This is a genomic window from Ancylobacter radicis, assembly GCF_018449475.1.
GTDB lineage: Bacteria > Pseudomonadota > Alphaproteobacteria > Rhizobiales > Xanthobacteraceae > Ancylobacter > Ancylobacter radicis.
Genome location: NZ_JAHCQH010000012.1, coordinates 170,613 through 224,883, shown reverse-complemented (window position 1 = coordinate 224,883; position 54,271 = coordinate 170,613). Strand labels below are relative to the sequence as shown.

At 67.8% G+C, this 54,271-nt stretch carries 59 protein-coding genes and 1 tRNA gene (2 of these 60 only partly in view); 39 read left to right on the top strand and 21 right to left on the bottom strand.

What is annotated here, in order from left to right; all coding sequences use genetic code 11:
- The 6 genes from KIP89_RS03040 to KIP89_RS03015 form a co-directional block, all read left to right on the top strand.
- Window positions 1–268: the 3' portion of a hypothetical protein gene (locus tag KIP89_RS03040; protein WP_213753925.1), read on the top strand. It extends 152 nt beyond the left edge of the window; only the last 268 of its 420 coding nucleotides appear in the window; the start codon falls outside the window, past its left edge; its stop codon occupies window positions 266–268.
- Complete coding sequence (locus KIP89_RS03035; RefSeq protein WP_213753924.1) at window positions 265–459, top strand: hypothetical protein; 195 nt, start codon at window positions 265–267, stop codon at window positions 457–459. Before KIP89_RS03040 ends, KIP89_RS03035 begins: the two co-directional genes overlap by 4 nt.
- 112 nt (window positions 460–571) lie before the next feature.
- Window positions 572–1,048: a hypothetical protein gene (locus KIP89_RS03030; RefSeq protein WP_213753923.1), complete on the top strand. Its 477-nt coding sequence runs from the start codon at window positions 572–574 to the stop codon at window positions 1,046–1,048.
- A gap of 8 nt (window positions 1,049–1,056) precedes the next feature.
- Entirely contained in the window at window positions 1,057–1,251 is a 195-nt protein-coding gene (locus KIP89_RS03025) for a MerR family transcriptional regulator (protein ID WP_213753922.1), read from the top strand.
- Window positions 1,252–1,254: 3 nt separating this feature from the next.
- Complete coding sequence (locus KIP89_RS03020; protein WP_213753921.1) at window positions 1,255–1,449, top strand: hypothetical protein; 195 nt, start codon at window positions 1,255–1,257, stop codon at window positions 1,447–1,449.
- A 122-nt stretch (window positions 1,450–1,571) separates the two neighbouring features.
- Window positions 1,572–2,552 carry a tyrosine-type recombinase/integrase gene (locus KIP89_RS03015; RefSeq protein WP_250152159.1) on the top strand — a complete coding sequence of 327 codons (981 nt, stop codon included), beginning with the start codon at window positions 1,572–1,574 and terminating at the stop codon, window positions 2,550–2,552.
- A gap of 9 nt (window positions 2,553–2,561) precedes the next feature.
- Here the strand turns inward: KIP89_RS03015 and KIP89_RS03010 are convergent.
- Window positions 2,562–2,638: transfer RNA gene (locus KIP89_RS03010), tRNA-Arg, on the bottom strand.
- A gap of 132 nt (window positions 2,639–2,770) precedes the next feature.
- Between KIP89_RS03010 and KIP89_RS20085 the strand changes: the two genes are divergently transcribed.
- Window positions 2,771–3,721, top strand: a complete 951-nt coding sequence (locus KIP89_RS20085) for a thermonuclease family protein (RefSeq protein ID WP_213753919.1) — start codon at window positions 2,771–2,773, stop codon at window positions 3,719–3,721.
- Window positions 3,718–5,232 (top strand): M48 family metalloprotease, encoded by a 1,515-nt coding sequence (locus KIP89_RS03000; RefSeq protein WP_369807033.1) that lies wholly within the window; start codon window positions 3,718–3,720, stop codon window positions 5,230–5,232. The genes KIP89_RS20085 and KIP89_RS03000 overlap by 4 nt, the downstream gene beginning before the upstream one ends.
- A 20-nt stretch (window positions 5,233–5,252) precedes the next feature.
- On the opposite strand, the gene KIP89_RS02995 is transcribed toward KIP89_RS03000, so the two are convergent.
- The 6 genes from KIP89_RS02995 to KIP89_RS02970 form a co-directional block, all read right to left on the bottom strand.
- Window positions 5,253–6,122: an RNA polymerase factor sigma-32 gene (locus KIP89_RS02995; protein WP_213753918.1), complete on the bottom strand. Its 870-nt coding sequence runs from the start codon at window positions 6,120–6,122 to the stop codon at window positions 5,253–5,255.
- A 117-nt stretch (window positions 6,123–6,239) separates the two neighbouring features.
- Window positions 6,240–6,545 carry a HigA family addiction module antitoxin gene (locus KIP89_RS02990; RefSeq protein ID WP_213753917.1) on the bottom strand — a complete coding sequence of 102 codons (306 nt, stop codon included), beginning with the start codon at window positions 6,543–6,545 and terminating at the stop codon, window positions 6,240–6,242.
- A gap of 24 nt (window positions 6,546–6,569) precedes the next feature.
- The gene (locus KIP89_RS02985) at window positions 6,570–6,851 is read right to left on the bottom strand and encodes a type II toxin-antitoxin system RelE/ParE family toxin (RefSeq protein WP_213753916.1); all 282 of its coding nucleotides are present in this window, start codon (window positions 6,849–6,851) and stop codon (window positions 6,570–6,572) included.
- Window positions 6,852–7,169: 318 nt separating this feature from the next.
- Entirely contained in the window at window positions 7,170–7,781 is a 612-nt protein-coding gene (locus KIP89_RS02980) for a CarD family transcriptional regulator (protein ID WP_213753915.1), read from the bottom strand.
- 406 nt (window positions 7,782–8,187) lie between these two features.
- Window positions 8,188–8,523, bottom strand: a complete 336-nt coding sequence (gene fdxA / locus KIP89_RS02975; protein WP_213753914.1) for a ferredoxin FdxA — start codon at window positions 8,521–8,523, stop codon at window positions 8,188–8,190.
- Window positions 8,524–8,685: 162 nt separating this feature from the next.
- Entirely contained in the window at window positions 8,686–9,936 is a 1,251-nt protein-coding gene (locus tag KIP89_RS02970) for a glutamate-5-semialdehyde dehydrogenase (protein WP_250152170.1), read from the bottom strand.
- A gap of 423 nt (window positions 9,937–10,359) precedes the next feature.
- Between KIP89_RS02970 and KIP89_RS02965 the strand changes: the two genes are divergently transcribed.
- The 11 genes from KIP89_RS02965 (at window position 10,360) to KIP89_RS02915 (ending at window position 18,690) form a co-directional block, all read left to right on the top strand.
- Complete coding sequence (locus KIP89_RS02965; RefSeq protein WP_213753913.1) at window positions 10,360–11,268, top strand: class I SAM-dependent methyltransferase; 909 nt, start codon at window positions 10,360–10,362, stop codon at window positions 11,266–11,268.
- Window positions 11,269–11,390: 122 nt separating this feature from the next.
- Window positions 11,391–12,224, top strand: coding sequence for a YihY/virulence factor BrkB family protein (locus KIP89_RS02960; protein ID WP_213753912.1), 834 nt, complete (start codon window positions 11,391–11,393; stop codon window positions 12,222–12,224).
- Window positions 12,225–12,353: 129 nt separating this feature from the next.
- Window positions 12,354–12,812, top strand: coding sequence for a baeRF12 domain-containing protein (locus KIP89_RS02955; protein ID WP_213753911.1), 459 nt, complete (start codon window positions 12,354–12,356; stop codon window positions 12,810–12,812).
- Between the two features lie 202 nt (window positions 12,813–13,014).
- Window positions 13,015–13,491: a TspO/MBR family protein gene (locus KIP89_RS02950; RefSeq protein WP_213753910.1), complete on the top strand. Its 477-nt coding sequence runs from the start codon at window positions 13,015–13,017 to the stop codon at window positions 13,489–13,491.
- A gap of 68 nt (window positions 13,492–13,559) precedes the next feature.
- A complete protein-coding gene (locus KIP89_RS02945) occupies window positions 13,560–13,763 on the top strand; it encodes a twin transmembrane helix small protein (RefSeq protein ID WP_213753909.1) in 204 nt (67 codons plus the stop codon).
- 14 nt (window positions 13,764–13,777) lie between these two features.
- Window positions 13,778–14,371, top strand: a complete 594-nt coding sequence (locus KIP89_RS02940; protein WP_213753908.1) for a cob(I)yrinic acid a,c-diamide adenosyltransferase — start codon at window positions 13,778–13,780, stop codon at window positions 14,369–14,371.
- 7 nt (window positions 14,372–14,378) lie between these two features.
- The gene (locus KIP89_RS02935; protein WP_213753907.1) at window positions 14,379–15,038 is read left to right on the top strand and encodes a glutathione S-transferase family protein; all 660 of its coding nucleotides are present in this window, start codon (window positions 14,379–14,381) and stop codon (window positions 15,036–15,038) included.
- A 114-nt stretch (window positions 15,039–15,152) separates the two neighbouring features.
- A complete protein-coding gene (locus KIP89_RS02930; RefSeq protein WP_213753906.1) occupies window positions 15,153–15,872 on the top strand; it encodes a rhomboid family intramembrane serine protease in 720 nt (239 codons plus the stop codon).
- Window positions 15,873–16,062: 190 nt separating this feature from the next.
- On the top strand, window positions 16,063–16,812 hold the full coding sequence (locus KIP89_RS02925) for an electron transfer flavoprotein subunit beta/FixA family protein (protein WP_213753905.1): 750 nt from the start codon (window positions 16,063–16,065) through the stop codon (window positions 16,810–16,812).
- A 2-nt stretch (window positions 16,813–16,814) separates the two neighbouring features.
- A complete protein-coding gene (locus KIP89_RS02920; RefSeq protein WP_213753904.1) occupies window positions 16,815–17,762 on the top strand; it encodes an electron transfer flavoprotein subunit alpha/FixB family protein in 948 nt (315 codons plus the stop codon).
- A gap of 46 nt (window positions 17,763–17,808) precedes the next feature.
- Window positions 17,809–18,690 carry a 3-hydroxybutyryl-CoA dehydrogenase gene (locus tag KIP89_RS02915; RefSeq protein ID WP_213753903.1) on the top strand — a complete coding sequence of 294 codons (882 nt, stop codon included), beginning with the start codon at window positions 17,809–17,811 and terminating at the stop codon, window positions 18,688–18,690.
- 475 nt (window positions 18,691–19,165) lie between these two features.
- On the opposite strand, the gene KIP89_RS02910 is transcribed toward KIP89_RS02915, so the two are convergent.
- Entirely contained in the window at window positions 19,166–20,140 is a 975-nt protein-coding gene (locus tag KIP89_RS02910; protein ID WP_369807032.1) for a DMT family transporter, read from the bottom strand.
- Window positions 20,141–20,259: 119 nt separating this feature from the next.
- Window positions 20,260–21,093 carry a thiol:disulfide interchange protein TlpA gene (gene tlpA / locus KIP89_RS02905; protein ID WP_213753902.1) on the bottom strand — a complete coding sequence of 278 codons (834 nt, stop codon included), beginning with the start codon at window positions 21,091–21,093 and terminating at the stop codon, window positions 20,260–20,262.
- 27 nt (window positions 21,094–21,120) lie between these two features.
- Here tlpA and argH point away from each other — a divergent pair, with 27 nt between their 5' ends.
- Window positions 21,121–22,509, top strand: coding sequence for an argininosuccinate lyase (gene argH / locus KIP89_RS02900; RefSeq protein ID WP_213753901.1), 1,389 nt, complete (start codon window positions 21,121–21,123; stop codon window positions 22,507–22,509).
- 5 nt (window positions 22,510–22,514) lie between these two features.
- Window positions 22,515–23,117, top strand: a complete 603-nt coding sequence (locus KIP89_RS02895) for a septation protein A (protein WP_213753900.1) — start codon at window positions 22,515–22,517, stop codon at window positions 23,115–23,117.
- A 45-nt stretch (window positions 23,118–23,162) separates the two neighbouring features.
- Here KIP89_RS02895 and KIP89_RS02890 read toward each other — a convergent pair whose 3' ends face one another.
- From KIP89_RS02890 to KIP89_RS02880, 3 genes are all read right to left on the bottom strand, one after another.
- A complete protein-coding gene (locus KIP89_RS02890) occupies window positions 23,163–24,206 on the bottom strand; it encodes an aldo/keto reductase (RefSeq protein ID WP_213753899.1) in 1,044 nt (347 codons plus the stop codon).
- An 83-nt stretch (window positions 24,207–24,289) separates the two neighbouring features.
- Window positions 24,290–24,739, bottom strand: a complete 450-nt coding sequence (locus tag KIP89_RS02885) for a DUF2267 domain-containing protein (RefSeq protein ID WP_213753898.1) — start codon at window positions 24,737–24,739, stop codon at window positions 24,290–24,292.
- Window positions 24,736–25,326, bottom strand: coding sequence for an arylesterase (locus KIP89_RS02880; protein WP_369807031.1), 591 nt, complete (start codon window positions 25,324–25,326; stop codon window positions 24,736–24,738). The genes KIP89_RS02885 and KIP89_RS02880 overlap by 4 nt, the downstream gene beginning before the upstream one ends.
- Window positions 25,327–25,483: 157 nt before the next feature.
- Between KIP89_RS02880 and KIP89_RS02875 the strand changes: the two genes are divergently transcribed.
- From KIP89_RS02875 to KIP89_RS02865, 3 genes are all read left to right on the top strand, one after another.
- Complete coding sequence (locus KIP89_RS02875; RefSeq protein ID WP_213753896.1) at window positions 25,484–26,212, top strand: ABC transporter ATP-binding protein; 729 nt, start codon at window positions 25,484–25,486, stop codon at window positions 26,210–26,212.
- 2 nt (window positions 26,213–26,214) lie between these two features.
- Window positions 26,215–28,809 carry an ABC transporter permease gene (locus KIP89_RS02870; protein WP_213753948.1) on the top strand — a complete coding sequence of 865 codons (2,595 nt, stop codon included), beginning with the start codon at window positions 26,215–26,217 and terminating at the stop codon, window positions 28,807–28,809.
- Between the two features lie 134 nt (window positions 28,810–28,943).
- Window positions 28,944–29,729, top strand: a complete 786-nt coding sequence (locus tag KIP89_RS02865; RefSeq protein ID WP_213753895.1) for a Bax inhibitor-1/YccA family protein — start codon at window positions 28,944–28,946, stop codon at window positions 29,727–29,729.
- A gap of 84 nt (window positions 29,730–29,813) precedes the next feature.
- On the opposite strand, the gene KIP89_RS02860 is transcribed toward KIP89_RS02865, so the two are convergent.
- Window positions 29,814–30,080 carry a hypothetical protein gene (locus KIP89_RS02860; RefSeq protein WP_213753894.1) on the bottom strand — a complete coding sequence of 89 codons (267 nt, stop codon included), beginning with the start codon at window positions 30,078–30,080 and terminating at the stop codon, window positions 29,814–29,816.
- 233 nt (window positions 30,081–30,313) lie between these two features.
- Here KIP89_RS02860 and KIP89_RS02855 point away from each other — a divergent pair, with 233 nt between their 5' ends.
- A complete protein-coding gene (locus KIP89_RS02855; protein WP_213753893.1) occupies window positions 30,314–31,756 on the top strand; it encodes an NAD-dependent succinate-semialdehyde dehydrogenase in 1,443 nt (480 codons plus the stop codon).
- 58 nt (window positions 31,757–31,814) lie between these two features.
- Here the strand turns inward: KIP89_RS02855 and KIP89_RS02850 are convergent, their stop codons facing one another.
- The 6 genes from KIP89_RS02850 to rutR all read right to left on the bottom strand — a co-directional run bounded on the left by KIP89_RS02850 (window position 31,815) and on the right by rutR (window position 37,269).
- The gene (locus KIP89_RS02850; RefSeq protein WP_250152158.1) at window positions 31,815–33,101 is read right to left on the bottom strand and encodes a TRAP transporter large permease; all 1,287 of its coding nucleotides are present in this window, start codon (window positions 33,099–33,101) and stop codon (window positions 31,815–31,817) included.
- Entirely contained in the window at window positions 33,098–33,637 is a 540-nt protein-coding gene (locus tag KIP89_RS02845; protein ID WP_213753892.1) for a TRAP transporter small permease, read from the bottom strand. Before KIP89_RS02845 ends, KIP89_RS02850 begins: the two co-directional genes overlap by 4 nt.
- Window positions 33,634–34,428, bottom strand: coding sequence for a maleate cis-trans isomerase family protein (locus KIP89_RS02840; RefSeq protein ID WP_213753891.1), 795 nt, complete (start codon window positions 34,426–34,428; stop codon window positions 33,634–33,636). Before KIP89_RS02840 ends, KIP89_RS02845 begins: the two co-directional genes overlap by 4 nt.
- A complete protein-coding gene (locus KIP89_RS02835) occupies window positions 34,425–35,423 on the bottom strand; it encodes a TRAP transporter substrate-binding protein (RefSeq protein WP_213753890.1) in 999 nt (332 codons plus the stop codon). The genes KIP89_RS02840 and KIP89_RS02835 overlap by 4 nt, the downstream gene beginning before the upstream one ends.
- 402 nt (window positions 35,424–35,825) lie before the next feature.
- Window positions 35,826–36,461 carry a DsbA family protein gene (locus tag KIP89_RS02830; RefSeq protein WP_213753946.1) on the bottom strand — a complete coding sequence of 212 codons (636 nt, stop codon included), beginning with the start codon at window positions 36,459–36,461 and terminating at the stop codon, window positions 35,826–35,828.
- 40 nt (window positions 36,462–36,501) lie between these two features.
- The gene (rutR, locus tag KIP89_RS02825) at window positions 36,502–37,269 is read right to left on the bottom strand and encodes an HTH-type transcriptional regulator RutR (protein ID WP_369807030.1); all 768 of its coding nucleotides are present in this window, start codon (window positions 37,267–37,269) and stop codon (window positions 36,502–36,504) included.
- A gap of 132 nt (window positions 37,270–37,401) precedes the next feature.
- On the opposite strand from rutR, the gene KIP89_RS02820 reads away from it, so the two are divergent.
- Together KIP89_RS02820 and KIP89_RS02815 are read left to right on the top strand one after the other, a co-directional pair.
- A complete protein-coding gene (locus KIP89_RS02820) occupies window positions 37,402–37,887 on the top strand; it encodes a cytochrome b (protein ID WP_213753888.1) in 486 nt (161 codons plus the stop codon).
- Window positions 37,884–38,897: an esterase-like activity of phytase family protein gene (locus KIP89_RS02815; RefSeq protein ID WP_213753887.1), complete on the top strand. Its 1,014-nt coding sequence runs from the start codon at window positions 37,884–37,886 to the stop codon at window positions 38,895–38,897. Before KIP89_RS02820 ends, KIP89_RS02815 begins: the two co-directional genes overlap by 4 nt.
- 24 nt (window positions 38,898–38,921) lie before the next feature.
- On the opposite strand, the gene KIP89_RS02810 is transcribed toward KIP89_RS02815, so the two are convergent.
- A complete protein-coding gene (locus KIP89_RS02810) occupies window positions 38,922–39,557 on the bottom strand; it encodes a queuosine precursor transporter (RefSeq protein WP_369807036.1) in 636 nt (211 codons plus the stop codon).
- Window positions 39,557–39,859, bottom strand: a complete 303-nt coding sequence (gene rpmB, locus KIP89_RS02805) for a 50S ribosomal protein L28 (RefSeq protein ID WP_213753885.1) — start codon at window positions 39,857–39,859, stop codon at window positions 39,557–39,559. Before rpmB ends, KIP89_RS02810 begins: the two co-directional genes overlap by 1 nt.
- 264 nt (window positions 39,860–40,123) lie before the next feature.
- On the opposite strand from rpmB, the gene KIP89_RS02800 reads away from it, so the two are divergent.
- The 12 genes from KIP89_RS02800 to KIP89_RS02745 form a co-directional block, all read left to right on the top strand.
- Window positions 40,124–40,966: a DUF3108 domain-containing protein gene (locus tag KIP89_RS02800; RefSeq protein ID WP_213753884.1), complete on the top strand. Its 843-nt coding sequence runs from the start codon at window positions 40,124–40,126 to the stop codon at window positions 40,964–40,966.
- A gap of 164 nt (window positions 40,967–41,130) precedes the next feature.
- The gene (locus KIP89_RS02795) at window positions 41,131–44,526 is read left to right on the top strand and encodes a helicase-related protein (RefSeq protein ID WP_213753883.1); all 3,396 of its coding nucleotides are present in this window, start codon (window positions 41,131–41,133) and stop codon (window positions 44,524–44,526) included.
- A gap of 37 nt (window positions 44,527–44,563) precedes the next feature.
- A complete protein-coding gene (locus tag KIP89_RS02790; RefSeq protein WP_213753945.1) occupies window positions 44,564–45,214 on the top strand; it encodes a nicotinate-nucleotide adenylyltransferase in 651 nt (216 codons plus the stop codon).
- A gap of 137 nt (window positions 45,215–45,351) precedes the next feature.
- Window positions 45,352–45,765, top strand: a complete 414-nt coding sequence (gene rsfS / locus KIP89_RS02785) for a ribosome silencing factor (RefSeq protein WP_213753882.1) — start codon at window positions 45,352–45,354, stop codon at window positions 45,763–45,765.
- 10 nt (window positions 45,766–45,775) lie between these two features.
- Window positions 45,776–46,258, top strand: a complete 483-nt coding sequence (gene rlmH, locus KIP89_RS02780; protein ID WP_213753881.1) for a 23S rRNA (pseudouridine(1915)-N(3))-methyltransferase RlmH — start codon at window positions 45,776–45,778, stop codon at window positions 46,256–46,258.
- Between the two features lie 56 nt (window positions 46,259–46,314).
- Window positions 46,315–47,655 carry a murein hydrolase activator EnvC family protein gene (locus KIP89_RS02775; protein ID WP_213753880.1) on the top strand — a complete coding sequence of 447 codons (1,341 nt, stop codon included), beginning with the start codon at window positions 46,315–46,317 and terminating at the stop codon, window positions 47,653–47,655.
- Window positions 47,652–49,001, top strand: coding sequence for a S41 family peptidase (locus KIP89_RS02770; RefSeq protein WP_213753879.1), 1,350 nt, complete (start codon window positions 47,652–47,654; stop codon window positions 48,999–49,001). The genes KIP89_RS02775 and KIP89_RS02770 overlap by 4 nt, the downstream gene beginning before the upstream one ends.
- Window positions 49,002–49,174: 173 nt before the next feature.
- Window positions 49,175–49,615, top strand: coding sequence for a hypothetical protein (locus KIP89_RS02765; protein WP_213753878.1), 441 nt, complete (start codon window positions 49,175–49,177; stop codon window positions 49,613–49,615).
- Between the two features lie 106 nt (window positions 49,616–49,721).
- A complete protein-coding gene (locus tag KIP89_RS02760) occupies window positions 49,722–50,231 on the top strand; it encodes an RNA pyrophosphohydrolase (RefSeq protein ID WP_213753877.1) in 510 nt (169 codons plus the stop codon).
- 119 nt (window positions 50,232–50,350) lie between these two features.
- Window positions 50,351–51,040, top strand: a complete 690-nt coding sequence (locus KIP89_RS02755; protein ID WP_250152156.1) for a TetR/AcrR family transcriptional regulator — start codon at window positions 50,351–50,353, stop codon at window positions 51,038–51,040.
- Window positions 51,037–52,296, top strand: a complete 1,260-nt coding sequence (locus KIP89_RS02750; RefSeq protein ID WP_213753875.1) for an efflux RND transporter periplasmic adaptor subunit — start codon at window positions 51,037–51,039, stop codon at window positions 52,294–52,296. Before KIP89_RS02755 ends, KIP89_RS02750 begins: the two co-directional genes overlap by 4 nt.
- On the top strand, window positions 52,296–54,271 hold the 5' portion of the coding sequence (locus KIP89_RS02745; RefSeq protein WP_213753874.1) for an efflux RND transporter permease subunit. It continues 1,246 nt past the right edge of the window; the window shows 1,976 of its 3,222 coding nt (coding positions 1–1,976); it begins with the start codon at window positions 52,296–52,298; its stop codon lies off the right edge, out of view. The genes KIP89_RS02750 and KIP89_RS02745 overlap by 1 nt, the downstream gene beginning before the upstream one ends.

Genomic DNA, 54,271 nt, shown 5'->3' with positions numbered 1-54,271 from the left:
GAGAGATGTGCGGCTCATGTACGACATGACTGTCAGCGGCGAGGATATAGACGCGGCCTGCGACCGCTACGAAGCCGCCGAAGACGCGCTGATGGCCCTGACGCCTTGCAGCCGGGAAGGGGCTCTCGCGGTGCTCGAGATGATCCTCGAGAACAACCGGAGGATTGAGGCGGGCGTGATGGGCGTCGATCCGGATCTGCTGACGCACCTGATCGGCGGAGTGGCTGCCGTTCTGCGCGCCCCGCACATTCCGGAGCTCCGGACATGAACGCGCACACCCGCGAATTCGTGATGGTGGAGCGCCTGGCCCTGCGCCAGCGGGTTGAGCGCGCTATCGAGTCGCTGATTTTCATGCTCGATCAGCTTGATGGGGACCCGGATCTAGAGGCCGACGATTTCCCCGAGGATGACGACCCTGCCGAGGACGATGATCCCGCAGGGGGCGGGGAGCACGATTAGGTAGCAAAGCTGTCCGCATGTGCTGCCATGGACGACGCGCTATTCATCTGTGCGTGTCCTCTTGAAAAACTCCAGAGGATGGACTACCTCTTGAAAATCACAGGAGGTTTCCATGCAGATTGTTCCCAAACTCACCACTGTCGCCGCATGCCGCGTGGCCCGTCTCGATCGCGACCGCTTCAATGAGCATGTTGCGGCGGGACGTTTCGGCTGCGCTCCGGCGACTGTTCCTGGGCGTGCTCGCCTCTTCGACCCGGACGACATGATTGCGCTGTGGCTGTTCCGCGAACTGATGGATGACGGCTTCGATGCCGTGCACGCCGGTCGGATCGCGTGCAGCGTGGCTGAATGTGCGCGGCTCAACCCGGAAGCGCGGTCGATTTCGTATGTGCAGGACTACTTCCAGCCCGTTAGGGGACGAGCTTTTCCGTCCGATGAAGTGCCGGCGGCATCTGCTTGGGACACTGTCAAATTCAGTGGAACCGACATCCGCAAAGTCACGACATTCCGCATCGGAAAGATGCGGGAGATGATCGCGCACTATACCGAAGAGGAGCGCGCAATCATTGGTGAGCGCGACGGCGATTGAGCAACGGAATGCCCAACGAATCTTCGCTCATTCGCGGCGCTAAGGCTATCGCGCACGAGCTCGGATGCTCGCGGCGAACAGTCACCAAAATGGTGGCCGAGGGCAAGCTCCCGGCCAAGCATGGTTTCTCCGGCGGCCGAACTTCGCCGCTGATCATCGAGCGCAAGGCGCTTCTTAGCTTGAGAGGCGGAGAGAAGGACTAGCCCATGACCGGACGACGCTCCGCCCTCGTGACCAAGGCGACGGTGCAGAAGGCCGTGAAGGGCATCCTCGCGGCCGGTATTACCGAGGATCGTATCGTGCGCGTTGTCGTCACCCCGGAGGGGGTCTCCGTCGTTCTGGGTGACCCTGAACCGTCTTCGTCTTCCCGGAATGAGTGGGATGAGGTGTTGCGCCGATGAAGCGGCGAAAGGTGCCTAAGGGCTGCTCAGAATTTCAGGTTCGTGGCCGGTGGTATGTTCGGTTCAGAAGGACCGGACAGGAGACGCATTACTTCAAGGCGAGGCCGTGGACGCCTGAGTTCATGGCCGAATATCAAGCATGCCTCGACAAGAAGGCCGCGCCGAAAATCGAGCCAGGGGCGCGCCGTACCAAGCCGGGGACAATCGGCGACCTGATCGCGCGCTACTACCGCTCCCCGGAATTCCTGGGTCTTGCCGACAGCACGAAACGCAACTATCGGCGCCAACTGGACGGCTTCAAGGCCGACCATGGCGACAAGCGTGTTGCGATGCTCGAGCGTCAGCATATCCGCGCAATCATCGGTGCCATGGATGCCACCCCGGAGGCGGCAAACGGGCTGCTCGATCGCATCAAGACGCTGATGGCGATGGCGCTCGACGAGGGGATGCGGAGGGATAACCCGACCATTGGCCTTCGGGGCTTCAAGGTTCGGACGGAAGGGCATCACACATGGAGCGAGGGCGAGATCGCGGCCTTTGAGAAGCGGCACCCCATCGGCACGCGTGCGCGCCTCGCCATGGCGCTCATGCTTTACACGGGCCAAAGGCGTTCGGACGCCATCACCATGGGTTGGCAGCACGTCGTAGAAGGCCGCATCCGCGTGCGTCAGCAGAAGACAGGCGCCGTGCTTGAGATCCCGATCCATGAGGATCTAGCCGCCGTTCTGGCCAGCCTTCCGCGCGACAACCTCACCTTTCTCATGACCGAGCAGGGGCGTCCCTTCACGGCGGCCGGGTTTGGCAATGCATTTCGCGCTTATTGCGACGAGGCGGGCCTAAAGCACTGCTCGGCTCATGGCCTGCGAAAAGCGGCCGCCCGCCGGCTGGCTGAAGCCGGATCCTCGAATCAACAGATCAAGGCAGTCACCGGCCATCGTACCGAGGCGGAAGTGTCCCGCTACACCAAGGCCGCCGAGCAACGGACCCTTGCCGATCAGGTCGTGCAGCATCTTGGCCGGCGCAAAACAGGAACAAATTTGGCTAACACAGCCGAGGCTGTTAGCCAAAATGAGGAAAAAGATGATGAAAAATCAATCGACTAAGGGGGCGGGTGGCCTCCCGGAAGGGAATCGAACCCCTGACCCCAGGTTTAGGAAACCTGTGCTCTATCCTGCTGAGCTACCGGGAGAGACCGCGCGTAGATGACCCGAAACGGCGGGGGCAATCAAGAGGCGGGTGGTGTCGGCCGAGGCGGCGCCTGTGCGCAAAGCTGCCTATGGGAAAGGGCGCGGCTGCGCTATGATGGAGGCGGAGCGCCGCGGTGAAGCATCGGATCGCCATCATCTCTCTCGGCCTGAGCGCCGCCCGAGCCTGCCGGCCGGTGCCATGGCGCTGGCGCGGGTGTGCTTTCTCGCAGCGGCCGCGCGGGCGCGCCGGGCCGGGGCTCCTCTCCCTCGCCGCCCTGTTCGCCCTTGTTTGCGCGCCCTTTGCGCCCGCTTCCGCGCAGGCGCAGGACTGCCCATCGCCTGAGGGGCCGGCGCTGCGCCTCGCTGCCATCGATTCCTTCGGCGATCTCGTGCTCGATGACGGGCGCGTGCTGCGCCTGGCCGGTCTTGCCGTGCCGGCGGACGGGACGGGGCAGGGCGAGAGCGCCTGGCGTGCCGCCCTCGCGCCGCTGGCCGGTCAAAATCTGCGGGCCGCGCTTCTGACCGAGCGGCCGGACCGCCATGGCCGGCTCGCCGCCTTCATCGCCACGGACCCGCCCGCTCTTTCCGAGGCCAGCCTCAATGAGCGGCTGGTGGCGCAGGGGCTCGCCGTCGTGCGTCCCGAGCCGGGCCTTGGCGCCTGCCTTGCGGCGCTGCTGGCGGCGGAGGTGTCTCCGCGCCGCGCCCGCCGCGGGTTATGGGCCAGCCTGCCGCTGCCGGCATGGGAGGTGGCGGCGCTGTCGGCCCGCACGGGGCGCTTCACATTGCTGGCAGGGCGCGTGCTTTCGGTTGGAAAGGGACGCGCGGTGGATTACCTCAATTTCGGCCGGGTTTGGCGTAAAGACACCACGCTCAGGCTGGAGAGAACCGGGCGCGCCGCGCTGGAACAGGCGGGCATGGCGCCTTCCGTGCTGGCCGGCCAGAACGTGCTGGCGCGCGGTGTGGTCCACGAGGCGGGCGGCCCGGCCATCACGGTCGAGAGCGCCGCGCAGCTCGTGCGGCTCGACGTGGCAGATGATGCGTCAGGTGACGGGGAACGGGACGGGAGACGGACGGGGACGTGGTGAGGGCGCCGCAGGACAAGGGGCTGACGGTGGCGGGGGGCGTGTCGCGCGCCGGCCGCGCGCTGGCGCTTGCCGGTCTGTTCGCGCTCGGCCTGCTGCTCGCGGGTTGCGCGGGGCTGGAGCCCGCCCGGCAGGCGGAGCTTGCCCAGCCGCAGGCGGCGCCGTCGGTCGAAGACACGATGACGCCGGCCCAGCGCAAGGAGCATGAGCGTCTCGTCGCCTCCTATGGCGGCGCCTATAATGACCCCAAGCTGCAGGCCGAGGTGCAGCACATCGTCACAAGGCTGGTGGCCGCCTCCGAGCGGCCGGACCAGAAATACCGCGTCACCATTCTCAACTCGCCGGCCATCAACGCTTTCGCCCTGCCCAATGGCTCGCTCTATGTGACGCGCGGCCTGCTCGCGCTCGCCTCCGACAATGCCGAGATCGCCTCCGTCCTGGCCCATGAGATGGCCCATGTCATCGCCAATCACGCGGCGACCCGCGAGGACCAGATGAAGCAGGCGGTGCTGGTCTCCCGCGTCATCTCCGATGTGGTGAACGACCCCGATCTGGGCGCGCTGGCGCTGGCCCGCAGCCGCATGTCGCTGGCCAGCTTCTCGCGGGCGCAGGAACTGGAGGCGGACGCCATCGGGGTCGGCATCAGCGCGCGGGCGGGCTTCGACCCTTACGGCGCCGAACGTTTCCTCACTACCATGGGCAAGCAGTCCTCGCTGAAGACCGCCTCGACCATGGGCCAGACCGGGGCGGGCGAGCCGGCCGATTTCCTCGCCAGCCATCCGGCCACGCCCGAGCGCATTTCCATCGTCATGGCCAATGCTCGCGAATATGCCTCGCCGGCCAAGCCGGGCGAGCGCGACCGGGGCGAATATCTCGCCGCCATTGACGGGCTGGTCTATGGCGACGACCCCAAGGAAGGCTTCATACGCGGCCGCCGCTTCTTCCACCCCAAGCTCGGCTTCACCTTCAGCGCGCCGGAAGGCTTCGCGCTGGAGAACACTTCGCAGGCGGTGCTCGGCGCTTCCGCCTCGGGGCGCGAGGCGCTGCGGCTCGATGCGGTGCGCGTGCCGGGCGACCAGTCGCTGGCGCAATATCTGTCATCCGGCTGGATCGAGGGCGTCGAGGTTTCCTCTGTGGAGAGTCTCGTGCTGAACGGCTTCCCGGCGGCGACCGCCGTGGCGCGCGGCGAACAATGGTCGTTCCGCATGTTCGCGATCCGCTTCGGCAGCGATGTCTACCGGCTGATCTTCGCCGCCCGCGAACTCACCCCGGCGCTCGACCAGTCCTTCCGCCAGGCGGCGGAGACCTTCCGGCGGGTCTCCATCGAGGAGGCGGAGAATGTGAAGCCGCTGCGCATCCGCATCGTCACCGCCGGCATCACCGACACGCCGGAAAAACTGGCGGCGCGGATGGACACGCAGGACAAGGGGCTGGAACGCTTCCTCATCCTCAACGGGCTGGATCGCGGCGCCAAGCTCGCCTATGGCGAGAAATACAAGATCGTCGCCGAATAGCGCGGACGAGGCCCGCGCGCTCAGCCGAAGGCGCCGCGCGGCACGCCCTCGCCCTGGGTGAGCGCGATGCGCAGCTTTTCGATGGCGCGGCTCTCGATCTGCCGCACCCGTTCCTTGGAAATGCCGAGCCGGGCGCCGAGCGTCTCTAGTGTTTCGCTTTCCTCGCTGAGCCGGCGCGCCTTGATGATGCGGATCTCCCGCTCGTTGAGCGCGGTGAGCGCCCGGCGCAGCCAGCGCCGGCGCCGCTCGCCGTCGATTTCCAGCGACGCCTGCTCATCGGGCAGCGGGTCGCTGGCGATCAGCTGGTCCATGCGTTGCGCGCCGTTCTCGTCGTCGGAGGCGAGCGGGGCGTTGAGCGACAGATCGGGAATGTTCAGCCGCGCATCCATCCGCGCCACCTCGACCGGGTTGACCCCGAGATTGCGGGCAATGGACTGGTGTATTTCCTCGCGGGTGGTGGTGCCCTCGGTGCGCTCCAGCCTGGCCCGCATGCGCCGCAGGTTGAAGAACAGCGCCTTCTGGCCGGAGGAGGTGCCGCCGCGCACGATCGACCAGTTGCGCAGCACATAGTCCTGAATCGCGGCGCGGATCCACCAGGTCGCATAGGTCGAGAAGCGCACCTCATGGGAGGTCTCGAAGCGCGCCGCCGCCTCCATCAGGCCGATATGGCCCTCCTGCACCAGGTCCGACATGGGCAGGCCGTAATTGCGGAAGCGCCGGGCGATGGCGATGGCGAGGCGCATATGGGCGCGGATCAGGGCGTGCAGCGCCTGCTCGTCGCGCTGTTCGCTCCAGCGGCGGGCAAGCTCATATTCCTGCTCGCGGCCGAGCAACGGCGCCTTCATCGCTTCGCGCGCCAACCGGCTGTGGCGCTCGCCCGGATCGCTCATGCGCGTCTCCCACGGCTCGTGACGCTCGGCCTGTCCCGCACGGGGCACGACCAACCGCAAGCCAACGCCGGAAAGGGGCGGATGGTTCCGGGCGACGTGGCGACATGGGCGGGCCGCTCAGGCCGCGTCGGCGCGGTATGGCGTGATCTTGTCGAGCGTGGCGGCGAGCTGGCGCGTCTGCGTTTCCACTTCATAGCTCTGCTGGAGGTTCAGCCAGAAACCGGCGCTGGTGCCGAAGAAGCGCGCCAGACGCAGGGCCGTGTCGGTGGAGATGCCGATTTCCTCCCGCACGATCCGCTCGATGCGGGTGCGTGGCAGGTCGAGCGCGCGCGCGAGTTGGCCGGCGCTCATGTTCAGCGGGACGAGATATTCTTCCCGGAGGAACTCACCGGGGTGCAGCGGTCGCGCGAAGCTCACGGGCATATCGGTCTCCTCATCATGGCCTCCTCAGTGATAATCGACGATCTCGACGTCTTCCGCGCCCAGCTCCGTCCAGCGGAAGCAGATTCGCCATTGGTCGTTGATGCGGATCGAATGCTGGCCCTGCCGATCCCCCTTCAATGCTTCGAGCCGGTTGCCCGGCGGGGAGCGCAAATCGTCAAGCCCGATGGCCGCGTCCACAGCTCGCGGCCGGCGCTCCGCCTGCCGCAGCAGATCGGCGGGAAAGCCCGTGGGCGCCCGTCCCGCGAGAACATGCTCGACATGCTTGCCTCGCGTGGAAAGGATCATTGTGTCCTTCGGACGGGTCGCCGCGCACGCTCAACGGCACAAATAACGTATCACTAAATGATACAGGCGGCAATCTGAACACGGCCCCCTCGGACGCGCTGCCCTATGGCGCCCTGCGTCCCACACCCCGTCATGCCCGGCCATGTGCCGGGCATCCACGCCTTGGCCGGGTGCGCGCTTCGGGCAGGCCATGGATGGCCGGGATTGGATGGCCGGCCTCACCATGCGCCGCGCACGGTGGATGCCATCCGTCGGGGTCCCCAACGAAAAAGCCCGGCGCGAGGCCGGGCTTTTCCTGAAATGTCGAGAGGCGTCCGATCAGGCGGCGGCTTCCTCGGCGTCGTCCTCGGTGGCTTCGACCTCGGCCTCGGCTTCCGCCTCGACCTCGCCCTTGCCGAGACGGCGCGGACCCTTGAGCAGGTTCTGCTCGATCTGCTTGATCGCCTCGGTCTCGGTCAGGTTCTCCACCGCGGCGAGTTCGCGGGCCATGCGGTCGAGCGCGGCCTCGTAGAGCTGACGCTCGGAATAGGACTGCTCGGGCTGGGCGTCGGAGCGGTACAGGTCGCGCACCACTTCGGAGATGGCGATCAGGTCGCCGGAATTGATCTTGGCTTCATATTCCTGCGCGCGGCGGCTCCACATGGTGCGCTTCACGCGGGCGCGGCCCTTGAGGGTCTCCAGCGCCTTCTTCATGACGACCGCGTCCGAGAGCTTGCGCATGCCGACGGTGGCGATCTTCGGCACGGGCACGCGCAGCGTCATCTTGTCCTTTTCGAATTGAATGACGAAAAGCTCAAGCTTGAAGCCCGCGACTTCCTGTTCCTCGATCGCCGTGATGCGCCCGACGCCATGGGACGGATAGACGATATGCTCGCCCGTCTTGAAACCCTGGCGGATATTGTTGGACGGCTTCTTCGTCGTCGACGTCATGCTGTGCCTGCTCCTGGGTCCCGGTTCTTCGGCGCCGCGTCGCCTTCGACGCGCCTCGCCCCCCTCGCGGCTGCCCGCGAGGTCAAGAAACACCCCGGCTGCGGCGGATGCCGCAACCGTACTTCAGCCGTCGACGGAAAATTCAGGGAGCCCCGACGCGCGACCGCGCGCTGGGCGAAAACCCGACATCAATTCCGGGAAGATCGCTCCGGGTCGGGAGCGCTGCATAAAAGCAAATCCAATCGACTGCACGAGCAGCCTTATAACACAAATCCGGTGGAAATCAAAATACTGCCGCAATGCAGCGCGCATGCGGATTCGCTTGCGACACGGCTGGCCGCGGCGGCGAATCGGCACGTCACAGGGCGGGGCGGGCTTCCCTGAACGGAAGGTGCCCGGCGCTCGTTCAGTCCTGCTTACCCGGTTCGGGTGAGAGATACTGTAGCTTGTCGGCTACACCATCCCATTCTTTCGCGTCCGGCAGCGGGTCCTTGCGATCGGTGATGTTCGGCCAGACCTTGGCGTAGTCGGCATTCAGCGTGAGCCATTTCTCAAGACCCGGCTCGGTATCCGGCTTGATCGCCTCGGCCGGGCATTCCGGCTCGCACACGCCGCAGTCGATGCACTCGTCCGGGTGGATGACGAGGAAGTTCTCGCCCTCATAGAAACAGTCGACGGGACACACCGAGACGCAGTCGGTGTACTTGCACTTGATGCAATTGTCCGTGACGACGTAGGTCATTCATCCGGTCTCCGTGCAGGGCTTGTGGTTTGGCCCGCGGCACTCCCCTAGCGCACCCTCTTGGGGGGCGCAAGGAAGCTGTTCGAAGCGTTAAAAAACACCGCGCCGCCGTGAAAACCCGCGCCCGGCCGCGCCAGCGCCCCGGCGCGACCTCCCGTGGCGTCAGGGCCGGGTCTGCCCGGTCCCGCGCACGCGGTACTTGAACGAGGTCAGCTGCTCGGCGCCAACCGGCCCGCGCGCGTGCATCCGCCCCGTCGCGATGCCGATCTCGCCGCCGAATCCGAACTCGCCGCCATCGGCGAACTGGGTCGAGGCGTTGTGCACGACGATGGCCGAATCGACCTCGGCGAGAAAACGCTCGGCGGCCTGCGCATCCTCGGTGAGGATTGCGTCCGTGTGATGGGAGCCATGCGTCTCGATATGGTCGATGGCGGCATCGAGCCCGTCCACCAGCTTCACCGCGATCACCGCATCGAGATATTCGGTGCGCCAGTCCTCCTCGCTCGCCGGGGTGACGCGCGGATCGACCGCCTGCGTCGCGGCGTCGCCGCGCACCGCGCAGCCGGCATCGAGCAGCATGGTGACCAGCGGGGCGAGCAGCCGCTCGCGCGCGGCCGCATCGACCAGCAGCGTCTCGGCCGCGCCGCATACGCTGGTGCGCCGCAGCTTGGCGTTCTTCACGATGGCGAGGGCCTTCTCGGCATCGGCGGCCTTGTCGACATAGACGTGAACGATGCCTTCCAGATGCGCGAAGACCGGCACGCGGGCCTCGGCCTGCACGCGGGCCACCAGGCTCTTGCCGCCGCGCGGCACGATCACGTCGAGCGTGCCGTCGAGCCCGCCCAGCATGGCGCCGACCGCTGCGCGGTCGCGGGTCGGCACGAGCTGGATCGCGTCGGCGGGCAGGCCGGCGGCGGTGATGCCCTTGACCATCGCCGCATGGATGGCGCGGCTGGAATTGAAGCTGTCCGAGCCGCCGCGCAGGATCACCGCATTACCGGCCTTGAGGCACAGGCTGCCGGCGTCGGCCGTCACATTGGGGCGGCTCTCATAGATCACGCCGATCACGCCGAGCGGGGTGCGCACGCGCTCCAGCCGCAGCCCGTTCGGCCGCTCCCAGCTTTCCGTCACCTTGCCCACGGGATCGGGCAGTTCGGCGATCTCGGCCACCGCCGCCGCCACGCCGTCGAGCCGGGCCGGGGTGAGCGCCAGCCGGTCGATCACCGCCTCGCTGATGCCGGCGGCGCGGGCGGCGGTCACATCCGCTTCATTGGCGGCGAGGATCTCGGGCGCGCGGGCGCGGATCGCCGCGGCGGCTCCCAGAAGCGCGGCGCGCTTGGTGTCGGCCGGGGCGAGCGCCAGCGCGCGGGCGGCGGCGCGGGCGCGCCGGCCCATCGCCAGCATCACGTCCATCACGTTCTCGCCAGCGATGCTCTCGCCAGCCACGTTCCCGCACGGCTCCGGCCGCGCACCCGCCGGCACCGGCGCCGATGCGGGCGCATCGGTCGCGGCGGGGAAGGGGGCGAAGGCGGCGGACGAGCCGGCGGACATGGTGATCACCCGTATAGATCCCGCGCGGGCGGGAGCGGCAAAAGGGTTGCCTGTGTAACACGGCCGCGCCGCCCGCCCAAACAGTCCATCGCGCGCGACGTGTTTCGCGGGGGATCGTTTCTGGCGACGCTGTGCTAACGTTGCGAAAATTGTCGGAATATTGCTCCAATGATCGCCGGTGCCCCTCGCGGCCTCCGCGCGGGGCCTTGCCCGGTGCCGCGTCGCCGGTTGTCCGTGTGTCTGTTGTTCCTCGGCGCGCTCGCGCCGCGTCTGGAAGGTTGCTGAATGTTTCGGTTTCGCGATGTCTTCCGCAAGACGCCGGCCCGCCTCGTGCCACCCCTTGCTCTCGCACCGGACCGCGCGGCGTGGGATGCCTTCCTGGCCTCGCCCCCCGGTCAGGCGATCTTTCTTCTGGAACGCGAGCTTCTGCGCCAGCACGCGCGGGACAGCGAATGGACGCTGGAGGGGTATTCCCGTCCCGCCCGCCAGACGGTGGCCTTTGCCGTGGACCAGCTCTGGGGCGGGCGCGAGGAGAACGGCGTCCTTCTGCCGAACCTGCGCGAGCGGCTGGTCTGTCCGGTCACCCAGTTGAACAACCGGCAGCGTCTGATGGCGTCGCTGATCGAGGAGGCGGTCGAGCAGGGGCGCGCTCCCAAGACGCTCTATTTCATGGAGGAGGTGACGCCGATCTTCGCCTGGTCGCAGGCCAATCTGCGCAATGTCGCCGCGATCCATGGCAGCGAGTATCTCGGCCCCGACTACCCGTCCGGCACGGTGATCAACGGCCTGCATCACGAAGACATCCATGCGCTGAGCTTCGCCAGCGACATGTTCGACCTCATCGTCAGCAACGAGGTGTTCGAGCACATCCCCTCGCCACCCGCGGCCTTCCGCGAGTGCCATCGCGTCCTCAAGCGCGACGGCGAGATGATCATGACCACGCCCTTCTTCCCCACCCGCGACGCCAGCATCCGCCGCGCCGATATCGGGCCGGAGGGCATCGTCCATCTGCTCCCGCCGATGTTTCACGGCAACCCGGTCTCGGAGGAGGGGTCGCTGGTGTTCTATGATTTCGGCTGGGACATTCTCGACATGGCCCGCGAGGCGGGTTTTTCCCGCAGCGTGGTGGAAATCCATCACGCCCCGGAATTCGGCCACCTCACGGTGCAACCGGTGTTCCGCTTCCGCAAATAGCGGACGCCGCCGCCGGCGCCCGCTTCCCCTTCGGCGCATCTGCCGCGTCCGCGTCCCTTGCCATTTGGCCCGCGGTATCCGATGTGACGTGCAGCCGTTCGCTGAGTGGGAGACCGGGCGCCTTGCTGCGTGCCTTCGACATCGCCTGGGATGCCTTCTGGCGCTTCGTCGAGGACGATGGCTGGGCGATCGCGAGTCATATCGCGCTGTCGGCGCTGATGTCGCTGTTTCCGTTCCTGATTTTCGTCACCGCGCTGGCGGCGTTCTTCGATTTCAAGAATCTCGCCGACGAGACCGTGCAATTGCTGCTGGAGGCCTGGCCCTCGGCGGTCGCCGCGCCGATCGGCCGCGAGATCCAGAACGTGCTGACCCAGGTGCGCACCGATGTGCTGACCATCGGTGTGGTGCTGGCGATCTATTTCTCGTCGAACGGCATCGAGAGCCTGCGCATCGGCCTCAACCGCGCCTATGGCGTGCGCGAGCAGCGCAGCTGGTACTGGCTGCGCCTCGAATCGATCGGCTATGTGGTGGTCGGCGCGGCCGGCCTGCTCGCTTTGTCCTTCCTCGTCGTGCTCGGCCCGGTACTGTGGTTGACCGCCGTGCGCTGGGTGCCGGCGCTGACGCCGTTCGGCTGGGTGATCACGTTTCTGCGCTATGCCGCGACCTCCGGCATCCTGATCGTCGCGCTGGTGGTGGCGCATATGTGGCTGCCGGCCGGCAAGCGGAGCCTTGCCGATGTCGCGCCGGGCATTCTCGTCACGCTGGGCCTGTGGCTGGCGGCGGGCGCCGCCTTCGGCCGCTATCTCGCGGAATTCGCCAATAACTACGTCACCACCTATGCCGGCCTCGCCTCGGTGATGATCGCGCTGGTGTTCCTCTACACCACCGCCTCGATCTTCGTGTATGGCGGCGAACTGAACGCCGCCATCCGCCGCGCCCGGGAGGGCCGACTCTAATTGGGCCGGCTCTGATCGGGCCTCCCGCGCCTCGGGAACCGAAGCCTTCTCCCCTCGCTTGACCTTGCTCAAGGCGCGCGGCGTCCGGTCGTGCGCCGAATGGTCCGGTAGAGTTCAAGGAGGCGTGCCATGAGCACCAGCTATGACAAGATCAGGATCGAGGCCGGCGCATGGGTTGTGGTCTGCGACGGGCGAAAGGCGCTGATCCTGTGCAACAAGGGCGATGCCCCCTTCCCCAATCTGCGCACCCATGAGGTGCATGAGCAGGACAACCCGCCGACCCGCGAGCAGGGCACGGATACGCCCGGCCGCGTCCACCAGTCCTCCGGCACGGCCCGTTCCTCGGTCGAGGTGACCGACTGGCAGGATGAGGGCGAGCGCGATTTCCTGCGGGTGGTGGCGCAGCGCCTCGACAAGGCGGTGACCGCCGGCGAGGTGAGCGCGCTGATCATCGTCGCGGCGCCGCGCGCGCTGGGCATGATCCGGCCGTTCTATTCCCGCGCGGTGACGGACGCGCTCGCCGGCGAGGTCGACCGCGACATGGTCAAACTGCCGGTCTACGAGATCGAGAAGCATCTGGCCGCCTGAGCCGGGACGCTCCGACGCCAAACCGCACCCCATGCCGGTGCCGCCGCGCGCGGCGGCGCCGGCCGGGCGGTGGGGATTTCCCCACCCCACTCATCCCATCGCGGGCATCGCGCGTAAGAAGGCGCTAAGCTTGAGAAGGCGCTAAGCTGGCGCCGGGGCGCGGGAATCAGCGCCGGGCGAAACAGCGCGAGGGGTGCAATCGATGAAGACCCTGTCCTTCTTCCGCCTGGTGGTGGCGGTGGGCCTGTGCCTTGGCGTCGGCGCGCTCGGCTCGCTGGTCACCACGCCGCAGATCCCCACCTGGTATGCCGGCCTCGTCAAGCCGTCCTGGAACCCGCCCAACTGGGCCTTCCCGATCGCCTGGACCACGCTCTATGTGCTGATGGCGGTGGCGCTGTGGCGGCTGTGGCAGCTTCACGCGCCTTCGCCGGAGCGGCGCCGAGCCATTGTCCTGTGGGGCCTGCAACTGGCGCTGAACGCGCTGTGGTCGCCGGTGTTCTTCGGCATGGAGGCGCCCGGCGCGGCGCTTGTCGTGGTCGTCGCGCTGTGGCTGGCCATCGCCGCCTCCATCTGGGCGGCCGCGCGCATCGACCGCATCGCCGCCTGGCTGCTGGCCCCGTACATCGCCTGGGTGACCTATGCGACGACGCTCAACGCGGCCATCGTGGCGCTGAACTGACCGCCGGCGCGCCGGACATCTTGACCCTCTATCCCGGCCCCTCGATCCCGGCGACCCGGAGACGCCCCATGGACCTTCTGTTCATCGCCAAGTTCCTCATCCTGCCGGTCGCGCTGGGCGCGGTGGCGGTGGTGCTGATCCTCGGTCTCGCCAACATGGCGCGCGGCGGCTCGCCGCAACGTTCGCAGAAACTGATGCAGTGGCGCGTGCTGCTGCAGGCGGTCGCCCTGTGCTTCGTGCTGGCGACCATCCTCCTCATGAGCCAGAGCTAAGGGAGACCGGCGCCATGGTCGTTCTCAACCGCATCTACACCCGCACCGGCGATGACGGCACCACCGCGCTCGGCACCGGCGAGCGCCGGCCGAAATATGATCTGCGGGTGACCGCCTATGGCACGGTGGACGAGACCAATGCGACGCTTGGCGTGGTCCGCCTGCACACCGGCCCGGACAGCGCCTTTGCCGATTTCGACGCCGTGCTCGCCCGCATCCAGAACGATCTGTTCGACCTCGGTGCCGATCTCGCCACCCCCGATGATGGGGTGGACCGCGGCTGGGAGGCGCTGCGCATCGTCGGTTCGCAGGTCGACAGGCTGGAGCGCGATATCGACCTGCTGAACGCGCCGCTGAAACCCCTGCGCTCCTTCGTGCTGCCGGCCGGCACGCCCGCCGCGGCCCATCTTCATGTCGCCCGCACCGTCTGCCGGCGCGCCGAGCGGCTCGTGGTCGAGCTCTCGCAGATGCCCGGCGAGATCGTCTCGGAAGCGGCGGTGCGCTATCTCAACCGGCTCTCGGACCTGCTGTTTGTCATGAGCCGCGCTGCCAATGACCGGGCCAGCGGCGACGTGCTCTGGGTGCCGGCGGCCGGCCGGGAGGGGTGAGGGGGCGATGACCGGGACGCCGCGTCTGTTCGGGGCGACCTACAGCGTCTATGTGCGGATCGCGCGGCTGGCGCTGGCCGAAAAGGGCGTGGCTCATGAACTCGTGCCGGTCGACCCCTTCGCTCCCGGCGGACCGTCGCCCGATTATCTCCGGCGCCAGCCCTTCGGGCGCATTCCGGCCTTCGAGCATGAGGATTTCCGGCTCTATGAGACCGGCGCCATTACCCGCTATGTCGACGAGGCCTTTGCCGGCCCCCCGCTCCAGCCGGCGGGGCCGCGCGAGCGGGCGCGGTGCAACCAGATCATCGGCCTTGCCGATGCCTATGCCTATCGCGCCCTGGTCTGGGGGGTCTATGTCGAGCAGGTCGAGAAGCCGGCGCGCGGCGAGAGCACCAACGACGCCGCGCTGGCGACGGCCGTCGCGCAGGCGTCCACCTGCCTCGCCGCCCTTACCGATCTGATGGGCGAGGGGCCATGGCTCGCCGGCCCGCATCTGTCGCTGGCCGATCTTCATCTCGCGCCGATGGTCGCCTATTTCCGCCTCGCCCCGCAGGGGGCGGCGATGATGGACCGGTTTCCCGCTCTCGCCGCGTGGTGGTCGCGCATGGCCGCGCGCCCATCCATGGCGCTCACCCGCTTCGACGCCGAGCCGGTCCCCGCGTCCTGATGGCGTTAAAGATGGCGTCGAAGTGATGGCCTCCCGCGCCGCAACGCGGCATTGTGGTTCCGCGCTTCCGCCCGCCCATCCCGCGAATCATCGCCCGAGCCGCCACCCCACGCCATGCTGCTGCCGATCAATGACGACAACCCGCTGGAAGGCATCACCCACGCCTATGTCACCTGGGCGCTGATCGCCGCCAATGTCGTCGTCTTCCTGCTGGTGCAGCACGGCTACCGGCCGGAGATCGACATCGCCAGCGCCTTCGGTTACGGCGCCATTCCCGCCGTCGTCACCCATGCCGCCGTGCTGCCGGACGAGTATGTCCGCCTGCCGCCGGAGCTGACGCTGGTCTCCTACATGTTCCTGCATGGCGGCTGGCTGCACCTCATCGGCAACATGGCCTTCCTCTGGGTGTTCGGCGACAATGTGGAGGACGCGCTCGGCCATGCCCGCTTCCTCGCCTTCTATCTGCTGTGCGGCATCGCCGGGGGGCTCGCCCATGCGCTCGCCGTGCCGGCCTCTCCGGCGCCGCTGATCGGCGCCTCGGCGGGGGTGTCGGGGCTGGTCGGCGCCTATCTCATGCTGCACCCGAATGTGCGGATCTGGGTGCTGGTGTTCCTGCGCATTCCGCTGCGCATTCCCGCCATCTGGCCGCTCGGCGCGTGGATCGGCTTCCAGCTCTGGAACCTCGTCACCTCGGGCGACGAGGAGACCGCCTGGTGGGCGCATATGGGCGGGCTGCTGGCCGGCGCCGTGCTCATCATCGTCATGCGCCGCAAGGGTGTCCCGCTCTGGGTGCTGACCCGCAACGGCACGCCGGACGGGCGCCCGCCGGTCTAGGCTCGAGCGCGGCCCGGCGCGCCCTTTCTCCACGTTGACACGCCTCTGGCGGGTCCATAGTTTCGCCCGGCTTTCCGCGGGCTGATGCCGCGCCGGGTCGATTCCCCTTTACCTCCCGGTCCCGCTGCGTCGCCTTCCCCCAATGCGGCTGCCGGTGGCGGGGTATGTCCCGCCGGGCGGGAGATATGTGATGAAGATCCTTGTGCCCGTGAAGCGGGTGGTCGACTACAACGTCAAGATCCGCGTCAAGGCGGACGGCACCGGGGTCGAACTCGCCAACATCAAGATGTCGATGAACCCGTTCGACGAGATCGCCGTCGAGGAGGCGCTGCGCCTCAAGGAAGCCGGCAAGGCGACCGAGGTGATCGCCGTCTCGATCGGCCCGGTGAAGACCGACGAGACCATCCGCACCGCGCTCGCCATGGGCGCCGATCGCGGCATCTGGGTGAAGACCGAGGAGGCCGGCATCGAGCCGCTGGCGGTCGCCAAGATCCTCAAGGCCATCGTCGCGGAGGAGGCCCCCGGCCTCGTCATTCTCGGCAAGCAGGCGATCGACGACGATTGCAACCAGACCGGCCAGATGCTCGCCGCCTTGCTCGGCTGGGCGCAGGCGACCTTCGCCTCGAAGGTCGCGCTCGGTGACGGCACGGTGGAGGTGACCCGCGAGATCGACGGCGGCCTCCAGACGCTGAGCCTCGACCTGCCGGCGGTGCTGACCACCGATCTGCGGCTCAACGAGCCGCGCTATGCCAGCCTGCCCAACATCATGAAGGCGAAGAAGAAGCCGATCACCGAGCGCGGCGCGGCGGAATGGGGCGTTGACCTCACCCCGCGCCTTCAGGTGCTCGCCACTACCGAGCCGACCGGCCGCACCGCCGGCATCAAGGTCTCCTCGGCCGCCGAACTCGTCGGCCATCTCAAGACGGCGGGAGTGCTCTGACCATGGCCGCGACCCTTCTTCTGGCCGAGCATGACGATGCCAGCCTCAACCCCGTCACCGCCCGCGCCTTGACCGCCGCGCTGGCGCTCGGCGCGCCTGTCCATGTGCTGGTGGTCGGCGCCGGCTGCGCCGCTGCCGCCGAGGCCGCCGCCAAGCTCGACGGCGTGGCCGAGGTGCTGGTCGCCGACGCGCCTTCTTACGCCCACCGCCTCGCCGAGCCGGTGAGCGCGCTGCTGGTGGCGCTCGCCGGGGATTACGGCGCGGTGATCGCCCCCTCCACCGCCTTCGGCAAGAGCGTGCTGCCGCGCTTTGCCGCGCTGATCGACGTGATGCAGGTCTCCGACGTCATCGCCGTCATCAGCCCCGACACGTTCGACCGGCCGATCTATGCCGGCAACGCGATCCAGCGCGTGCGCGCCACGGACGCGACCAAGGTGCTGAGCATCCGCACCGCGTCCTTCGCCCCGGCGGGCGAGGGCGGCGCCGCGCCCATCCGCGCCGTCGCTTTGGCCGAGACCGCCGCGCCGGCCCGCTTCCTCGGTGAGGAAGTCGCCCACAGCGCCCGGCCGGAACTCACGGCGGCCCGCGCCATCGTCTCCGGCGGGCGCGCGGTCGGTTCGGCGGAGAATTTCCACGCCCTGATCGAGCCGCTGGCGGACAGCCTCAGCGCGGCGGTCGGCGCCTCGCGCGCGGCGGTCGATGCCGGCTATGCGCCCAATGACTGGCAGGTCGGCCAGACCGGCAAGGTGGTGGCGCCCGAGCTTTATGTCGCGGTCGGCATTTCCGGCGCCATCCAGCATCTCGCCGGCATGAAGGATTCGAAGGTCATCGTCGCCATCAACAAGGACGAGGACGCGCCGATCTTCCAGGTGGCGGATTACGGGCTGGTGGGCGACCTGTTCCAGATCGTGCCGGAGCTCACCGCCGAAATAGCTAAGGCAAAAGCCTGACGGGCCACTATACTGGATCCAAAGGGCAGGGCGGACAGGACGGATCATGGCTTTCGAGATCAAGCGCATCGGCATCATCGGCGCGGGGCAGATGGGCAACGGCATCGCGCATGTCTGCGCGCTGGCCGGCTATGACGTCGTGCTGAACGACCTCGAAAGCGACCGCATCAAGTCGAGCCTCGCCACCATCAATGGCAACATGGCCCGTCAGGTCTCCAAGGGCCTGTATTCCGACGAGGACCGCCAGTCCGCGCTCGGCCGCATCCACGGCACCGATCAGACGGCGGACCTTTCCGAGGTCGACCTCGTCATCGAGGCCGCCGTGGAAAAAGAGGAGATCAAGCGCAAGATCTTCTCCTCGGTCTGCCCCTATCTGAAGCCCGAGGCGATCCTCGCCACCAACACCTCGTCCATCTCCATCACCCGGCTCGCCGCCTCGACCGACCGGCCGGAGCGTTTCATCGGCATTCACTTCATGAATCCGGTGCCGCTGATGCAGCTGGTCGAGCTGGTGCGCGGCATCGCCACCGAGGACGAGACCTTCGAACTGTCGAAGACCTTCGTTACCCGGCTCGGCAAGACCTATGCGGTGGCGGAGGATTTCCCCGCCTTCATGGTCAACCGCATCCTGCTGCCGATGATCAACGAGGCGATCTACACGCTCTATGAGGGCGTGGGCTCGGTCGACGCCATCGACACCGCCATGCGCCTCGGGGCCAACCACCCGATGGGCCCGCTCCAGCTCGCCGATTTCATCGGGCTGGATACGTGCCTGTCGATCATGCAGGTGCTGCATGAGGGTCTGGCGGACTCGAAGTACCGCCCGTGCCCGCTGCTGGTGAAATATGTCGAAGCCGGCTGGCTGGGCCGCAAGACCCAGCGCGGCTTCTACGACTACCGCGGCGAAAAGCCGGTGCCGACCCGTTAGAGGCGGGGCACGCCGGCACGCTGAGACGGTATGTCGGGGGCCGTTCGGGGCCTGACCGATGACGCCGCCGCCCTCGCACCGTACCCCTCGCGCCGTCATGGCCGGGCTTGACCCGGCCATCCACGTCTTTCCGACGGATGGACGTTGCCTTGTCACGCGCCGCTGTCGGCCCGCAAGGCATGGATGCCCGGGCTGATCCCCGGATCAAGTCCGGGGACGGGCATGACGTGGCGACAGACGGCGAGCGATCCCGGATCGACCTTCGGCCGTCCGGGATGACGGTGGTGGCTGACGGCGCCGGCTGACGGAACGCGCTTTCACCCCTCGCGCCGTCATGGCCGGGCTTGACCCGGCCATCCACGTCTTTCCGACGGATGGACGTTGCCTTGTCACGCGCCGCTGTCGGCCCGCAAGGCATAGATGCCCGGGTCAAGCCCGGGCATGACGTGGTGTGGGGCGGATCTGCCGCGCGTGGCTAAGACCTTGCCATCCCCCGCACCCAGCGCCACGGGCGCCCGTCAATCGCCGCCAGCCCCAGCGCGATGATGGCGAAGCCGGCGAATTCGCGGGGTTCCAGCGCCTCGCCGAGCACCAGAGCGCCGAGCAGGATCGCGCTCACCGGCACCAGGAAGGTGACCAGCGAGATGTTGGTCGCCCCGTTCCGCGCGAGGATGCGGAAATACAGGATGTAGGCGATGCCGGTGGAGAGCACGCCGAGCCCGGCCAGCGCGCCGGCCACCTTGAGCGAGGGCACCGGCAGCTGCCAGGGCGCATCCAGCACGGCGATGACCGGCAGCAGGATCAGGCTGGAGAAGGCGAGCTGCGTCATCGCCACGGCGAGCGGCGGCAAGGCGCGGAAGCGGCGGCCATAGACGCTGGCGAAGCCGTAGGAGATGGTCGCGCCGATGGCGGCGAGCTGGGCGGCGAGGTTGTGCCCGCCGAGCTGGCCGAGCAGCGCCGGGCCCATCATCACCGCCACCCCGGCAAAGCCGAGGCTGACGCCCACCAGCTTGCCGGCGGTGAATTTCTCGTCCCGCGTGAAGGCCTGCGCCACCAGCACGGTAAACAGCGGCGTCGCGGCGTTGAGGATCGAGGACAGGCCGCTGGGAATATGCTGCTGCGACCAGGCGATCAGCCCGAACGGGATGATGTTGGCGATCACCGCCAGCACCGCGAAATCGAACAGCAGCCGCCGCGTCAGCGGCAGCCGCACCCCGGCGAGCCGGGCGATGACATAGAGCGCCCCGGCGCCGATGGTCACCCGCGCGAACACCATGGTGAGCGGCGGGATCTCGGCGATGGCGATCTTGCCGAAGAAGAAGGAGCCGCCCCAGATCAGCGAGAGCAGGATCAGCGCGCCCCAGTCGCCGCCGGCCATCGGCAGCGGGCCGGCGGGAGCCGGGCGAGGGGCCGCGAGCCCGTCAGTGGGGGCGGGCTCGGGACGGGACATCGGGCAGGCTCCTGCAACGCGCGGGCGCCGGGCGCCCTCTGACGACGCGCGCTCCTACTCCATCGCCCGGCCCCGCGCCACCCGGATTCGCCGGGTCGGTGCGGGGGTATGGCGTCCGGTTAAGGGGCGGCGGGCTGGGCGGCAGCGGGCGGCGCGGCGGGTGTCTCGCCCAGCGCGGCGCGGATCAGCGCCAGCGCGTCCGCCCCCGCCCATTCCGCCGGGCCGGCGATATGGCCGATCTCGCAGCCATCCGCGTCGATCAGCATGGTGGTCGGCAGGCCGAAGCCGCGCCCGACCGCGCGCAGTTCCTGAAAGGCCTTCGCCTTGGGATCGGTGTAGAGCGCGAGACGCTTGATGCCGGTCTCCTCCATGAAGCGTTTCGGCTTCTCGGTATCGCGCGTGTCGATATTGATGGCGACCACGCTGAAGCCGGGAGTGCCGGTATTTCCCAGCGTGGCCTGGAGCTCGTCGAGCGCCGGCATCTCCTCCCGGCAGGGCACGCACCAGGTCGCCCAGATGTTGACCAGCTTCAGCCCGGAGCCGCCGACCTCCTTGAGCGTCAGCGGCGTGCCGTCCGGGCCGAGAAAGGCGAGGTCGGGAATGCGGGTCGGCTTCAGGGTCGGGGCGAAGGCGGCGAGCTCCCCCTTGGCGAGGTCGGCGAGGCGCCGCCCGGTCTCGCTCGCGGCGCGGCAGGCGCTGGCGTCGCCGGACGCACTGGCCTGATCGTCCGCCTGACTGGCCTCACCGGTCGCCCCATTGCCAGCGTTTTCGCCCGCCGACAGGGGCACGCTCGCAACGACGTTGCGCGGATCGCCCCCAATCCCGTATACGCCTGCCAGCCCGGCCGCGGCGCCGAGCCCAAGGGCGGCCGCCACGATCAGGGCAAAGCGGCCCTTCGGGCGCGCCGCAGCCGTCATTTTCCGGCCCGTCGCCGTCTCGGGTCGTTCGGTCATGACCGTCCTCGCGGAGAAAAGGTGAGCATGAGCAACAAGATGTGGGGCGGCCGCTTCGAGACGGGGCCGGACGCGATCATGGAGGAAATAAACGTCTCCATCGGTTTCGACCAGCGCCTCTATGCGCAGGACATTGCCGGCTCGAAGGCCCATGCCTCGATGCTGGCGGCCAAAGGCATCATCGACAAGGCAGATGCCGAAAAGATCGCGGCGGGTCTAGACACGATCCTGTCAGAGATCGAGGGCGGCCAGTTCACCTTCCAGCGGGCGCTGGAGGACATCCATATGAATGTGGAGTCCCGCCTCGCCCAGCTCATCGGCGCATCCGCCGGCCGCCTGCACACCGCGCGCTCCCGCAACGACCAGGTGGCGACCGATTTCCGGCTCTATGTGCGCGACACGCTGGACACCCTCGATGCGCAGATTCGTGATCTGCAGAAGGCACTTACCGAAAAGGCGTTGCACTATTCCGGCACCGTGATGCCGGGCTTCACGCATTTGCAGACCGCCCAGCCGGTGACCTTCGGCCACCATCTGATGGCCTATGTCGAGATGCTCGGGCGCGACCGCGGCCGGCTGCGCGATGCCCGCGCGCGGCTCAACGAATGCCCGCTCGGCGCCGCCGCGCTGGCCGGCACGTCGTTTCCGATCGATCGTTTCGCGACCGCAACGGCCCTTGGATTCGACCGGCCCACGGCCAATTCGCTGGATTCGGTCTCGGACCGCGACTTCGTGCTGGAGACGCTGGCGGCGGCCTCGATCTGCGCCATGCACCTCTCCCGCTTCGCCGAGGAGATCGTGATCTGGACCTCGCCGCTGGTTGGCCTGATCAAGCTGTCGGACCGCTTCACCACCGGCTCGTCCATCATGCCGCAGAAGCGCAACCCCGACGCGGCGGAGCTGGTGCGCGCCAAGATCGGGCGAATCGCGGGTGCTTTCAATGGCTTGCTGATGGTGATGAAGGGTCTCGCGCTGGCCTATGCCAAGGACATGCAGGAGGACAAGGAAGGCGCGTTCGATGCCTTCTCGACCCTCTCGCTGATGATCGCGGCAACCGCCGGCATGGTCCGCGACATGGTGCCGAACGAGAAGAAGATGAAGGAGGCGGCGGGCCAGGGCTATTCCACCGCCACGGATCTCGCCGACTGGCTGGTCCGCGTGCTCGGCCTGCCGTTCCGCGAGGCGCATCACGTCACCGGCCGGATCGTCGGCTTGGCGAGCGACCGGGAAATCCCCCTGCACAAGCTGAAACTTGAGGAAATGCAGGGTGTTGAGCCGCGCATCACCAAGGAGGTGTTCGGCGTGCTCTCGGTCTCCAAGTCGGTGGCGAGCCGCGTTTCCTATGGCGGTACGGCGCCGAAGAATGTGCGGGCGCAGGCCAAGCGTTGGCTCAAGCAACTGGCCAAGGAAGGCTGAACCTGATGGCTGACGAGGGCATCCCGACCGGGACCACGCCGCTGCGCAAGATGCACCCGGCGCTGAAATTCGCGCTGGAGATGGGCCCGCTGGTGGTCTTCTTCGTCGCCAATGGCCGCGCCGGCATCTATGTCGCCACCGGCGCCTTCATGGTCGCGACCTTCGCGGCGCTGCTGGTCATGTGGATCATCGCCCGCAAGATTGCGGTGATGCCGCTGGTCTCGGCCGCGGTGGTGCTGGTGTTCGGCACGCTGACGCTCTGGCTGCAGGACGATCACTTCATCAAGATGAAGCCGACCATCGTGAACGCACTGTTCGGCGGTCTTCTGCTCGGCGGCCTCGCCCTGCGCAAACCGCTGCTGCCCTATGTGCTCGGTGATGTCTTCACCCTGACGGATGAGGGCTGGCACAAGCTGACCATACGCTGGGGCGTGTTCTTCCTGGTCATGGCGGTGCTGAACGAGGTGGTCTGGCGGTCGGTCTCGACCGACAGCTGGGTCGCCTTCAAGACCTTCGGCTATCTGCCGTTGACGCTGGTCTTCGCGATGGCGCAGGTGCCGCTGATGACGCGCCACGCGGTCGAGCCCGACACGCCCGCCGGCAAGTAAGGTGCGCGATGGGCGGGGCATTACCCCGCCCGCGCCATCTGGTGCTCAGGGGCAGGGATTGCCGCGAAGCTGGTGCACGGCGTCGACCTTGGCTTCCAGTTCCGCCGTGAACGGCACGTTGATCGCGTCGATGTCGGCGACCAGCTGCTCCATCGTGGTCGCGCCGATGATGACCGAGGCCATGAAGTCGCGCGACAGGCAGAAGGCGATGGCGAGCTGGGCCGGGTCGATCCCTGCCTCGCGGGCAATCGCCAGATAATCCTCGATCGCCTCTTCCGCGCCCGGCGTCTGGTAGCGTTGCCCCCGGTTGAACAACGTCGTGCGGGCGCCGGCGGGGCGGGCACCGTTCTGGTACTTGCCGGTGAGATAGCCCTGTCCGAGCGGGGAATAGGCCAGCAGCCCGATATCCTCGCGCAGGCTGATCTCGGCAAGCGCCGTCTCATAGGTGCGGTTGAGCAGGTTGTAGGCGTTCTGGATCGAGGCGACACGCGGCCCGCCGGTGCGTTCGGCTTCCATGAGGAAGCTCATCGTGCCCCAGGCGCTGTCGTTGGAGAGGCCTACATGGCGGATCTTGCCCTCCTTCACCAACTCATCAAAGGCGGCCAGCGTCTCGGCGATCGGGGTTTCCTCGCCGGGCGTGGCGGCCCAGCGGGTGGGATTGGCACCCCATTGCATCGGGCGGCCCGGCCAGTGCAGCTGGTAGAGATCGATATAGTCGGTCTGCAGCCGGGTCAGGCTGCCCTCGACCGCTTCGCGGATCTGGCTGCGGGTCGGGCGGCCGGGTGAGCCATCCTTGCGGAACCAGGTCATCTCGCTGAGGCCGATCACCTTGGAGGCGAGGATGATCTTGTCGCGGTTGCCGCGCGCCTTGAACCAGCTGCCGATGATGCGCTCGGTCGAGCCCTGCGTGTCCGGCTTGGGCGGGATCGAGTAAAGCTCGGCGGTATCGAAGAAATTGATGCCGCGGTCGAGGGCGTAATCCATCTGCGCGTGGCCTTCGGCCTCGGTGTTCTGCTCACCATAGGTCATGGTGCCCAGGCAAATGGCGCTGACCTCGAGGCCGGTGCGGCCGAGCGGGCGGTACTGCATGGCAATGTCCGGGATTCATCAGGATAGGGGTAGGCGATGATAGGAGCCCCATTCCGACGGTACAAGCTGCCGCAGCGTCCGCTTCAGGACGCCACCTGCCATCCGGTAACCGTGTCGATCCCCCAGAAGCGGGCGGCCTCCGGCGGCAGTCGCTGAAGGGCTTGCGCGAATGCCGCCTCGTCAACATGGCGCCGCAGCGCCGCGCCGATCTGCACCACCGCCCGCTCGGTGGCGAGGTTGTGATGCGGGCGCAGGGACTTGACGTCCCGTAGCACCTCCTCCGGCGCCCAACAGACGGGGGCCGCCTCTTCTGGCCGCCAGTTCTCGATGAACAGCGCACCTAACAACGGTGGCAAGGCGGCGGCAAAGGCGAGCACCTCCTCCGGGGTGAGGCGCCGGCGGAAGGCCCGGAACACGGCGTCGACCACCGTATAGGCCTGATGCCGGCTCGACAGATGCGCTTCATCGGCCACATCCGCGAGGAAGGCATCGAGATCCTGGCTGGCGCGGCGATAGGCCATCGGCACCGTCATGGGGCGCGGCTCTCCTTGATGCCGGCGAGGAAGGTTTCCACCGCTGGCAGGATACGCTCGACAATCACATCGACGCCCGCCGTCGTCGGGTGCACGCCGTCCGGCTGGTTCAGCTTGCCCTGTCCGGCCACGCCGTCGAGGAAGAACGGATAGAGCGGCACGCCGTATTTCGCCGCGAGGCGCGGATAGATGGCGTTGAAGCGGACGCCATAATCGCCACCGAGATTGGGCGGGGCGACCATGCCGGCGAGCAGCGCGGGGATGCCGCGCTCCTTCAGCCGGGCGAGCATGGCGTCGAGCGATTTCTCGGTGATGGCCGGATCGAGGCCGCGCAGCGCGTCATTGGCCCCGAGTTCGAGGATCACGCCCTGCGTCCCATCGGGGATCGACCAGTCGAGCCGAGCAAGGCCGGCGGTCGTGGTGTCGCCGGAGACGCCGGCATTTTCAATCACCACATCGTGACCCCTGGCCGTCAGGGCCGCCTGAAGTTTGGCAGGAAAAGCCTGGTTGGCGGGGAGGCCGAGACCTGCCGTCAGGCTGTCTCCAAAGGCGACGAGGCGGACGGGTTCGGCGTGGGCCCGGCTCATATTCGTCATCAATCCCGCGAGAGCGAACAGCACTAAGCCGAGGTGAAACGTCCACCGGCTCTTTCGTGACGTAAACAGGGCGCCATATGCTGCGGAACCTACCGCACCGCAGCGCGCCAGACCGGCCCGCTTCCCGCCGAACAACGCCCAGGACCACATGCAGCCGAACTCCCAATCCATGCCCGCCATCCGCCTCGACAAGGTCGAACTCTCCCTCGGTTCCGGCGCGGCGCGCGTTCATATCCTCAAGGGTGTGTCGCTTAATATAGGGCAGGGTGAGGCGGTCGGCCTCGTAGGGCCGTCGGGATCGGGCAAATCGAGCCTGCTGATGGTGCTGGCTGGACTCGAGCAGGCCAATTCCGGCGCGGTGACGGTGGCCGGCGAGGAACTGACCCGGCTCGACGAGGACGCGCTGGCGCGCTTTCGTGGCCGCAATGTTGGCATCGTGTTTCAGGCCTTCCACCTCATCCCGACCATGACGGCGATCGAGAATGTCGCCGTGCCGCTGGAGCTTGCCGGCCGGGCCGACGCCTTCGAGCGGGCGGCGGCGGAGTTGACGGCGGTCGGGCTTGGTCACCGCCTCGACCATTATCCCTCCCAGCTTTCCGGCGGCGAGCAGCAGCGCGTCGCGGTCGCCCGTGCGCTGGCGCCCGAGCCGCGCATCCTCGTCGCCGATGAGCCGACCGGCAATCTCGACGAGACGACGGGCCGGCAGATCATGGACCTGCTGTTCGCCGCGCAGTCGCGTCGCGCCGCCACTCTGGTGATCGTGACCCACGATCTGAACCTCGCGCGCCGTTGCGACCGCACCATCCATCTGCGCTCCGGCCAGATCGAGCGGGAAAGCCTTGCCGGTGCAGCCATGACGGCTGAGGTTCCGGCATGAGCATGGCCGCTACCTCTTCCCGTGCCGAGGCCGCGCGGCCCGGCGGTCTGGGCCTGCGCGCCCGTTCCTCGCTCGCCCTGCGCTTTGCCCTGCGCGAACTGCGCGGCGGCATTCGCGGCTTCGGCGTTTTCCTGGCGTGCCTCGCGCTTGGTGTGGCGGCGATTGCCGGTGTCGGTTCCTTCTCCCGCGCGCTGACCGATGGGCTTTCGCGCGAGGGCACGACGCTGCTGGGTGGCGACGCGGCCTTCTCTCTGGTCCAGCGCGAGGCGACGCCGGACGAACTGGCGCTCATCACCGCCGGCGGCCGTGTCTCCACTGTCGCCACGCTGCGCGCCATGGCGCGGGCGGGCAGCGGCGATACGCTGAACGCCACCCTAGTCGAGGCCAAGGCGGTGGACGGCACCTACCCCATGGTCGGCGCCATGGCGCTGGAGCCGGCCCAGCCGATCGACCGCGCGCTGGCGCCGGCCGATGGTATGTTCGGCGCGGTGGCCGACCCGGCGCTCGTCGAGCGCCTCGGCCTCAAGATCGGCGATGCGTTCGCGCTCGGCGAGGCGAAGCTGGTGCTGCGCGGGCTGATCGAGCGGGAGCCGGACGCACTCTCCACCGGCATCGGCTTCGGGCCCCGGCTCATGGTGTCGCTCGACGCGCTGCGCGCCTCGCAACTGCTCCAGCCCGGCAGCCTCGTGCGCTGGCATTACCGGGTGCAGATGAGCGACCCGTCTGCGCTTACCTCCTTCGTCGACAACGTGCAGAAGGGCGCGCCGCAAGCGGGCTTCGAGGCCCGCACCCGCGATGCGGCCGCGCCCCGGCTGGAAAACAATGTCCGCCGCTTCACCGAATATCTGACCCTCGTCGGCCTGACCGCCCTGCTGGTCGGCGGCGTCGGCGTCGCCAATGCGGTGAAAAGCCATCTCGACGCCAAGCGCGGCGTCATCGCCACCTTCAAGAGCCTGGGCGCGCCGGGCGGCACGGTGTTCACCATCTATCTGGTGGAAGTCGGCCTCATCGCCGCCATCGGCATCGCCATCGGGCTGGTCGTCGGCTCGGCGCTGCCCTTCGCGGTGAACGCGGCTTTCGGCCATTTGCTTCCCATCGCCATCGTGCCGAGCCTGCAACCCGCCGCCCTGGTGCTGGCGGTGGCCTATGGCGCGCTGATCGCGCTCGCCTTCGCGCTGTGGCCGCTCGGGCTCTCCCATGATGTGCCGGTCTCCGCCCTGTTCCGCGACGAGGTGGAAGCGGGCGGTCGACGGCCGCGGCGGATCTATGCGGTGATGACGGTGCTGGCCATTGCCGCGCTGGCCATTCTTGCCGTGCTCGCCTCCGAGGAGCGGCGCATTGCGATCTATTACCTGATCGCGGCCGCCAGCGTGCTGGTGACCTTGCGCCTCGTCGGGTTCGGGATCATGGCGTTGGCCCGCCGGCTGCCGCGCCCGCGCCTGACCGAGGCCCGGCTGGCGCTCGCCAATATCCACCGGCCGGCCGCGCTGACCCCGACCATCGTGCTCTCGCTCGGGCTTGGCCTGACGCTTCTGGTGACACTCTCGCTGATCGACCGCAGCCTGACGCGCGAACTCACCTCGCGCCTGCCGGAGCAGGCGCCGAGCTTCTTCTTCCTGGACATCCAGAACACCGAGACCGACCGTTTCGCGGCCTTTCTCAAGCAGCAGGCGCCCACCGGCGCGGTGGAGATCGTCCCCATGCTGCGCGGGCGCCTGATCACGCTGGGTGACAGGCCGGCGGAGAGCATCACCCCGCCGCCGGAATTTGCCTGGGTGCTGTCCTCCGATCGCGGCATCACCTATGCCGACGCGGTGCCCGAAGGTTCGTCGCTGGTGGAAGGCGAATGGTGGCCCGCCGGTTATGCTGGGCCGCCGCTCGTCTCCTTCGAAAAGGAGATCGCCGACGCCTTCGGGCTGAAGATCGGCGACAGCGTGACGGTGAACGTGCTGGGCCGCCCGATCACCGCCCGCATCGCCAATCTCCGGCAGGTGGAATGGGAACGGCTCGCCATCAACTTCGTCATGGTGTTCTCGCCCAACACCTTCCGTGGCGCGCCGCATACTTCGCTCGCCACCCTTGCGCTGCCGGGCGGGGGCGATGCGGCCGTGGAGCGCGTCGTCTCGCGCGCCGCCGCGCGGGACTTTCCCGCCGTGACGGCGGTGCGGGTCAAGGAGGCGCTGACCCAGATCGGCGAGATCGTCGCTAATCTGCTGATGGCGATCCGGGGCGCCAGCCTCGTCACGCTGGTGGCGAGCGTGCTGGTGCTGGCCGGCGCGCTGGCGGCCGGACAGCATCACCGGGTCTATGACGCCGTCATCCTCAAGACGCTCGGCGCCACCCGCGCCCGGCTGGTTCTGGCCTATGCGCTGGAATATGCGGCGCTCGGCCTTGTGACGGCCGCCGTTGCCGTCGGCGCCGGCACGATCGCCGCCTATGTCGTCGTCACCCAGGTGATGAAGGTCGGCTTTGCCTGGTCGGCCGGCGCGGCGCTCGGGGCGGCGGCGGTTGCGCTGGTGCTGACGGTGGGCTTCGGCCTGATCGGCACCTGGCGGGCGCTCGGGCAGAAGCCGGCGCGCATCCTGCGCAATCTGTAGCAAGGCTTCGCCGTGCGGGCGCGCTAAGCCTGTCGCAAACTTAACTTGCGGCAGGCCGGGGCGGACCTCATATTCCTGCTGAACAATCCCGCCGGTTGCGACGCTGGCGGTCATGCACGGGAGAGGATCCGACTATGTCCGACTATAACCGCAACGTCTCCGTGCCGCGCTTCGGGGCGACCGCGGCGCGGACGCAGGCCGAGATCGACCAGGGCCTGCGCTCCTACATGCTGCGCGTCTACAATTACATGACGCTCGGCCTCGCCATCACCGGCGCGGCGGCGCTGGGCATCTACATGTTCGCCGTCTCCGACGTGCCGACCGCTGCCGCCATCGCGCCCAATCTCTATCTCACCGATCTCGGCGTCGCGCTGTTTCTTAGCCCGCTGCGCTGGGTGGTGATCTTCGCCCCGCTGGCCGCCATTCTGTTCCTGAACTTCCGGGTCGACCGCATGAGCGTCGGCGCGGCGCAGGGCGTGTTCTGGCTTTATGCGGCGCTGGTCGGCGTGTCGCTGTCGTCGATCTTCCTCGTCTATACCCATGATAGCATCGTGCGGGTGTTCTTCATCACCGCGGCCGCCTTCGGTGCGCTGAGCCTTTATGGCTACTCCACCTCGCGCAGCCTGTCGGCGATGGGCTCCTTCCTGGTGATGGGCCTGTTCGGCCTGATCATTGCCATGGTGGTGAACATCTTCCTCGCCTCCTCCATGCTGCAGTTCGTCATCTCGGTGGCCGGCGTGCTGATCTTCTCGGGCCTCACCGCCTGGGACACGCAGCGCATCAAGGAAATGTATTTCGCGGGTGACGACGACGTGGTGGCCGGCCGCAAGGCGATCATGGGCGCGCTCACCCTCTATCTCGACTTCATCAACCTCTTCATCATGCTGCTCCAGCTGTTCGGCAACCGGAACAGCAACTGATCGCGCCAGTGGTCCTGAACGCAAAAGCCCCGGCGTGAGCCGGGGCTTTTTTGTGGGCCCGTCAGGATCGCGGCAAGCCAGCGGTCACCAGCGCAGATTGTCTTCCAGCCAGTAGTTCACCTCGCGGAACCCCATGCCGCGATAAGGCTTGCGCAGCAGGACGACGTAGAGGCTGTCCTTGTCTTGGGTAAATGCCCTTAGCCGGTAGAAAAGCACCTCATCGGTCTCCTCGGTGGAGACGGCGTAGGTGGTGGGGCCGAGCTGGGTCCACGACATTTGCTTGATGGCCTCCACCATCGCCAAATTGTGCGCGGGAGCGGCGAGTTCGAAGGTGACGAGGAAGACGGCCATGCGGACACCCGGCTGATAATCTCTTCGGCAAATTACGATGCACGTGACATGCCAGATTACCCGCCCGGATTACCGCTGCCGAGCGGCGCCGCGTGGCCGGGCTCGTGCTCCGGTGGCGTGTGTGGAAACCTTTGTGATCACAAGGGGGAATTGTTCGTCCCGCGCGCTGGCGCTAGATAGCCTTCACCCGGCATTGTCATGAGGACGGTGGCCGGAACCGGAGGGCAAGACCCATGAACTGGGCGGACTTCAAGCGCGAGGCCAACTTCATCGATGGCGCGTGGGTGCCGGCCGATAGCGGCGCCACGATCGACGTCACCAACCCGGCGACGGGCGAGGTGATCGGTACGGTCCCGGATGCCGGCACGGTGGAGACGAAGCGCGCCATCGCCGCGGCTGACCAGGCGTTCGAGAGCTTCTCGCGAACCACGGCGGACGAGCGCGCCAAGATGCTGCGCAAGCTCCACGCCGCCATCATGGACAATCAGCGCGCGTTGGCCGAACTGCTGACTATCGAGCAGGGCAAGCCGCTTGCCGAGTCCATGGGCGAGGTCGGCATGTCCGCCGCCTATATCCTCTGGTTCTCCGAGGAAGCCCGCCGGGTCTATGGCGACACCATTCCCTCGCCCTGGGGCGAGCGGCGCATCCTCGTCACCAAGCAGCCGGTTGGCGTGGTTGCGGCGATCACCCCGTGGAACTTCCCGTCCTCGATGCTGGCGCGCAAGATCGGGCCGGCGCTGGCGACCGGCTGCACCTCGGTCGTCAAGCCTGCCACCCAGACGCCCTATTCGGCGCTCGCCTGGGGCGTGCTGGCCGAGAAGGTCGGCTATCCGGCGGGTGTCGTGAACATTCTCACCGGCTCGGCCTCGCAGATCGGCGGCGAGATGACCACGAACCCGACCGTGCGCAAGATCACCTTCACCGGCTCGACCCCGGTCGGCAAGATCCTGATGAAGCAGGCCGCCGACACGGTGAAGCGGGTGTCGATGGAACTGGGCGGCAACGCGCCCTTCCTCATCTTCGACGATGCCGATCTCAACAAGGCGGTAGAGGGCGCCATCGCCTCCAAATACCGTAATTCCGGCCAGACCTGCGTCTGCGCCAACCGCTTCTATGCCCAGGCCGGCATCTATGATGCCTTTGTCGAGAAGTTCGCTGCCGCCTCCGCCAAGCTCAAGGTCGGTTCCGGTCTTGAGGAGGGCGTGGTGCAGGGGCCGCTGATCGATGACAAGGCGGTGGCCAAGACCGAGGGCTTCGTCGCCGACGCGCTGGCCAAGGGCGGCAAGGTCGTCACCGGTGGCGGACGCCATGAACGCGGTGGCCAGTTCTTCCAGCCGACCGTGATCGCCAATGCCTCGAATGAGATGAACTTCGCCCGCGAAGAGATTTTCGGCCCCGTCGCGCCGGTGTTCCGCTTCGAGACCGAGGAAGAGGCGGTCCGCCTCGCCAACGACACCGAATTCGGCCTCGCCTGCTATTTCTACACCCGCGATCTCGGCCGCGCGTTCCGGGTCTCCGAGGCGCTGCGCTACGGGCAGGTCGGCATCAACGCCGGTGTCATCACCACGGAAGTGGCACCCTTCGGCGGCGTGAAGGAATCCGGCATCGGCCGCGAGGGTTCCAAATATGGCATCGAGGAATATCTCGACATGAAATATGTCTGCCTGAGCTTCTGACCCTCTCTTAAATGCAAAAGGGCGCGCCAGAAGCGCGCCCTTTTCGTTTGTCCCCGCCTTAATCCGCCATCAGAGACGGCAGCCCCGTCGAGAGCCACGGCACGGCCGTGAGCAGGATGAGGAACGCCACCATGCCGAAGAAGAACGGCATGTTGGCGCGGAATACATGCACCACGTCCTCGCGTGCGATCTTGGCGGAGACCAGGATCGCGATGGCGACCGGCGGGGTGATCTGGCCGATCACCACCGTCACCACGATCAGCACGCCGAAATGGACGAGGTCCACCTGCATCGCGATCAGCGAAGGCAGCAGGATCGGCATGATCATCGGAATGAGCGGGTCGAGCACCATGCCGGCGATCAGGGCGAGCAGCAGCAGAACCAGAAGCTTCAGCGTCGGCGCTTCGAAGGGGAACAGCAGCTGCAACCCGTCCGCCAGCGCGACCGGGACCTTGGCCTGTGACAGCGCCCAGCCGAGCGCTGTGGAGAAGCCGACGACGATCAGCACCTCGCCGGTCATGATCACCCCGTCCACCGTGACCTTGCGCAGCTCCGTCCAGCTGATCGAGCGGTAGACGAATTTGGACAGGATGAACGCATAGGCGAGGGCGAAGGCGCCGGCCTCGCTCGGCGTGCAGACACCCGAGAGCAGGCTGATGAGGATGAAGGCCGGCAGGCCGAGCGGCAGGATGGCCCGCTTGCCGGTGCGCAGCACCTCGCGCGGCAGGAACGGTCCGGCGGTGCCCCAGCCATGCTTGCGGGCGAGCCATGAGATGACGCCCATCATCATGCCGCCCATCAGCAGGCCCGGCACCACGCCGGCGAGGAACAGGGCGCCGAGCGAGGTTCCCGTCACCGCCGAATAGAGGATCATCGGCGAGGAGGGCGGGATCAGCACGCCGATTCCCGAGGAGGTCGCCGTCACCGCGGCCGCGAAGGGGCCGGGATAGCCGTTCTTCTTGAGGTGCGGGATGGTGACGGAGCCGGTGCCGGCGAGATCGGCCACCGAGGTGCCGATCATGCCGCCGAACAAGATGGAAGTGAGCACGTCGACATGGGCGAGGCCGCCGCGCATCCAGCCGACCAGCGCCACCGCGAAGTCGAACAGCCGCTTGGCGATGCCGCCATTGTTCATGATGCCGCCGGCCAGAATGAACAGCGGCAGGGTGACGAGGATGTAGTCGGCCACCCCGGTAAGCGTCTGCTGCGGCAAGGCGAGCACCCAGCCGCCGCTGATCCACAGGAACATCAGCACGGCGGCGATGAGCGCGAGGATGATCGGAAAGCCGATCACCACCAGCGCGCAGAGCAGGGCGAGCGAGCCGCCGGCGAGGGCCAGCATCATGGCGTCACCTCGCGGGCGAGCCGGTCGGGATCCTGCGGCATGATCGTTCGGTAGAGAAAGGCCATCGCCATTCCCAGCGCGGCGGCGAGCAACCCGCCGGACAGCCAGGATTTGGGAATGTCGAGCAGCGGGGTCGTGTCCCGCCCGAACACGCCCATGTAGCGCCACGCATACCAGGCGACGATCAGCATCATCAGGGCGCTGACGAAGCTGATCGCGCGCCCCAGCGTGCGGGCCTGCCTCGGCCGCAGCCGGCTGGTGAGAATCTCGCAGCCAACCAGCGCGCCGCGCCCGGCGGCGAGCGTCACGCCGATCGCGGCGATCCAGACCAGCAGGATGGAGACCACTTCCTCGGTCCAGGGCAGCGGGCTCGCGAAGAAATAGCGGCCGGTCGCATTGGCGAGAACGAGCAAAGCGAGCCCCGCCATCAGCACCACGCCGGCCGTCTCGACGAGCCAGGAGAGGAGGGCGAGCGCCGGTATGCGTCCTGTCCGCTCGGACAGTGCGAGGTGCGCACGGGGGAGGTTGAAGGTCATGGGCCCGTCTCCTGCGGGGCGAGGCGGCGCTCGAACAGCCGGCCATAGCCGGGGCGGGCGCCGTTGATGTCCGCCACTTCCAGGCAATGCCAGAACGAGGCCTGCACCGCCGAGATCACCGGCTTGCCGAGCGCGGTCTCCAGCGCCTCGATCACGCCACAGGAGCGGAAATTGGTGCAGGAGATGAAGATGGCGGCCGCCTCCGGGTGGTCGCAGGCGACCACATGGTCGAACACCTTCTCCAGCGGCACCTCGGCCAGCGCCCAATCCTCGTCAATGCCGAGATTGCCGCTGTTGAGAACCGGATGGCCGTTCGATTCGAGGAAGTTGATCGCCCGCTGGTGGATGGCGTCGACATAGGGTGTCGCCAGCGCCACCGGCCCGGCCTTCACCGCGGCGAGTGCCGCGAGCGAGGCAGTGGAGGCGGTAGTCGCCTTCACCCCCGGCGCCCAGCCCTCCATCCGTCCGATCAGCGCCTTGTCATAGGCGGTGCCATAGACGAAGGAGGCGCTGGTGCCGCCAAAGCACAGCACGTCGATCGGCGCGGACCCGACGAGCCGGGCGGATTGCTCCAGCTCCGGCGCGTTCATCATCTGGTCGATGCCTTCGAGCGTCACCTTCGGCAGGCGCACGCGCGTGGTGTGAACCGACAGGCCCGGCGCCGCCATGGCCGCCCATTCGGCGTCCATGACGATGCTGGAGGCGATGTAGATGAGGCCCAGCCGACCGAGCGTTCCGTAGCCGTCGTAACGGAAGCCCGCGCTGGCCTCGGCACCTGTGGGAACGCTCATTTCAGCGACGCCTCGAGCTTGGTCATGAGGTCCGGGCCGACGACCTTGGCGATCTCGCCCTTCACCGGCTCGGCGGCCTTGCGGAAGGCGGCAAGGTCCGGCGTCGTCACGGTCACGCCCTTGGCCTTGAACTCGTCGACGAGGCGCGCGTCGCTGTCGTCGGAGACCTTGCGGGTCGCGGCGGCGCCGGCCTTGGCGGCCTCCTTCACCTTGGCCTTGAGCTCGGGCGAGAGAGCGTCATAGGCCGCCCCGTTCATGGCGAGGGTGATCGGCGTGTACACGTGGTTGGTGAGCGCGATGTATTTCTGCACCTCGAAGAAGGAGAAGTCCTTGATCACCGAGAGCGGATTTTCCTGCCCGTCCAGCGCGCCCTGCTTGAGCGCCATATAGACCTCGCCGAGCGGCATGGGGGTCGGGGCGGCGCCGAGCGTCTTGAAGGCGAGGATGCGCGTCGGGCTGCCGGGGGTGCGGATTTTCAGGCCCTTGAGGTCGGCCGGCGTGTTGATCTGCTTGTTGGTGGTCGAGATGGTGCGGAAGCCGAGTTCCCCGAAGGCCAGCACTTCCAGCCCCGCCTTCTTGCGCAGGGATTCCGCCAGCAGCGCGCCGAATGCGCCGTCAAAGGCCGCGCGGGCGCTGGCCTTGTCGGCGAACAGGAAGGGCGTGTCGAGCACGGAGAAGCCCTTGTCGAGCGTCACCACGTCCGAGCCCATCGGCACGACCTGCACTTCACCGGCACGGATCAGTTCCATCAGCGCCGTCTCGTCGCCCAGCGCGCCGCCCTCGAAGAACTCGATGGTGACGTCGCTGCCGGCGGACTTGGCCAGCGCATCGCGGAAATTGGCGAGCATGATGTTCAGCGGATCGCCGCTATTGGTTTCGACCGCGAGCCGCATCTTGGTCTGCGCGAGGACCGGCGAGGCGAGGGCACTGAGGCCGAGCGCCGCTGCAACCGCGCCGATGGCGACGCGCCGCGAGAGAGAGGTGAGTGCAGGCATGTTCCCCATCCTTGCTGATGTGACGCTGAGAAAAGACAGAGCATCCTTTGCAGATGCCGTGCCAGATCAGGTTTTCAGATGCAGATGGGTTACGTAGAACTCCGTATGCTCATTCTGAAAGCAGGTAATAAGAGCAATCGCCGTTCAAATAATCAGATTAAATTACTTATTTTTATCAACTAGATCATAAATATTTATACAATTAATAGGCATACATAGCCGATACGCCGGTTTTATTGTCTTAGATCATCGCCGACAAATGATTACTTTAGATAATCCTCAACATCGTAAAATCCTATCCCGTGCCGCTGTGGAATCGGATCAGGCAATGCGCCCGCGCGGGCGCAACGGTCCCGGCGGCCTCGCGCTGCCGGTGGTCAGGCAGGATGACGGCAGGGAGGGCTACTTGCCCTTGGCGCGGTTGCGGGCGTCCTCGACGACGCCGACGAAACCCGCATAATCGAGTGCCGCCGCGACCTTGAAGGGGCCAACCAGATAGACCGGCGTTCCCGGCAATTCGAGCGCCTCGGCCTGCTCATTGTTGCGCTTCAGCAGCGCGCCGATGGCCTCGCCATGGGTGCGAAGGTCGGCGGAGAGGCGCTTGCGGTCGATCCCGGCCTTCTGCAGCGTTTCGGCGATGCGGTCGCTCTGCCCGCGCAGCGGCGTGTTCATCAGCGTCGCGTGGGCGAGTTCGTAGCGGCCCTGATACTTGGCCGCCAAAGCGAGCTGCGCCGCCACCACCGAGCTTTCCGAAAGGATCGGCCAGTCCTTGTAGACGAGGCGGACATTGCCGTCCTCGCGCAGCAGCTTGGCCAAGGCCGGGGCGGCCTTGCGGCAATACCCGCAATTATAGTCGAAAAAGGCGACGATGGTGACGTCGCCCTTGGGGTTGCCGCCGGTCGGCGCTTCCGGGTCGAACAGCAGCGCGTCCACATCCAGCGTCTTCGCGGTGAGCACGCCGGAGGTGACGAAGGGCGCAGCAAACAGCGCGCCGATCGAGGCGATGGCCCCGGAACGCAGGACCTGGCGGCGGTGCAATGGCCGGGACGGCATGACGGCTCCCTGGATTCCCCGATCTTCAGCGGTCGGCGCGCACGCGTATGCCGTCGAGGATGATGCGTTGTATGTTGCGTGCAGCCTCTTCCGCAAAGGCCTCGTCGTCCAGCCCCGTATCGAGCAGTGCATCGATCTGGGACGCGAAATCCGCATAATGCTGGGTGGTCGCCCAGATGGCGAAGATCAGGTGATGCGGGTCCACGGGGGCGAGCCGCCCGGCCGCCGTCCAGGCGCGGATCACCTCGGCCTTGGCCTCCACCAGCTGCTTCAGCGAGGTTTCGAGTTCACGGCGCAGCAGCGGCGCGCCCTGCACGATCTCGAAACAGAACAGCCGCGAGGCTTCGGGATGGGTGCGCGAGAACAGGATCTTGCGGCGGATATACTCGCCGATCCCGGCCACCGGGTCGCTGTCGAGATCGAGGCTGCGCAGCGGATCGAGCCACTGGTCGAGCAGCCGGCTCAGGACCGCGACATAGACCTCATCCTTCGAGCCGAAATAATAGAACAGATTGGTCTTGGACACGGCCGCCAGCTCGGCGATCTGCTCCACGCTGGTGCCGTGCAGGCCGTGGCGCGAGAACAGCGCCAGCGCGGCATCGAGAATGGCCGTGCGCTTGGCCTCGATCCGTTTGCGCCGGCGCGGGGTGCGCGGCTCGGCCGAGCGGGAGCTCTTGCGGGCGGGCCGTGGGCGCCCGGTAAGGCTCTCCTGAGCCGCATCCGCCTCGTCTGCCGGGAGCTCGTTTCCGGCGGCGGTGCTGGAGGCGCGCTCCGATATTGTGGGGCGTGCCACCCTGTCTGCCTCCCGAAGCGTCATGCCTGCAAACCGTCCACGTCGGGGGCGGCTCGTCTGACATGACACGGAAGTCGTCGGCGTCGCAATATGCGGGCAAGCCTTCACCTCGATTCGACCGCCGGATGTCCTATGCCCGCCTGCTATGACCGCGTCGCCCGCACCCTGCACTGGACCATGGCCGCGCTCATTCTCGTTCAGTTCGCCACCGGCTGGGGATGGGGCTATTTCGAGCGTGGAACGGATCCGCGCTTCTATCTGTTCCGCACCCATCTGATCGCCGGCTATGCCGTGCTGGCGCTGGCGCTGCTGCGAATCGGCTGGCGGCTTACCCATCGCGCGCCGCCGCTGCCCGTCGGCATGCCGCGCTGGCAGCACATGGCCGCCCATGCCACCCATGGCCTGCTCTATCTGGCGATCCTGATCCAGCCGGTGCTCGGCGCGTTGACCACCACGGCCTATGGCAAGAGCCTGGGCACCGGGCGCATCCATGTCGCGCTGGCCTATGTCATCGCGGGCCTCGTTCTCGTGCATGTGGGCGCCGCGCTCTGGCACCATTTCCTGCGCCGCGACGGGTTGCTGCTGCGGATGCTGCCGCCGTCCCGGAGCCTGCCATGAGCAATCCCGCGCGTTTCACGCACACGCCCTGGCGGGCCGTTCTGGCGGCACTGCTGCTGCTGTCCACACCCGCCTTCACCGAGCCGATGCCGATCGAGGTGCGCGCGACGCCGATCCCGGTCGAGCGTTTCGAGCCGGGCGGGGCGCGGCGCTTCGGCCCGCTGGAGTTTCGCGGCGGGCTGGTGCTCTCGTCACCGTCGCCCGATTTCGGCGGGATTTCCGGCCTGGTGATGCAGCCGGACGGCGCGGGTTTTCTGGCCGTCACCGACAAGGGCATGTGGCTTACGGGGCGCATTGAGGCCGAGGCGGATCGCCCGACCGGCATCAGCGGCGCGCGGATGGCGCCGATGCTGGCCGGCAAGGGGCGGACGCTGGAGCGCGAGGGGCGCGGCGACGTGGAATCGCTGGCGCGCACGCCCTCCGGCTATGTCGTCGGCATCGAGCGGCGGCAGGAGGTCTGGAGCTTTCCGGCGGCGAACACGCTGGAGGCGCCTGGCGCGCGGCTGATCTCCGACCCGGAACTGTCCCGGCTCGGCAGCAATGAGGGCCCCGAGGTCGTGCTGGCGCCGCCGGCGGGCACCGGCAGCGCGATTATCGTCATTGCCGAGCAGAGCCCGGACGATCCGGCGGTGCTGCCGGGCTTCCTGTTCGATCCGCTGGCCAAGCCCCACCGGATCGGGCGCTTTTCCATCACCCGCATTGACGGCTTTTCCGCCACCGATGCGGCGATCTCCGATGACGGGCAGGTCTATCTGCTGGAGCGCCGCTATGATCCGCTGCGCGGGGTCGCCATGCGGATGCGGCGTTTTCCGCTGGCCGATATCCGCGACGGGGCGGTCATTGAGGGGCAGACGCTGATCGAGGTCAATCGCGCGGCTGCCATCGACAACATGGAAGCCATCGGCCTCCACCGCAACGCGGCGGGCGAACTCGTCATCACGCTGATGTCGGACGACAATTTCTCGCCGGTCCAGCGCACGGTGTTGTTGCGTTTCGCGGTCGTCGAATGAGATGGAGAGAGACGGTGCGGCGGCTCAGCGGGCGAGCGGGCCGGTGGCCGGCGCGCCGTTCCAGGGCTTCAGCCAGCCCATCAGCGCGCCATAGGGGATGAGCGCCAGCAGCGCGCAGCCAACCTTGACCAGGAAATCGAAGAAGCCGAGGCCAACCCAGAGCGGGACGGTGATGCCGGTCGCGGCATAGGTCACCGGGAAGGACATGTCGGCATCGCCGGCAAAGGCCAGCGAGAAGAACAGCACCGTGTCGAGCGCCGAGCCGAGCAGGCTGCCGGCCAGCGGGGCGTGCCACCAGCTCAGGCGGCGCAGGCGGTTGAACACGCCGATGTCGAGGAGCTGACCGACCAGGAAAGCCGAGCCGGACGCCAGCGCGATGCGCGGCGTCGCCAGCCAGATCGACAGAACGACCGCCAGCGCGAAACCGGCATAGACCACCTGCCGCGTCACGGCAGGGCCGAAGCGGCGGTTGGTCAGGTCGTTGACGAGAAAGGCCAGCGGGTATGTGAAGGCACCCCAGGTGAGCACTTCGGCAAGGCCGAAATACTCAACCGGATGCTGGACCAGCACATTCGAGGCCGCCACCACCGCCATCATGGCGACGACGGGAATGGCGAGGCTTACGCCCGAGACCTCGGTGCCGGCAATCTTCATCGCAATCAGGCGGCCGCGGCGGCGGCGGCGACCGAGGCCTTGGCCACGGCGCGCTTCAGATCGGCAGCCTTCGGCGACAGCTCGTCAATCGAGGCCTTCGCGAGGAAGGCGTCGAGGCCGCCACGGTGATCGACGGTCTTGAGAGCGTTGGCACTCACGCGCAGCTTCACCGACCGCTTCAGCACGTCGCTGGTGAGCGTGACATTCACCAGGTTCGGCAGAAACCGGCGACGGGTCTTGCGGTTAGAGTGGCTCACGAGATTGCCGGTCAGAACCGCCTTCCCGGTAAGTTCGCACCGACGGGACATCGTGGACTTCCTTAAGTTCGCAGCCGCTGCGCCGCAGGCTTATGACAACAGCCTGACGATCCCGCATACGGCATCGGTGAATTAGAGGTGCGCTCCTATAAGGAAGCCCCCCGGCCCCGTCAAGGCCGCCGCCGCGCATTGCTCCGGCCCGTGCCGCGTTCGTGAGGAGCGGAGTCACAGTTCCGCCGCCATCGGAATCTGGGATAGATGACGTTTCGGTGCAATCGGAAATGATTCGCCGCGTGGTTCGGGATCAGCGTCTTCATGCATCGCTATTGCCTCTCGGCGCTCCTTGCGCTCGCCGGTTCCGGCGTTGCGGCAACCTCCGCTGTCGCGGATGGGCGGCTTGAGGCGCGCTACACGCTTTCGCTGGCGGGCCTCGAACTCGGCCGCGCCGCGCTGCTGCTGGAAATCGATGACCGCTCCTACACGGCCTCGGGCAGCGCGCGCCTGACCGGCGTGGCGCAGGCTGTTTCCGCCGGCAAGGGCACGGCTGGCGCGCGCGGCGCGATTTCCCGCGGGGCGCTTCAGCCGAAGGCATTCGCCATGGAGGCGGAGACCGAACGCAAGGCGGAAGGTATCCGCCTCGTCATGAGCAACGACACCGTTACCGAAATGCGGGTCGAGCCGCCGGTCTCCAACGCGCCTGACCGCGTGCCGGTGACGGAGAAGGACAAGAAGAACATTCTCGATCCGATGTCGGCGGCGCTCATCCTGGTGCCGGGCGGCGAGGAGCCGCTGTCGGCCAAGGCATGCGAGCGCGTGCTGTCCATCTTCGACGGGCGCCAACGCTATGATCTCCAGCTCTCCTTCGAGCGGATGGAGAATGTGGCGGCGGACAAGGGTTATTCCGGTCCGACCGTGGTCTGCCGCATCGCCTATCGCCCGGTGGCCGGTCACCGGCCCAGTCGGAGCGGCGTCAAATACATGATGAACAACAAGGAAATGTTCGTCTGGCTAGCGCCGATCGCCGGCACCCGCATGCTGGTGCCGTTCCGCGCGGCGGTGAACACGGCGCTCGGCGTCGCGCAGATCGAGGCCGAGAGCTTCGTCAGCGAGCCCATGGTCGACAAGGGCGCCAAGCCGACGCGGGCGCAGGTGCCGTGAGCGGGATGCATCGGCAGATCGGCTGATCCGCGCGATTGACCGGCTCATCGTCGCCGCTCGCCCGCCCCTCGCCATTGTGATTTCCGCGACGCAAGGTCGGTCGCGCTTGGCCGGAGCCTTGTGCTACAAGGTCCGACTTGCCGGCTCGACGGACAGAAATGCCAATGAATATCGCCGCCCCGCCGGGTTACGTCGCCTCCCGCACCCAGGCACTTGCGCCCTCGCTGCGTGCGCGGGGCGTCACCGCCGTGCTCGGCCCGACCAATACGGGCAAGACCAGCCTCGCCATCGACCGCATGCTGGGCCATTCCTCCGGCCTGATCGGTCTGCCGCTGCGCCTGCTGGCCCGCGAGGTCTATCAGCGCCTCGTCGAGCGCGCGGGTGAAAGCCAGGTCGCGCTGATCACCGGCGAGGAGCGCATCAAGCCGGCCAATCCGCGCTACTGGGTCTCCACCGTCGAGGCCATGCCGCGCGATCTCGACGTCGCCTTCGTGGCGCTGGACGAGATTCAGATCTCCGCCGATCTCGATCGCGGCCACATTTTCACCGACCGGATGCTGAACCGGCGCGGCCGGGAGGAGACGCTGCTGCTCGGCGCCGCCACCATGCGCCCGCTGGTCGAGAAGCTGCTGCCGGGCGTGAGCATACTGGTGCGCCCGCGCCTCTCGCAGCTCACCTTTGCCGGCGAGAAGAAGATCACCCGCCTGCCGCGCCGCTCGGCCATCGTCGCCTTCTCGGCGGATGAGGTCTACGCCATCGCCGAGCTGATCCGCCGCCAGCGCGGCGGGGCGGCGGTGGTGCTCGGTGCGCTGTCCCCGCGCACCCGCAACGCGCAGGTCGAGCTCTACCAGAATGGCGATGTCGATTATCTCGTCGCCACCGACGCGATCGGCATGGGGCTCAACCTCGATGTCGATCACGTCGCCTTCGCCGGCAATGTGAAATATGACGGCTGGCAGTTCCGCCGGCTCAATCCCGGCGAGATCGCCCAGATCGCCGGCCGCGCCGGGCGCGCCCAGCGCGACGGCACCTTCGGCACCACCGGCCGCTGCGAGCCGTTCGATGCCGAACTGGTGGAGCGGTTGGAGGCCCATGCCTTCGAGCCGCACCGCGTTTTGCAATGGCGCAACAGCGCGCTCGATTTCAGCTCCATCGAGGCTTTGCACCGCTCGCTGAGCGTCGTGCCGCGCGAGGAGGGGCTGACCCGCGCGCCGACCGCCGAGGATGTGCTGGTGCTCGAGGCGATGGCGCGCGATCCCGCCATTCGCCGCCACGCGCAGGGCGCGAACGCGGTCGAACGGCTGTGGGAGGCCTGCCAGTTGCCGGACTACCGGAAGGTATCTCCGGCCTCCCATTCCGACCTCGTCTCGACCGTCTATGACGATCTGATGCGCCTCGGACGCATCTCGACGGACTGGTTCGCGAAACAAGTGGCCTTGGCGGACCGGACGGAAGGTGACATAGACACGCTGTCGGGGCGCATTGCGCAGGTTCGTACCTGGACCTTCGCAGCAAACCGGCCGGACTGGCTCGACGACCCGGACCATTGGCGGGGTGTCACACGGCGTGTGGAAGATAGGCTTTCCGATGCGCTTCACGAACGGTTGGCCCACCGTTTCGTGGATCGACGGACCAGCGTGCTGATGCGGCGCCTGCGAGAGAATGCGATGCTCGAAACTGAAATCACCAAGACCGGCGACGTCATTGTGGAAGGCCACGTGATCGGCCATCTGCTCGGCTTCCAGTTCGCTGCCGATGCGTCGGCCGGCGGGCCCGAGGCGAAAGCCCTGCGCGCGACCGCCCAGAAGGCGCTGTCCGGCGAGATCGAGGCGCGCGCCGCCAAGCTCGCGGAAGCGGCGGACGATGCCTTCGTGCTCTCCGCCGATGGCACGCTGCGCTGGATCGGCGATCCGGTTGCCAAGCTGATCCCCGGCGAGGAGGTGCTGACCCCGCGCCTCAAAATCATTGCCGATGAGCATCTGACCGGCCCCGCGCGCGACGCGGTGCAGGCGCGCCTCGATTTGTGGCTCAAGTCGCATATCGAGAAGCTGCTCGGCCCGCTGCTGGCGCTTGGCAAGGCCGAGGACATCACCGGCATCGGCCGTGGCATCGCCTTCCAGCTCGTCGAGTCGCTCGGCGTGCTGGAGCGCCACAAGGTCGCCGAGGAAATGAAGAGCCTCGCGCAGGAGGCCCGCGCAGTGCTGCGTGGCCATGGCGTGCGCTTCGGCGCCCATCACATCTACCTGCCCGCCCTGCTGAAGCCCGCGCCGCGCGCGCTGGCCGCCCAGCTCTGGGCGCTCAAGCATGGTGGCCTGCAGCAGAAGGGGCTCGACGAGCTCCCGCACCTCGCCGCTTCGGGCCGCACCTCGATCCCGGTCGACCCGGAGATCCAGAAGGGCCTCTATCGCGCCGTCGGCTTCCGCGTGGCCGGCGAGCGGGCGGTGCGCGTCGATATTCTCGAACGCCTCGCCGATCTGATCCGTCCGGCGCTCGCCTGGCGGCCCGGCGTGTCCGGCGAGAAGCCGGCCGGCGCCTATGATGGTTCCGGCTTCCTGGCCACCGTCGCCATGACCTCGCTGGCCGGCTGCGCGGGCGAGGATTTCGCCTCCATCCTGCGCTCGCTCGGCTACCGCATGGAGCGCCGCCCGGCCCCGGTCGAGGTGGACGCGCCTGCCGTCGTGCCGGCTGCCGAAGCGACTCCCGCCGAAGTGCCTGCCGCCGAATCGCCGGCCGACGTGCCGGCCGATGCCGCGACGTCCGACCCCGTCGCCGCGCCGGAACTGCCGCTGGGCAGCGATGTCGCCTTCGATCATACGGTCGAGCCGGCGCTGGAGCCCGAGGCGGTTGCCGAACAGCTGGCCGAGCAAAAGGCCGCGACCGATGCGCCCCCGGTCGAGCCGCCCTCGGCTGAGGCCGTTGCCGCGGTGAGCGGGGAGGTCTTCACCGATCCGGTCTTCGACCAGACGGTCGAGCCCGCGCTGGAAAGCGTCGTCGACGTATCCGAAGCCGCGCCTGCCGACGCGCCCGTGGCGGCTGCCGCGGAGCCGGTCGAGCCGGCAATGATCGAGATCTGGCGTCCGGGCCGTCCGCCCGGGCAGAACCGTCCGGCCCATCGCAAGGGCGGGCAGGGTCGCTCCGCCCCGCGTGCGGAAGGTCAGGCCGGTGCCGCGCCGGCCGGAGAGACCCCGGCCCGCGAGCCGCGTCCCGAGGGTGAGCGCGGGCGCCGTCCGTTCCGCGACGAGCGCCGCACCGAGGGCCATGATCGCCGTCCCGAGGGCGGGGAGGGCGAGCGTCCCGCGCGTCCGCCGCGCCGCGACGAGGCCCCGCGCAGCGAGGGCCCCCGCAAGGAGGGCCGTCGCGACGACCGGCGCGAGGGCAATCGGTCCGCCCGTCCGCAGGGCGAGCGGTTCAGCTCGGGTCCGCGTCAGGACACCCGTTCCGATGCCCGCCCGGATACGCGTCACGAGCCGCGTCGCGACAAGCCGGTCGATCCCGATTCGCCCTTCGCCAAGCTTCTTGCGCTGAAGGAGCGCATGGAGGCGGAGAAGAATGGCGGCTGATCCAGCCACCGCCCGCCGCTGAGCGGAGGGCGGTGCTATCGGCACGGAGCCAGCAACCCGGGATGTCCGGCACGATGCGCGCGGCGCGGCCGACCGGCGCATTCCCCCGCTCGCGCCCGGCCTGCGGGTCGGCCTCTATGGCGGGAGCTTCAACCCGCCCCATGCCGCCCATCGCGCGGTGAGCCTGCTGGCGCTGAAGCGCCTGCGGCTTGATCGCGTCTGGTGGCTGGTCACGCCCGGCAACCCGCTCAAGGACAATCACGCCCTGCCGCCGCTCGCCGCGCGGCTCGACCGGGCGCTGGCGATGGCGCGCCATCCCGCGCTGGTGCCCACCGGGCTGGAGGCGGGGCTCGGCACGCGCTTCACCTATGACACCGTGGCGACGCTGGTGCGGCGCTATCCACAGGTCCATTTTGTCTGGCTGATGGGGGCGGACAACCTCGCTTCCTTCCATCGCTGGCAGCGTTGGAAGGATCTTGCCGCGCTGCTGCCGATCGCCGTCATCGACCGGGCGGGCTGCTCGCTCAACGCCACCGCCACGCCGGCCGCTATTGCGCTGGGCCGCTGGCGGATCGACGAGGCGGATGCCGGTTCCCTGGCCGATCGGCCGGCGCCGTCCTGGGTATTCCTGCACGGTCTGAAGTCGCCGCTTTCCTCCACCTTGCTGCGCCAGCGCGGCGTCTCCTGAGGGGAAAACGGGGCACCAATATCGCGGCGGTTGAAAATTGACCGCTTTATGCCTTATCTTAAGGCGGCATTAACGGCGCGGAAGTCCGCGTCGTGTTCGTTGCCGAAATGACGAGAGGATCCGGACCCCTGTCCATCATGGCGCTCTCAGCAGCCGCCTCCAGCCCGGCGACTGCACCTGTCTCCGACGCGCGTTTCGACGCCGAGGAGATACTGGCCCTTGCCTTGGCCCGTCTTGAAGACGACAAGGCCGAGGATATCGTTTCGATCGAATTGCGCGGCAAGACGACCATCGCCGATTACATGGTGGTGGCCTCCGGCCGTTCGCAGCGCCATGTCGGCGCGATCGCGGAACATCTTGTCGAGGCGCTCAAGGAGCGCGGCGTCAAGGGTGTCCGCATCGAAGGCATGCCGACCTGCGACTGGGTGCTGATCGACGCGAGCGATATCATCGTCCATGTCTTCCAGCCGGAAGTACGCGGCTTCTACAACATCGAGAAGATGTGGTCGGCCGCCCTGCCGGGCGGTGCAGGCCAGATGCCGCGCGACTGAGCCCGCGCGCGTGCGGTTGGTGATCATTGCCGTGGGCCGGCTCAAGGCCGGACCCGAGCGTGAGCTTTGCGCGCGCTATATCGACCGGACCTCGAAGGGCGGGCGCGCGCTCGGCCTGACGGGACCCGATGTTCTGGAGATCGCTGAAAGCCCGGCCCGCCGCGCGGAAGACCGCATGGCGGAGGAGGGGGCGGGCATCCTCGCCGGCCTTGCCACCGAGACGGCGGTGTTCGGCCTCGATCCACGTGGCGTCGAGATGTCCAGTGAGCAGCTCGCCGCCGACATCGCCGCGCTGCGTGATCGCGGGGTGCGTGCGCTGTCCTTCCTCATTGGCGGGGCGGATGGCCTGAGCGAGGCGGCGCGGGGGCGGGCCGATCGGCTCATCGCTTTCGGACGTGCGACGTTTCCACATCAGCTTGTTCGCGTCATGATGGCCGAACAGCTCTACCGCGCCACCACCATCCTCGCCGGCCATCCCTATCACAAGGCCTGAGCGGGAGAGGCGCGGACGGTAACGCCACCTTAACCACGCGCACGTTCCCTCACCCGATGCCCGAGCGCCGCCGAATCGTCTCTCCGCCCCCTGCCGCACCCTTCTGGTCCGGGCGGGTGGCGCGCGGCTGGCTGCTGGCCGCCGCCTTGTCGGTGGCGCTGCCGCCGCAGGTCCTGCCCCAGTCGTCCGACAGCACGGCGGCCGATCCGCGCCAGCGGATGCAGCAGCTCGACACCGATATGGAGGGCAGCGCCGCCGAGCAGGAACGCCTCGCCGGCGAGATCGCCGCGATCAAGGGCGACCGTGCCAAGCTCAATTCGGCCCTGCTCGACACCGTGATCAAGGTGCGCGAGGTCGAAGCTTCGCTCGATGCGAGCGAGCAGCGGCTCATCCAGCTGGGTCGTGAGGCGGCCGACATCCGCGATTCACTGGATGCCCGCCGCGACACGCTGGCCGAGGTGCTCGGCGGTCTCGCCCGGCTCGGCCAGCACCCGCCGCCCGCGCTGCTGGTGCGCCCCGACGACGCGCTGCAGTCCGTGCGCTCGGCCATCCTGCTCGGCGCGGTGCTGCCGGAATTGAAGGCGGAGACCGAATTGCTGGCGAGCGAACTGGCGGCGCAGGAGCGCGTGCGCCAGGAAACCGCCCGCGAGCGGGACGCTCTCGCAGAATTGAAAGGCTCGTTGGCGGAGGAGCGGCGGCGCACCGCCGCCCTGATCGACGAGCGGCAGAAATCGCTGGAGGCGGGCGAGGCCGCCTTGCTCTCGGAGCAGCAGCGGGCCGCCGCGCTTGCGGCCGAGGCCGGCAATGTGCGCGAGCTGGTCGAGCGCGTGGAGAAGGAAGTGACCGCCGCACGCAAGGCGGCGGAGGCCGCCAAGGCCTCGCCAGGCGAGGCGGATCAAGGCCCCGCGGCCAAGCTGGCGGCGTTGCAGAACCCGGCGCGCCTGTCGCCGGGCATCCCGTTCGACGAGGCAAAGGGCCTGCTGCCGCTGCCGGCGGGCGGGGCGCTGCTGAAGGCATTCGGCGCCGAGGATGGCTATGGCGGGCAGGAGAAGGGCGTGTCCTTCGGCACCCGCACCGAGGCCCAGGTATCGGCTCCGGCCGATGGCTGGGTGGTCTATGCTGGGCCTTTCCGCTCCTATGGCCAACTCTTGATCATCAATGCCGGCGGCGGATACCATATTCTTTTGGCGGGAATGGATAAGATAACGGTAGGCTTGGGACAGTTCGTCCTTTCTGGCGAACCGGTGGCGGTGATGGGTCAAGGACCGCAACTTGTGTCCTCGGTCGGCCTTGGAACCGCCCAACCCATTCTCTATGTCGAGTTCCGTAAAGATGGGAACTCGATCGATCCAGCGCCCTGGTGGGCGGCGAGCGAGAGCGAAAAGGCACGCGGATGATGCGTAAGACGTCAGTTTTTCTGTTTGGCGCGGCGGTCGGCGCGCTGGTGGCCGTGGGCGCATCGCAGCCGCGGTTCCTGCTCTCCCCGACGCAGGCGATGGCCGCGGCCTCCGACACCTACCGGCAGCTCAACCTGTTCGGTGACGTGTTCGAGCGCGTGCGCGCCGACTATGTCGAGAAGCCCGAGGATTCGAAGCTCGTCGAGGCGGCCATCAACGGCATGCTCTCCTCGCTCGATCCGCACTCCACCTATATGGACGCGAAGGAATTTCGCGACATGCAGGTGCAGACGCGCGGCCAGTTCGGCGGCCTCGGCATCGAGGTCACCATGGAAGACGGCCTCGTGAAGGTCGTCACTCCGATCGACGACACGCCGGCCGCCAAGGCGGGCGTTCAGGCGGGCGATCTCATCGTCAAGCTCGACGACGAGGACGTGAAGGGCATGACGCTGCAGCAGGCGGTCGACAAGATGCGCGGCGCGGTGGCTACCCCGATCAAGCTCACCGTCATCCGCAAGGGGCAGGACAAGCCGCTTGAGCTGACGCTGACCCGCGACATCATCAACATCAAGTCGGTGCGTTCGCGCGTCGAGGATGGCGATATCGGCTATATCCGCATCACCTCCTTCAGCGAGTCGACCGGCGACAGCCTCAAGAAGGCGATCGAGGACCTGACCAAGCAGATCGGCGAGGACAAGCTCAAGGGCTTCATTCTCGACCTGCGCAACAATCCGGGCGGCCTGCTCGACCAGGCGATCGACGTCTCCGACGCCTTCCTCGACCGTGGCGAGATCGTCTCCACCCGTGGCCGCAATGCCGACGAGACCGAGCGGCGCAATGCCCGTCCGGGCGACCTCGCCAAGGGCAAGCCGGTGATCGTGCTGGTGAATGGCGGCTCCGCCTCGGCTTCCGAGATCGTTGCCGGCGCGCTGCAGGACCACAAGCGGGCGACCATCCTCGGCTCGCTCTCCTTCGGCAAGGGCTCGGTGCAGACCGTCATCCCGGTCTCGGGCAATGCCGCGATCAAGCTGACCACGGCGCGCTACTACACGCCGTCGGGCCGCTCGATCCAGGCCAAGGGCATCTCGCCGGATATCGAGCTGGTCCAGGACGTCCCGCAGGACGTCAAGGAGAAGGCCGAGGCCGCCGGTGTCGAGACCACCCGCGGCGAGGCCTCGCTCAAGGGTCATCTGAAGAACGGTGAGGACGAGAAGACCGGTTCGCCGGCCTATGTCCCGCCGGACCCGAAGGACGACACCCAGCTCAAGCTGGCGATCGACCTGATCCAGGGCGTGCAGAAGAACGCCGCCTATCCGGCCGACCCCAAGGCGGCGGTGCCGAACTGAGGTTCGTGTTGAGTTTCCCGCCGCGTTGACCCGCCCGGCGCTTTGGCGCCGGGATGTGGCCCTGAAGCAACAACCCCGCTCTTTCGCAAGAGCGGGGTTTTGTTTTTGCGGGTGCCGCCGCGCGCGCTCCTTTTTGCCGCGATCCCGCCAAGGTCCGGGCCGACAAGATTCCCATGCGTATCGAACCGTTTCGGCCTTCGCGCCGCCCCCTGCTGGATGACGGACTGATCGACGAGGCCCCGCTCGGCCGGGATGCCGGGCGCGACAGCGCCCGCAACGCCGCCGCCGTGGCGATTGTCGGCCTCGCCTGCGTGGCGGTGATCGCGGTGGGCGTCGGCTGCTATGCCTGGAACGGGCATGAGCCGGTGTGGTCCTTCGGCGATGGCCGGCTCGATCTCGGCGGCTTCGAGGCGACCGGTGTCGCGGTTGACGCGCCGATGCTGCGGCCGAGCCTGTCCAATGCCCTCGGTGGCGGGGCGCAGGGGCCGAATGCCGGCATCACCGTCTACGATGCCGCGACCGGCCGCCATGAGGTGCTGGGCGCCAGCGAACTCGACACGGCGGACGCGGCCCGCGCGGCCGGCACCGACATGGATGCGCCGCTCACCCGCTGAGCGTTTACCTAACCGCAAGGCAGATGCCGGCGCTGTCTTACGGGCGAACGGTCAGTGCGCCTATGATGGGGCGCCTTCCGCGCGCCTCCAGCCACGGCCCAGCCTCATGATCCCCTTCGACCAGCTTCCCTACCGTCCCTGCGTCGGCATCGTCCTCGTCAACCCGGCGGGGCTGGTCTTTCTCGGCCAGCGCACCGGCGGGGCCGAGCATGTGGACGCCCACCATTCCTGGCAGATGCCGCAGGGCGGCATCGATGAGGGGGAGGAGCCCCTGGAAGCCGCGCTGCGCGAACTTTACGAGGAGACCAATGTGTCCTCGGTTGAGCCGCTGGGCGAGGCGCCGGAGTGGTTCGCCTATGACCTTCCCGAGCCGATCGCCCGCGAGGCCTGGAAGGGGCGCTATCGCGGCCAGACGCAGAAATGGGTCGCCTTCCGCTTCACCGGCGAGGATGGCGAGATCGACATCCACCGTCCCGGCGGCGGCAAGCACAAGCCGGAATTCATCAACTGGCGCTGGGAGCGGCTGGAGCGCACGCCCCGGCTGATCATCCCCTTCAAGCAGCCGGTCTATGAGCGCGTGGTCAGCACCTTCCAGCCGCTGATCGGCCGCGACTGATCCGTCCCGCGCCATGCGGCGTATCGGTCAGGGGATGCGAACGAACGTTCGTTCTTGACTCTTGACGCTACGTTGCCCTAGATGCGAACGAACGTTCGCTCTCAAATCGGATGCTGTCGATGCCCGCCGCTCCCGCCCGCCTGCCGGCCCCGTCGGGCCGCCCTCCCGGCGATCGACCGGCCCCTTCCAAGGTGGCGGCGCCCCGCCGGCCGGAACCGCGCCGCCGTGTGCTGGACGCGGCTATCGCCTGCTTCACCCGCTCCGGCTTCCACGGCACCTCGATGCAGCAGATCTGTGCCGAGGCCGGCATGAGCCCGGGTGGGCTCTACCGCTATTTCCCCTCCAAGGAATCCATCATCCTCGCCATCATCGAGGAGGAACAGGCCGCTCGCACCACCCTGATCGAGGTGCTTGAGACGGCCCCCAGCTTTGTCGAGGGGATCGCCCGCATGGGCGCGGCGCTGTTCTCCCGCGAGGCTCCGGCGGTGTGCATCGCGCTCGGCCCTGAGATCTATGCCGAAACCGCCCGCAATCCCGCGCTCAAGCCGACCTTCGACGCGGTCGAGGCCGAGATGAACGACGCGATCCTGCGCTGCTTTCACGCGGCGCAGGCCAAAGGCGAGGTCGATCCCGGCCTCGATGGCGACATGGTGATGCTGCTGCTGGGGGCGATTGGCGATGGCCTCATCCTGCGCAGCCGCTTCGATCCCGACATGCCGCTCGACCGTATGATGCCCGAGATTGCCGAACTGATCGGCCGGATGCTCGCGCCGCGCGCGCCGACGCCCGCCACGGATGAGATTCCATGACCGCCAAGACCCCTTCCTTCCCCGGGCGCGTCGCCCTCGCCCTCACCATGACCGCCGTCGTGGTGGGCATCGCCGGCTATGCCTTCCGCGACCGCATCGCGGCGGGCCTTAGCTTTGGCGAGCCGGCGCAGGCCGAGGTCGCGGCGCCCGCGCCCGCCAAGGTCAAGGGCATTTCCATCTCGGTCGTCCCTGCCGCGCGGCGCGAGGTAGTGGAGACGCTGCCGGTCACCGGAACGCTGGTGGCGCGCGAGGAGATCATGGTCGGGCCGGAGATTGACGCTCTGCGGATCGAGGAAATCCTCGTCGAGGAGGGCGACCGGGTCGCGCAGGGCCAGGTTCTCGCCCGCCTCTCCCGCGACATGCTGGTCACGCTGCTGGCGCAGAACACCGCCAATGCCGCCCGTGCCCGCGCCGCCATCGCCCAGCAGAAGGCGCAGCTCGAACAGGCCGTCGCCCAGCGCACCGAGGCCGATGCGGCGGTGGAGCGCGCCCGTACCCTGATCAAGACCGGCGCCACCTCGCAGGAGGTGCTGGACCAGCGCGAGCGCGCGGCCAAGGTCGCGGCGGCGCAGGTCACGGCCGCCGAGGAATCGGTAATCGCCGCCGAGGCCGACGTCGCCCAGATCGCCGCCAATCGCGACGAGTTGGAGGTGCGGCTGGCCCGCACCGACATCAAGGCGCCGCAGGCGGGCATCGTCTCGTCGCGCTCCGCCCGCATCGGCTCCATCGTGCTGTCGGCCAATAGCGAGCCGCTTTTCCGCATCGTGAAGGACGGCGCCATCGACCTTGATGCCGAAGTGCCGGAATCCGCTTTGCCGCGCATCGCCGTCGATCTCCCGGTGGCGGTGACGCCGGCCGGCTTCGACGCGCCGATACAGGGCCGGGTGCGCCTCGTCGGCGCCAAGGTGGACACCGCCACGCGCCTCGCCCGCGTCGCCGTGGCACTGCCGGACGACAAGCGGCTGCGCCCGGGTGCCTATGCGCGCGGCGTCATCGAACTGGCCCGCCGCCAGGGCCTCGCCTTGCCGCAATCGGCGATCCAGTTCGGCGCGGAGGGCGCGACCATCCTCGTCATCGAGGATGATACGGTGCGCCTGCGCAAGGTGAAGACCGGCCTCAAGGGCGACGGCTATGTCGAGATCATCGAGGGCGTGAGCGAGGGCGAGCAGGTGGTCGCCCGCGCCGGTGGGTTCCTGCGCGAGGGCGACACCGTCACGCCGGTACCGCTGCCGGATCCCGCGAAGGGCAATTCCTGATGGCGCTCAACGTCTCCGCCTGGGCGATCCGCAAGCCGGTCCCCTCCATCGTCCTGTTCGTGGTGCTGACCGCGATCGGCCTGTTCACCTTCGACCGGCTGCCGATCACGCGCATGCCGAATATCGACGTGCCGATCGTCTCCGTCGTCGTCACCCAGCCCGGCGCCGCGCCGAGCGAGCTGGAAAGCCAGGTGACGAAACGGGTCGAGACAGCGGTGGCCGGCGTGCAGGGGGTGAAGCACATCACCTCGTCGATCACCGAAGGCACCTCCATCACCACGGTCGAGTTCCAGCTGGAAACGCAGGTCGACCGCGCCGTGAACGATGTGCGCGACGCGGTCACCAATATCCGCTCGGAACTGCCGCAGGACATTGAGGAGCCGCTGATCCAGCGCATCGATGTCGAAGGCATGGCCATCGTCACCTATGCCGCCTCCGCGCCGTCGATGACGCCGGAGGAACTCTCCTGGTTCGTCGACGACACGGTGATCCGTGCCCTTCAGGGCGTGCGCGGCGTGGCGCAGGTCAAGCGCGAGGGCGGCGTCGAACGCGAAATCCGCATCTCGCTCGACCCGGACCGGCTCGCCGCCCTCGGCGTCACCGCGGCCGACGTCAACCGGCAGCTCGCCGCGACCAATGTCGATCTGGCCGGCGGCCGGGGTGAAATCGGCACGCAGGAACAGTCCGTGCGCACGCTGGGCGGGGCGACCACCGTCGCCGAACTGGCGCAGACCCGCATCGCCCTGCCGGCCAGCGGAGGCGGGGCCTCGCGCCATGTGCGCCTCGCCGACCTCGGCACGGTGACCGATGGCGCCGCCGAGCCGCGCATCTTCGCCCGTCTCGACGGCAAGCCGGTGGTCGCCTTCGGCATCTACCGCGCCAAGGGCTTTTCCGATGTCGTGGTGGCCGAGAACGTGGCGGAGGACCTTCGCAAGCTCGAGGCCGCGCACCCGGAAGTCGAGATCACCCTGATCGATTCGACGGTGAAGTACACCGAGGCGGATTATGATTCCGCCATGCACACGCTGATCGAGGGCGCGATCCTCGCGATCATCGTGGTCATGCTGTTCCTGCGCGACTGGCGCGCCACCATCATCTCGGCGCTCGCCATCCCGCTCTCCATCCTGCCGACCTTCTGGGTGATGGACCTGCTCGGCTTCTCGCTGAACGGGGTGAGCCTGCTCGCCGTCACGCTGGTGACGGGCATCCTGGTCGACGACGCGATTGTCGAGATTGAGAACATCGTACGCCATATGCGGATGGGCAAATCCGCCTATCGCGCGGCCATCGAGGCGGCGGACGAGATCGGTCTCGCCGTGGTGGCGACCACGCTGACCATCGTCGCGGTGTTCCTGCCCGTCAGCTTCATGGGCGGCATTGCCGGCCAGTATTTCCGCCAGTTCGGCATCACCGTCGCGGTCGCCGTGCTGTTCTCGCTCTTGGTGGCGCGCCTGCTCACGCCGATGCTGGCCGCCTATTTCATGCGCGACCATGGCCACCGCGAGACGCCGGACAGCGCGCTGATGCGCGTCTATGTCCGCCTGCTGCACACCTCGATCCGCCATCGCTTCCTCACCGTCGCGGGCGGCATCCTGCTGTTCATCGGCTCGATGTACCTCTCCACCCTGTTGCCGTCGGGCTTCATCCCGAATTCCGACGTGTCGCGCTCGGTGCTCTCCGTCGAGCTGCCGCCGGGGGCGACGCTGGCCGCCACCCGTCAGGTGGTCGACGAGATCTCCGACGAGATGAAGGCGCAGCCGGAAGTCGGTAGCGTGTTCGCCACCGCCGGTTCGGGCGAGACCAGCGGGCCCGCCAACGGTGCCGGCGAGGTGCGCAAGGCGACGATCATCGTCAACCTCGTGCCGCGGGCCGACCGCGCGGCGACGCAGAAGGAATTCGAGACCCGGATGCAGGCGGAGATCGCCCGCATCCCGGATCTGCGCTTCAGCTTCGGCTCCTCCGGCGGGGCCGGGCC

What these genes read in the sequence shown, in the direction of transcription:
- KIP89_RS03035 (WP_213753924.1), top strand. Translation starts at nt 265, where the DNA reads ATGAACGCGCACACCCGCGAATTCGTGATGGTGGAGCGCCTGGCCCTG.
- KIP89_RS03030 (WP_213753923.1), top strand. Translation starts at nt 572, where the DNA reads ATGCAGATTGTTCCCAAACTCACCACTGTCGCCGCATGCCGCGTGGCC.
- KIP89_RS03025 (WP_213753922.1), top strand. Translation starts at nt 1,057, where the DNA reads ATGCCCAACGAATCTTCGCTCATTCGCGGCGCTAAGGCTATCGCGCAC.
- KIP89_RS03020 (WP_213753921.1), top strand. Translation starts at nt 1,255, where the DNA reads ATGACCGGACGACGCTCCGCCCTCGTGACCAAGGCGACGGTGCAGAAG.
- KIP89_RS03015 (WP_250152159.1), top strand. Translation starts at nt 1,572, where the DNA reads ATGGCCGAATATCAAGCATGCCTCGACAAGAAGGCCGCGCCGAAAATC.
- KIP89_RS02995 (WP_213753918.1), bottom strand. Translation starts at nt 6,122, where the DNA reads ATGAGCGATCCGGGCGAGCGCCACAGCCGGTTGGCGCGCGAAGCGATG.
- KIP89_RS02990 (WP_213753917.1), bottom strand. Translation starts at nt 6,545, where the DNA reads ATGCCCGTGAGCTTCGCGCGACCGCTGCACCCCGGTGAGTTCCTCCGG.
- KIP89_RS02985 (WP_213753916.1), bottom strand. Translation starts at nt 6,851, where the DNA reads ATGATCCTTTCCACGCGAGGCAAGCATGTCGAGCATGTTCTCGCGGGA.
- KIP89_RS02980 (WP_213753915.1), bottom strand. Translation starts at nt 7,781, where the DNA reads ATGACGTCGACGACGAAGAAGCCGTCCAACAATATCCGCCAGGGTTTC.
- fdxA (WP_213753914.1), bottom strand. Translation starts at nt 8,523, where the DNA reads ATGACCTACGTCGTCACGGACAATTGCATCAAGTGCAAGTACACCGAC.
- KIP89_RS02970 (WP_250152170.1), bottom strand. Translation starts at nt 9,936, where the DNA reads ATGGACGTGATGCTGGCGATGGGCCGGCGCGCCCGCGCCGCCGCCCGC.
- KIP89_RS02965 (WP_213753913.1), top strand. Translation starts at nt 10,360, where the DNA reads ATGTTTCGGTTTCGCGATGTCTTCCGCAAGACGCCGGCCCGCCTCGTG.
- KIP89_RS02955 (WP_213753911.1), top strand. Translation starts at nt 12,354, where the DNA reads ATGAGCACCAGCTATGACAAGATCAGGATCGAGGCCGGCGCATGGGTT.
- KIP89_RS02950 (WP_213753910.1), top strand. Translation starts at nt 13,015, where the DNA reads ATGAAGACCCTGTCCTTCTTCCGCCTGGTGGTGGCGGTGGGCCTGTGC.
- KIP89_RS02945 (WP_213753909.1), top strand. Translation starts at nt 13,560, where the DNA reads ATGGACCTTCTGTTCATCGCCAAGTTCCTCATCCTGCCGGTCGCGCTG.
- KIP89_RS02940 (WP_213753908.1), top strand. Translation starts at nt 13,778, where the DNA reads ATGGTCGTTCTCAACCGCATCTACACCCGCACCGGCGATGACGGCACC.
- KIP89_RS02935 (WP_213753907.1), top strand. Translation starts at nt 14,379, where the DNA reads ATGACCGGGACGCCGCGTCTGTTCGGGGCGACCTACAGCGTCTATGTG.
- KIP89_RS02930 (WP_213753906.1), top strand. Translation starts at nt 15,153, where the DNA reads ATGCTGCTGCCGATCAATGACGACAACCCGCTGGAAGGCATCACCCAC.
- KIP89_RS02925 (WP_213753905.1), top strand. Translation starts at nt 16,063, where the DNA reads ATGAAGATCCTTGTGCCCGTGAAGCGGGTGGTCGACTACAACGTCAAG.
- KIP89_RS02920 (WP_213753904.1), top strand. Translation starts at nt 16,815, where the DNA reads ATGGCCGCGACCCTTCTTCTGGCCGAGCATGACGATGCCAGCCTCAAC.
- KIP89_RS02915 (WP_213753903.1), top strand. Translation starts at nt 17,809, where the DNA reads ATGGCTTTCGAGATCAAGCGCATCGGCATCATCGGCGCGGGGCAGATG.
- KIP89_RS02910 (WP_369807032.1), bottom strand. Translation starts at nt 20,140, where the DNA reads ATGTCCCGTCCCGAGCCCGCCCCCACTGACGGGCTCGCGGCCCCTCGC.
- tlpA (WP_213753902.1), bottom strand. Translation starts at nt 21,093, where the DNA reads ATGACCGAACGACCCGAGACGGCGACGGGCCGGAAAATGACGGCTGCG.
- argH (WP_213753901.1), top strand. Translation starts at nt 21,121, where the DNA reads ATGAGCAACAAGATGTGGGGCGGCCGCTTCGAGACGGGGCCGGACGCG.
- KIP89_RS02895 (WP_213753900.1), top strand. Translation starts at nt 22,515, where the DNA reads ATGGCTGACGAGGGCATCCCGACCGGGACCACGCCGCTGCGCAAGATG.
- KIP89_RS02890 (WP_213753899.1), bottom strand. Translation starts at nt 24,206, where the DNA reads ATGCAGTACCGCCCGCTCGGCCGCACCGGCCTCGAGGTCAGCGCCATT.
- KIP89_RS02885 (WP_213753898.1), bottom strand. Translation starts at nt 24,739, where the DNA reads ATGACGGTGCCGATGGCCTATCGCCGCGCCAGCCAGGATCTCGATGCC.
- KIP89_RS02880 (WP_369807031.1), bottom strand. Translation starts at nt 25,326, where the DNA reads ATGAGCCGGGCCCACGCCGAACCCGTCCGCCTCGTCGCCTTTGGAGAC.
- KIP89_RS02875 (WP_213753896.1), top strand. Translation starts at nt 25,484, where the DNA reads ATGCAGCCGAACTCCCAATCCATGCCCGCCATCCGCCTCGACAAGGTC.
- KIP89_RS02870 (WP_213753948.1), top strand. Translation starts at nt 26,215, where the DNA reads ATGGCCGCTACCTCTTCCCGTGCCGAGGCCGCGCGGCCCGGCGGTCTG.
- KIP89_RS02865 (WP_213753895.1), top strand. Translation starts at nt 28,944, where the DNA reads ATGTCCGACTATAACCGCAACGTCTCCGTGCCGCGCTTCGGGGCGACC.
- KIP89_RS02860 (WP_213753894.1), bottom strand. Translation starts at nt 30,080, where the DNA reads ATGGCCGTCTTCCTCGTCACCTTCGAACTCGCCGCTCCCGCGCACAAT.
- KIP89_RS02855 (WP_213753893.1), top strand. Translation starts at nt 30,314, where the DNA reads ATGAACTGGGCGGACTTCAAGCGCGAGGCCAACTTCATCGATGGCGCG.
- KIP89_RS02850 (WP_250152158.1), bottom strand. Translation starts at nt 33,101, where the DNA reads ATGATGCTGGCCCTCGCCGGCGGCTCGCTCGCCCTGCTCTGCGCGCTG.
- KIP89_RS02845 (WP_213753892.1), bottom strand. Translation starts at nt 33,637, where the DNA reads ATGACCTTCAACCTCCCCCGTGCGCACCTCGCACTGTCCGAGCGGACA.
- KIP89_RS02840 (WP_213753891.1), bottom strand. Translation starts at nt 34,428, where the DNA reads ATGAGCGTTCCCACAGGTGCCGAGGCCAGCGCGGGCTTCCGTTACGAC.
- KIP89_RS02835 (WP_213753890.1), bottom strand. Translation starts at nt 35,423, where the DNA reads ATGCCTGCACTCACCTCTCTCTCGCGGCGCGTCGCCATCGGCGCGGTT.
- KIP89_RS02820 (WP_213753888.1), top strand. Translation starts at nt 37,402, where the DNA reads ATGCCCGCCTGCTATGACCGCGTCGCCCGCACCCTGCACTGGACCATG.
- KIP89_RS02815 (WP_213753887.1), top strand. Translation starts at nt 37,884, where the DNA reads ATGAGCAATCCCGCGCGTTTCACGCACACGCCCTGGCGGGCCGTTCTG.
- rpmB (WP_213753885.1), bottom strand. Translation starts at nt 39,859, where the DNA reads ATGTCCCGTCGGTGCGAACTTACCGGGAAGGCGGTTCTGACCGGCAAT.
- KIP89_RS02800 (WP_213753884.1), top strand. Translation starts at nt 40,124, where the DNA reads ATGCATCGCTATTGCCTCTCGGCGCTCCTTGCGCTCGCCGGTTCCGGC.
- KIP89_RS02795 (WP_213753883.1), top strand. Translation starts at nt 41,131, where the DNA reads ATGAATATCGCCGCCCCGCCGGGTTACGTCGCCTCCCGCACCCAGGCA.
- rsfS (WP_213753882.1), top strand. Translation starts at nt 45,352, where the DNA reads ATGGCGCTCTCAGCAGCCGCCTCCAGCCCGGCGACTGCACCTGTCTCC.
- KIP89_RS02775 (WP_213753880.1), top strand. Translation starts at nt 46,315, where the DNA reads ATGCCCGAGCGCCGCCGAATCGTCTCTCCGCCCCCTGCCGCACCCTTC.
- KIP89_RS02770 (WP_213753879.1), top strand. Translation starts at nt 47,652, where the DNA reads ATGATGCGTAAGACGTCAGTTTTTCTGTTTGGCGCGGCGGTCGGCGCG.
- KIP89_RS02765 (WP_213753878.1), top strand. Translation starts at nt 49,175, where the DNA reads ATGCGTATCGAACCGTTTCGGCCTTCGCGCCGCCCCCTGCTGGATGAC.
- KIP89_RS02760 (WP_213753877.1), top strand. Translation starts at nt 49,722, where the DNA reads ATGATCCCCTTCGACCAGCTTCCCTACCGTCCCTGCGTCGGCATCGTC.
- KIP89_RS02755 (WP_250152156.1), top strand. Translation starts at nt 50,351, where the DNA reads ATGCCCGCCGCTCCCGCCCGCCTGCCGGCCCCGTCGGGCCGCCCTCCC.
- KIP89_RS02750 (WP_213753875.1), top strand. Translation starts at nt 51,037, where the DNA reads ATGACCGCCAAGACCCCTTCCTTCCCCGGGCGCGTCGCCCTCGCCCTC.